Annotated in this window: 36 protein-coding genes and 1 tRNA gene (1 of these 37 running past the window's edge); 19 read left to right on the top strand and 18 right to left on the bottom strand. The window is 55.4% G+C overall.

Annotation, left to right across the window (positions count from 1 at the left end; translation table 11 throughout):
- Positions 1-537 precede the first annotated feature (537 nt).
- Positions 538-891 (top strand): hypothetical protein, encoded by a 354-nt coding sequence (locus tag OZX67_RS09360; protein WP_277142890.1) that lies wholly within the window; start codon positions 538-540, stop codon positions 889-891.
- Between the two features lie 141 nt (positions 892-1,032).
- Here the strand turns inward: OZX67_RS09360 and OZX67_RS09355 are convergent, their stop codons facing one another.
- Complete coding sequence (locus OZX67_RS09355) at positions 1,033-1,455, bottom strand: hypothetical protein (protein ID WP_277142888.1); 423 nt, start codon at positions 1,453-1,455, stop codon at positions 1,033-1,035.
- Between the two features lie 733 nt (positions 1,456-2,188).
- Between OZX67_RS09355 and OZX67_RS09350 the strand changes: the two genes are divergently transcribed.
- Positions 2,189-4,150 (top strand): phage/plasmid primase, P4 family, encoded by a 1,962-nt coding sequence (locus tag OZX67_RS09350; RefSeq protein ID WP_277142886.1) that lies wholly within the window; start codon positions 2,189-2,191, stop codon positions 4,148-4,150.
- Positions 4,151-4,529: 379 nt separating this feature from the next.
- Here OZX67_RS09350 and OZX67_RS09345 read toward each other — a convergent pair whose 3' ends face one another.
- The 11 genes from OZX67_RS09345 to OZX67_RS09295 all read right to left on the bottom strand — a co-directional run bounded on the left by OZX67_RS09345 (position 4,530) and on the right by OZX67_RS09295 (position 12,238).
- Positions 4,530-4,811, bottom strand: coding sequence for a type II toxin-antitoxin system RelE/ParE family toxin (locus OZX67_RS09345; RefSeq protein WP_277142884.1), 282 nt, complete (start codon positions 4,809-4,811; stop codon positions 4,530-4,532).
- Positions 4,808-5,059, bottom strand: coding sequence for an antitoxin (locus OZX67_RS09340; RefSeq protein ID WP_277142882.1), 252 nt, complete (start codon positions 5,057-5,059; stop codon positions 4,808-4,810). The genes OZX67_RS09345 and OZX67_RS09340 overlap by 4 nt, the downstream gene beginning before the upstream one ends.
- A 43-nt stretch (positions 5,060-5,102) precedes the next feature.
- Positions 5,103-5,726, bottom strand: a complete 624-nt coding sequence (locus OZX67_RS09335) for a recombinase family protein (RefSeq protein WP_277142880.1) — start codon at positions 5,724-5,726, stop codon at positions 5,103-5,105.
- A 122-nt stretch (positions 5,727-5,848) separates the two neighbouring features.
- The gene (locus OZX67_RS09330) at positions 5,849-6,358 is read right to left on the bottom strand and encodes a hypothetical protein (protein WP_277142877.1); all 510 of its coding nucleotides are present in this window, start codon (positions 6,356-6,358) and stop codon (positions 5,849-5,851) included.
- An 86-nt stretch (positions 6,359-6,444) separates the two neighbouring features.
- A complete protein-coding gene (locus OZX67_RS09325) occupies positions 6,445-7,467 on the bottom strand; it encodes a hypothetical protein (protein WP_277142876.1) in 1,023 nt (340 codons plus the stop codon).
- Entirely contained in the window at positions 7,436-7,993 is a 558-nt protein-coding gene (locus OZX67_RS09320) for a hypothetical protein (RefSeq protein WP_277142874.1), read from the bottom strand. Before OZX67_RS09320 ends, OZX67_RS09325 begins: the two co-directional genes overlap by 32 nt.
- Before the next feature lie 905 nt (positions 7,994-8,898).
- Positions 8,899-9,078 carry a hypothetical protein gene (locus OZX67_RS09315; protein WP_277142871.1) on the bottom strand — a complete coding sequence of 60 codons (180 nt, stop codon included), beginning with the start codon at positions 9,076-9,078 and terminating at the stop codon, positions 8,899-8,901.
- Between the two features lie 11 nt (positions 9,079-9,089).
- Positions 9,090-9,281, bottom strand: coding sequence for a hypothetical protein (locus tag OZX67_RS09310; RefSeq protein ID WP_277142869.1), 192 nt, complete (start codon positions 9,279-9,281; stop codon positions 9,090-9,092).
- Positions 9,281-10,894, bottom strand: a complete 1,614-nt coding sequence (locus tag OZX67_RS09305) for a LysM peptidoglycan-binding domain-containing protein (RefSeq protein WP_277142867.1) — start codon at positions 10,892-10,894, stop codon at positions 9,281-9,283. The genes OZX67_RS09310 and OZX67_RS09305 overlap by 1 nt, the downstream gene beginning before the upstream one ends.
- 108 nt (positions 10,895-11,002) lie before the next feature.
- On the bottom strand, positions 11,003-11,716 hold the full coding sequence (locus tag OZX67_RS09300; RefSeq protein ID WP_277142866.1) for a hypothetical protein: 714 nt from the start codon (positions 11,714-11,716) through the stop codon (positions 11,003-11,005).
- A gap of 300 nt (positions 11,717-12,016) precedes the next feature.
- The gene (locus OZX67_RS09295; protein ID WP_277142864.1) at positions 12,017-12,238 is read right to left on the bottom strand and encodes a helix-turn-helix transcriptional regulator; all 222 of its coding nucleotides are present in this window, start codon (positions 12,236-12,238) and stop codon (positions 12,017-12,019) included.
- A gap of 161 nt (positions 12,239-12,399) precedes the next feature.
- Between OZX67_RS09295 and OZX67_RS09290 the strand changes: the two genes are divergently transcribed.
- The gene (locus OZX67_RS09290) at positions 12,400-13,530 is read left to right on the top strand and encodes a site-specific integrase (protein ID WP_277142862.1); all 1,131 of its coding nucleotides are present in this window, start codon (positions 12,400-12,402) and stop codon (positions 13,528-13,530) included.
- A gap of 96 nt (positions 13,531-13,626) precedes the next feature.
- On the opposite strand, the gene OZX67_RS09285 is transcribed toward OZX67_RS09290, so the two are convergent.
- The 3 genes from OZX67_RS09285 to tgt all read right to left on the bottom strand — a co-directional run bounded on the left by OZX67_RS09285 (position 13,627) and on the right by tgt (position 16,730).
- Positions 13,627-13,709 (bottom strand) — tRNA-Leu (locus OZX67_RS09285).
- A 157-nt stretch (positions 13,710-13,866) separates the two neighbouring features.
- Positions 13,867-15,015 (bottom strand): nitroreductase family protein, encoded by a 1,149-nt coding sequence (locus OZX67_RS09280; protein WP_277142860.1) that lies wholly within the window; start codon positions 15,013-15,015, stop codon positions 13,867-13,869.
- 389 nt (positions 15,016-15,404) lie between these two features.
- A complete protein-coding gene (tgt, locus tag OZX67_RS09275) occupies positions 15,405-16,730 on the bottom strand; it encodes a tRNA guanosine(34) transglycosylase Tgt (RefSeq protein ID WP_277145076.1) in 1,326 nt (441 codons plus the stop codon).
- 1,409 nt (positions 16,731-18,139) lie between these two features.
- Between tgt and OZX67_RS09270 the strand changes: the two genes are divergently transcribed.
- The 4 genes from OZX67_RS09270 to OZX67_RS09255 all read left to right on the top strand — a co-directional run bounded on the left by OZX67_RS09270 (position 18,140) and on the right by OZX67_RS09255 (position 29,804).
- A complete protein-coding gene (locus tag OZX67_RS09270) occupies positions 18,140-20,107 on the top strand; it encodes an LPXTG cell wall anchor domain-containing protein (protein ID WP_277142858.1) in 1,968 nt (655 codons plus the stop codon).
- A 213-nt stretch (positions 20,108-20,320) separates the two neighbouring features.
- On the top strand, positions 20,321-21,346 hold the full coding sequence (locus OZX67_RS09265; RefSeq protein WP_277142856.1) for a class C sortase: 1,026 nt from the start codon (positions 20,321-20,323) through the stop codon (positions 21,344-21,346).
- Between the two features lie 47 nt (positions 21,347-21,393).
- The gene (locus OZX67_RS09260) at positions 21,394-25,584 is read left to right on the top strand and encodes a hypothetical protein (RefSeq protein ID WP_277142854.1); all 4,191 of its coding nucleotides are present in this window, start codon (positions 21,394-21,396) and stop codon (positions 25,582-25,584) included.
- Positions 25,585-26,210: 626 nt separating this feature from the next.
- Positions 26,211-29,804, top strand: a complete 3,594-nt coding sequence (locus OZX67_RS09255; protein WP_277142852.1) for a BspA family leucine-rich repeat surface protein — start codon at positions 26,211-26,213, stop codon at positions 29,802-29,804.
- 720 nt (positions 29,805-30,524) lie between these two features.
- On the opposite strand, the gene OZX67_RS09250 is transcribed toward OZX67_RS09255, so the two are convergent.
- Complete coding sequence (locus OZX67_RS09250; RefSeq protein ID WP_277142850.1) at positions 30,525-33,335, bottom strand: InlB B-repeat-containing protein; 2,811 nt, start codon at positions 33,333-33,335, stop codon at positions 30,525-30,527.
- A gap of 803 nt (positions 33,336-34,138) precedes the next feature.
- Here OZX67_RS09250 and OZX67_RS09245 point away from each other — a divergent pair.
- The 7 genes from OZX67_RS09245 to OZX67_RS09215 all read left to right on the top strand — a co-directional run bounded on the left by OZX67_RS09245 (position 34,139) and on the right by OZX67_RS09215 (position 43,598).
- Positions 34,139-36,049: a trypsin-like peptidase domain-containing protein gene (locus OZX67_RS09245; RefSeq protein ID WP_277145074.1), complete on the top strand. Its 1,911-nt coding sequence runs from the start codon at positions 34,139-34,141 to the stop codon at positions 36,047-36,049.
- Between the two features lie 568 nt (positions 36,050-36,617).
- Positions 36,618-39,428 carry a heavy metal translocating P-type ATPase gene (locus OZX67_RS09240; protein ID WP_277142848.1) on the top strand — a complete coding sequence of 937 codons (2,811 nt, stop codon included), beginning with the start codon at positions 36,618-36,620 and terminating at the stop codon, positions 39,426-39,428.
- Between the two features lie 157 nt (positions 39,429-39,585).
- On the top strand, positions 39,586-40,035 hold the full coding sequence (locus tag OZX67_RS09235; RefSeq protein ID WP_277142846.1) for a DUF1310 family protein: 450 nt from the start codon (positions 39,586-39,588) through the stop codon (positions 40,033-40,035).
- A 14-nt stretch (positions 40,036-40,049) separates the two neighbouring features.
- On the top strand, positions 40,050-41,444 hold the full coding sequence (locus OZX67_RS09230; RefSeq protein WP_277142844.1) for a hypothetical protein: 1,395 nt from the start codon (positions 40,050-40,052) through the stop codon (positions 41,442-41,444).
- Positions 41,441-41,854, top strand: a complete 414-nt coding sequence (locus tag OZX67_RS09225) for a hypothetical protein (RefSeq protein ID WP_277142842.1) — start codon at positions 41,441-41,443, stop codon at positions 41,852-41,854. Before OZX67_RS09230 ends, OZX67_RS09225 begins: the two co-directional genes overlap by 4 nt.
- Positions 41,847-42,188 carry a hypothetical protein gene (locus OZX67_RS09220; RefSeq protein WP_277142840.1) on the top strand — a complete coding sequence of 114 codons (342 nt, stop codon included), beginning with the start codon at positions 41,847-41,849 and terminating at the stop codon, positions 42,186-42,188. Before OZX67_RS09225 ends, OZX67_RS09220 begins: the two co-directional genes overlap by 8 nt.
- Before the next feature lie 108 nt (positions 42,189-42,296).
- Positions 42,297-43,598 (top strand): adenylosuccinate synthase, encoded by a 1,302-nt coding sequence (locus tag OZX67_RS09215; protein WP_277142838.1) that lies wholly within the window; start codon positions 42,297-42,299, stop codon positions 43,596-43,598.
- 293 nt (positions 43,599-43,891) lie between these two features.
- Here OZX67_RS09215 and OZX67_RS09210 read toward each other — a convergent pair whose 3' ends face one another.
- Positions 43,892-47,227: a BspA family leucine-rich repeat surface protein gene (locus tag OZX67_RS09210; protein ID WP_277142836.1), complete on the bottom strand. Its 3,336-nt coding sequence runs from the start codon at positions 47,225-47,227 to the stop codon at positions 43,892-43,894.
- An 801-nt stretch (positions 47,228-48,028) separates the two neighbouring features.
- Between OZX67_RS09210 and OZX67_RS09205 the strand changes: the two genes are divergently transcribed.
- Together OZX67_RS09205 and OZX67_RS09200 are read left to right on the top strand one after the other, a co-directional pair.
- Entirely contained in the window at positions 48,029-49,618 is a 1,590-nt protein-coding gene (locus tag OZX67_RS09205) for a hypothetical protein (protein WP_277142834.1), read from the top strand.
- A gap of 656 nt (positions 49,619-50,274) precedes the next feature.
- Complete coding sequence (locus tag OZX67_RS09200) at positions 50,275-50,583, top strand: hypothetical protein (RefSeq protein WP_277142832.1); 309 nt, start codon at positions 50,275-50,277, stop codon at positions 50,581-50,583.
- A 178-nt stretch (positions 50,584-50,761) separates the two neighbouring features.
- On the opposite strand, the gene OZX67_RS09195 is transcribed toward OZX67_RS09200, so the two are convergent.
- Positions 50,762-51,127 carry a PaaI family thioesterase gene (locus tag OZX67_RS09195; protein ID WP_277142831.1) on the bottom strand — a complete coding sequence of 122 codons (366 nt, stop codon included), beginning with the start codon at positions 51,125-51,127 and terminating at the stop codon, positions 50,762-50,764.
- A gap of 49 nt (positions 51,128-51,176) precedes the next feature.
- Here OZX67_RS09195 and menB point away from each other — a divergent pair, with 49 nt between their 5' ends.
- From menB to OZX67_RS09180, 3 genes are all read left to right on the top strand, one after another.
- Complete coding sequence (gene menB / locus OZX67_RS09190; protein ID WP_277142829.1) at positions 51,177-52,001, top strand: 1,4-dihydroxy-2-naphthoyl-CoA synthase; 825 nt, start codon at positions 51,177-51,179, stop codon at positions 51,999-52,001.
- Between the two features lie 366 nt (positions 52,002-52,367).
- Complete coding sequence (locus OZX67_RS09185) at positions 52,368-54,584, top strand: AMP-binding protein (RefSeq protein WP_277142827.1); 2,217 nt, start codon at positions 52,368-52,370, stop codon at positions 54,582-54,584.
- A 488-nt stretch (positions 54,585-55,072) separates the two neighbouring features.
- A protein-coding gene (locus OZX67_RS09180; protein ID WP_277142825.1) for a DUF5979 domain-containing protein crosses the window boundary here: on the top strand, positions 55,073-57,671 show its 5' portion. 5,459 nt of this gene lie beyond the right edge of the window; 2,599 of the gene's 8,058 nt are visible here — the first part of the coding sequence; it begins with the start codon at positions 55,073-55,075; the stop codon falls past the right edge of the window.

The following is a 57,671-nucleotide window of genomic DNA, read 5'->3' as shown; positions in this document are numbered from 1 at the left end:
TACAACGTCGTATAAACTCAAAGTCTGATTATCAACGGAGTACTTTTTGTACAGGTTGGCTCCGAATATGACGTCGTATAAACGCAAAAAGTGTTATGTACGCCGTTATATTTTGGGATTTGCGTAAAACTTGAGGTTCCGGAACCGTTGCAATTCAACGTTTCCAGAACCTCGTTTGATGGTGCGAGTAGGGGGAGTTGAACCCCCAGTATGGTATACGTATTTGGTGATTTTCGTTGGAAATAAGCCATTCTGTGATTTAAATAAATCACAAAAATCACGGTGATTTGGATATTTTGTCAAGTTCTTGTCAAGTTCTTGCGTGGGATTGATGTTGTTTCCGAGACTAGATCAGATTGCTAGATTTTCGGTGATTTACTAAGCCGCGATCAACGTAGTCATTGTCTTGTTTTGTTTGCGGGATGTGTACCATTCGACTCGCGTTCATGTTTCGAAAGCAACAATGCTAAACTTATAGTGAGTTAAAGGTGACGCGGAAACTTTTCAAGAATTCTTTTCTATGCATGGGGGTATTCGATGGTTAGTAAAAGCGATAAGCTCAGAAAAGCGGCTAAAGAACAACGAAAAGTCCTGATTGATGGAATCTATGATTACATTGCTGAAAATTCTGAGTTGACTATACGTAATCGCAGGAACCATGAGCATCCTGTCAAGTCGTATAAAGACAATTTGAAATTGGAGTTGGATGTCGGATTTGGCGTGGAGGGCTATTTTTTCGGAGTCTGTGTGACTAATTTCCCTCCAAAAATTGACTTGCGGCTCTTTCGAGATGTGGATAATAAGCAGGTTGGCGAGAAGAAGCTAGTGGATTCGGCGGCAGAAGCGGTCGAGTGGATAAAGAATGTAAAATCTTTGGTTCCTACGGAATGATTTCGTCCTCTCTGTGATGCGGACAGAGAAACTGGTGAAATGTTCAGCGATTATATGCGTCGCAGAGGGCATTAACGCTGATCTTGCATGTCATCGTGGAAGCCGTCCGAGCCTGTAAGTAGCTCGGGCGGCTTTTATCTATTATTGATTGTCTTGACTGGTGACGTTTTCGCGGTGCAGCCGCACGCTGATGATGCAGTTTTCGTCACTGATGATGACGGTGAGGGTGAGGCCGAGCCGGTCGAGGATGGCCAGCGCTCGGTCGGTGTCGCCACGGCTCCAGGCGTGGAGGACGGCTTTCGCGAGTTTTAGAGGTGAAGCGTATTGCCCGTCGAACAGGTCGTTGAGCTGTGTGTAGTCGCGGGTGAGGTCGCTGCCCCTGATCGCACCGATGAGCAGGTGTGTGGCGTCCGGTTTCAACGGGTCGAATATGGCGCTGTCGTCGTCGAACGGGTCGGTTTCCGGGCTGTCGGCTGGCGCGACTTTGAGGCGCAATGGCGCGTCCGGATTGTTGATGAGTTCGAGTGCGTTCTCGCGTATGGTTTCCATGACTGATGCAGACATAGCTGCCCCTTTGCTAGAAGGAATTTGGTCATGGGATTGGTCGAACCCGCGTGAGCGGGTTCTTGCGGGAGCAGGAAACTGTGCGATGTGGTGTGCGAATATGGTCATGTTCCCGTATCGGAAACGTGACGTGGGCGTGTCCTATCTTTTTTCGTAAATCAGTTTCAGAATCATTCTTTTCCGCGTCATTCTGCTGTTCTTCTGTTTTCTGTGTGCTTAAAGATTGGTGCTGAAGAATGAAGGTCGTCAGAGTTGACACTGCTTGTGTGATTTTTGTTATCATGGAAAATGCCGGCAACGATTGCAAGACGGTCAATGTCGGGCGATGGGCAGCCCCTGTACACAGGTTGTATATTCTGTGCGAACAGTGATGCACCCATTCGCAAATAAAACAGCCGCCATCCTGGCAGGTGGCGGCTGTAAATAAGTCAATCCGCAGTGTATGGGTACAGATTTAGAGATCAACTCCCACGCACTGTGGGAAAGGATCAACTCTAATGAATAGAGTATCACCAGATCTTCGACGTGTCGAAGATATCCCTCAAAAGCTCACTACTAAGCAGGCCGCAGCGTATTGCGGTTTGACCCCGGGCAATCTTGCGCAGAAACGTTATAAAGGCGTTGGATGTCCTTATCTGGATGAGGGAGGTTCCATTCTTTATTTGGTCTCCGACCTCGATGACTGGCTGGCATCCTGCAAGCGTTATCCCAAAAATGAGCGCGGAGGCAAGCGATGAGCGAACTCTATGGTGAAGACGGCACAATGCTCGACGAACCGGATGAGGGCTCTCTCGAGGCCAACGACGACATGACTTTCCCGGAAGCCAAGCAGCTGGTCGGTGCGAAAATCGGCAAGCTTATCGATGAAGGGAGCGTTAAGACTCCGGCTGAGGCTGGGCGTCAATATGTCAACAGGCTCAAAAACCTCAGAAGGGAGCATAATTATCGTGCACCACGCGATGAAAGATGGCCTTCTCCTAGAGAGCCGGACTCGGTGCCGATGGCACGCTTGGCTTTTAAGTTCCATACCATCAGAAATGTGACTTTCGGCGAATCAGAATCAAGCGGCGGAGGCACGGTTCTCACGTGCTATATCCCGGAACCGGGCAGACATCAGGGTATCCACCTTTCAATGGATGATGCCGACATACGCAAGCTCGCGCTGTCTTTTAATCCCTCCCCGGAGAGACCGAAAACTTGGATCCGTGATTTCAACGATGAGTTGAAGTCCATGGCGCCGGTCGTGCCCATCACGCGGGACAAGCCCTACTGGGTGCCTGTCGCGAATGGTATCTACGACACAGAGAGCCACAAGCTGCTGCCTTTCGATAAGGACTATGTGACCATGTGGAAAGCGGCCACGAAGATGCCGGAGCGTGAGCCGCCGGTGCCGGTCATGCCTGACGGCTGGCCGGCCGACGCTTTGATTCCGAGCTTGCAGCCGACGGACGAGGGTCAGCAGCAGCTCTGGCAGATACTTGCCATGGCGCTCATGTGTTTCAGAAATTGGGGTGTCATGCCCATACTGATTGGTCGGGGCAGCAACGGCAAAAGCGTGTTTCTGAAATTGCTGTCCAATGTCATCGGCGACGAGAACACGGCCAAGGTCAAACTGGAGGATCTGGGAGGAGGGTTCGAAATGAGCCCGATTGTCAGTAAACCTGTGGATATAGACGATGACGTGGATGTCGGTGCGTTTGTCGACAAGGTTGGCCCGTTGAAGACATTGCTCAGGCATGGTGCGATCAACATCAACCGGAAGTACAAGGAGCCACTCTCATACCTTCCCTTCTGCCTCCCTATCTGTGCGTCGAACGGTGACTTCCGGTTTCGCGATCATACGGACAGTATGGACGACAGGATCGTTTATGTGCCGTTTCCGAACCGTTTCCAGAAAACGCCACAGGGTGACCGCATCGACTCGGAGTACATCAAACGGGATGATGTTCGTGAGTGGTTCCTGTACAAGACCCTCACTCAGCCGAAGTTCGATGCGCTCTTGGAGACCAAAGAGGGTTTGGCGATCAAGCAGCAGCAACGGTCGGAGTCCGACGAGGTGGCACGGTTCTGGGACGAGCTGAGGGATGTCCTCATGCGGCGTGATTTCCTGCCGAACTCGTTCCTGTACCAACTGTTCTGCTCGTTCGAACGCGATGCGAACCCCGGCAGCAGGCAGGGCATCGAGAAACAGCCTGTGTTTATGCGCCATTTGCGCCCGTTCATTGAAAAGGATGGGTATATTCAGCCCCGAGACGGTTCGGGGAAGGGTGTGCAACTTTCCCTGGATAAGTGGCTGGCTGGTAGCATCAACCTAGAGAGCGCTGTATCGAACTATGGTGTGGCGCCTTACTTCCTTGAGGATGATGATTCTGCCCGTGTGGCGAAGAAACACCATGGCCGGTCCCGTGGGTTTGTGAAGCAGTCCGTCTGGGAGCAGTTCCAGAAGGACAATCTGACGCCACGTGACCGCTCTGACCGCGCTGAGCTACGGCGTGCTGAGGAACGTGAGGGGCTAAATCAAGCGGGACAGGCCAGGCTTGAGGCGCTCCTGCGCATGTCGGCGGGCGGTGATGCGCCTGCCTTGCGGCCTTCGTCTAAGGCTCCTGCGTCGCAGGTTCCATCAGCTCCGCCGATGATGCCGGCGCAGCCTGGCGGCGTACCGGCCACGCCGGTCATGCCGCCGTCCCGGCCGTAGGTCGGCCCCGCGGAGCGGTCCAGATTAGTGTCATGCAGCGAAAGATGCGTGACACTAATATTACTGGATAAATGGTATTGACAAATGTCAATACTTGTTTTGTTAGTTGATTGATGGTTGCCGGCCCACGCGTTGCCGCGATGGTGCCGGCATCTTTTTCGTCTGTGTGCGCCCATGGCGGGCGGCATCGGGGTGCGACCCTATGTGGACCGTTGCGTCTGAATGCCCCTGCTCGCCGCGCTCCTAGACGTCCGCCAGGGTATTCGGTTTCCCATCGGTCAGGTGGTGAAGCCCCATGTATTCTTCGACGTTCATGCCGATGACCCCGATCCGAATCTCCATTGATGTTCTGCGGGCCTTGACTTTGGGCCCATTGCCTTTATCGGCGGTTCCATTCCTTGTAGACCTGGCTGCGGTGCTGCACGTCCAACGCGAGGATGACCAGCTCGCCGCGTCTGATGTCGAGGATCACGCGCCAGTCGCCGACCCTGTAGCGCCACAGCCCCTTCAGCGGGCCGGAAAGCGCCTTGCATGGCTTGGTGGGATCGTCCAGGGCGGCGAGCCTGTTCAGGTCGCGCAGCACCTGCGTGGCGACCGTTTTGTCGAGTTTCTTCAGCGATTTGAGGAACCTTTTGGTGGTCCTCAGCTCCCAGGGTGTCACGCGTCGATGTCCTTACGGTCCAGCCCGAGGTAGCCCAGCGTCTCGTCGAGTCCGTAGGTCGGCAGCTCGCCGTTGCGTGCGCGCTCTGCCTCGTCGGCGATGGCGTACTCGTATTCGAGCCGGTCGATGTTGTCCTCCACCGATTCGCGCACGTAATAGCTCGCGGGACGGCCCGTCGACGACGAGAGCCTGTCGATGCGCTGCTTGAGGGCCGCGGGAAGCCTCACGCTCAATACGTTCGAAGTCATGTAAACATGTATACACCTTGTGGAGGCTATGTGTCAACCGGCTTCAGCGTTCGGCGTCATGCGATTTGAGCGCTCCGTAGAGCGTGGGGCGGGAGACGTCGAGCCTGCGGGCCGCCTCGGCCTTGGGTATGCCCGCCGCGATCCATGTGCGGGCCTGGTCGACGCTTTCGTCGTCGAGTTTGTGTGCTCGTCTGCGCTTGTAGACGCCGCGTTGTTTGGCCAGGGCGATGCCTTCGGCCTGGCGTTCGCGGATTGTGGCCCGTTCCAGTTCGGCGACAGCGCCGAGCACGGTGAGCATGAACGTCCCCTCCGGGGTGCCGGTGTTGAGCTGTGGCTCGTCGATGAACCGCACGCTCACGCCCTTGCCATCCAGTGTCTTGATGAGGTTCAAGAGATCCGTCGTGCTGCGGGCCAAGCGGTCGGGTGACTTGACCTTGACCACGTCGCCCTCGCGCACGTAGTCGAGCATCTCCTTGAGGCGGGGCCGGTTGGTGTCCTTGCCGCTGATTTTCTCGCTGAACAGCCGGTCGACATTGCCGATGGCTTCGAGCTGCCGGGCCTCGTTCTGGTCGGCGCTGCTCACGCGCACGTAGCCCACGGTCTGGCCCTTGCCGTCGCCCTGTGTGGGCCGTTGTACGTTCGGATGTTCCTGCTGTTGTAAATTCATGGTCGGCCTTCCGACGAAAGTGTAAGAAAAACGGAAACCCCACCCTGTCCTTACGCGGATGGGTGGTATGTGGGCTGTCAGACTGGGGTATACCCCAACCTGACAGCCATTGGAGACAACGGTCAGTACCAGCACTCGTCCTCATCGTCATCGGACGGGTCGGGAATCACGTTACCGTCCTCATCGATGGGGCGACCCTGCTCATCGTGGGTCTGCATGAACTGATACACCGGATCGTTGATATAGACGCCGCTGAGGTCGATGGCATCGGTGCCGGGATTCTTGGGCTTCGCGTCGTCCACATGGAGCGGTGCGACGGGACCCCACATCTTGCGAAGCGTGTCCGGGATGAGCCTGGGATCGGACGGCCCCTGTTCGTCTTGCCGGGGTTCGTGGGCCGGTGCGCCGAGGGGCGCGGAACGCTCTTGGGCCAGGGCGGCGCGGTGATCGGCGGCCATGCTCTTCTCCATACCGCCCGGTTCGCCGTCATCGCCGTCGCGTCGGCGGCGACGCACGGGCGTTCCTCCGTTATCGTCACCGAACCGGATGCGTTCCAGTTTCCTCAGCTCATCGTCAGCGTTCCTTTCGTTCCTATTGTCGTCATTTTTCATTGGTGTAATTGTTGCTGTCATGGCAACCTCCTTGGATTCTTTGTTGCGGCCACGGCCTTGTATCGTGGCCTAAATCTTGATGTATGTGGGGGATGCGGATGGGGCCTCTATAGCTCCATCTGCATCCCGTTCTGGCACTCGTATTGGCGTTGGCGCTGCCATTGCTTCTCGTGCTCGATGTCGATTGGCTCGCGGCCGGCGCGCACCTCCTCGAGCCTGGCGTCGTCCTCGGCGACCTGCCGGTTGATGCGTTCCAAGTCGCGCGACGGGCGCATCAGGTAGGCGATCAGACGCCACAGGGCCTCGCGCAGCACCCGTTTGACCGGGTCCGGCGACCCCATCACGAAGGCCCCCTCGCGGATGATCCTGAGGACCGCGAGCGTGTAGCTTGTGGGGCTGCGGCGGCGTTCCTGATCGCGTTGGAATTGTTCGCGTCGTTCAAGGTCCGCCTCGCGTTGTTCAATCTTGGCCTCGCGCTGCTCGTCGCGTTTCCTGCGACTTGAAGCCTTGCGTTCGGCCGCCTCGGTGTCGGCCTGACGCCGGCGGAACTCGCTTTCACGGTTCTCCTGGCCACGCTCACGCTCGCTGATCTTGCGTTCCCGTTCCCCGAGCCCGTGTTCTTGCTCGTCAAGCTTGTATGCCCGTTCATTAGCGGCGCGATCGCGCAGGACACTGTTGAAATCGTCGGCCGTCTGCTCGATCCTGCGCTCGTCGAGCCTTGCAGACTCCTGTTTGAGGCGTTCGTCTTGGCGGCGGTTGTGGTCGGCCTGCTCGTCGAGGTCCCTCTCGCGCTCGTAGACGGCTTTGGGCAGCGTCTCGCGCCTCTTGCCGGCGTCTGGGTGGTCGATGGTGTAGCCGGGCAGATGTTCCAGGGTGATGCGTTCCATCTCGGCCCGCTCGCGGGCCTCCCATTGCGCCCATGCGGTATGCAGGTGGCGTTTGCCGTTTTCGTCCTGCTCGTAGGTGTCTTTGAAGCCGAGCTGGCCCAGGCATTTGCCGATCGAGGCCTGTCGCTGCGGGCCGCGCTTGTAGCCCGTCGCGACCGCGATGAAGGACAGGTGGGCGTGGCCCGCCCCGTATATCCGTGTGGAGCGGCCATCATGCCGCTCCTCGAAAAAACTCGTCCTCATGCCACTGGGCCGAGACGAGCTTCAGCCCGCCGCCATCCGGCGTGGAGTTGCGCTTCTCGAAGCCCTCGCAGTACTCACGCACGATAGCGCGGTCGGTCTCGTCCGGCACGCGCTGGGGCATCAGCCGCGACCCGTCGGCGGCGCGGACGATATGCCCGTCGGCGTCGCGGGCCTGGTTGGTGTTGCCCACGCCCACGATCACCTCGTAGGCCAGGTGCTTGCCCTTGACCTCGCGGCCGGCCGCCTTGCTCGCCGCCCTGTTGGCGCGGCCGCGTCTGTCGCCGGCGACCTTGTCCATGTACTTGGCGACGGTGAGCTGTCGGTCCTTGCGCCGCCCCTTGTTATACTCCTGGATCGCTTCGCCGAACAGCTCGGTGTACTTGTCCTCCAGCGTGCCGTCCATCCAGCTCTCGTGGTGGCCGGCAGGGTCGATGTGTGGCTCGTATTTGACGATTTTCTTGGTGCGGTTGTTGTGTTTCAGGACCGGATCAGCACCGACATGGTATCGTATCGTCGTGCTCGGCATGACCCCTCACCTCCAACTCCGAATAAACGAATATAAGACATATTATACATTGAATATACGAAACTGTAAACTTAAAACGTTGAAAAATAGCCATTTCATGTTCATCATGTAGATGCATATACATCATATAAATATGCATAAATCACATAGGTCGTTTTCAATCACGTTCTATGAGCATACGGTCATAGTCGGTGGCTGGACCCCGTGAGCCGGGACGGGCGAAACATGTGCGGCTCGGCCGCCATACGATACGGAAGCGGCCAACCGCATCCAAGGCGCGCGCATGGGTGTACGCGGGTAAACAGGCGCCGATGTCACCGCCATAAGAATGAAGCGGGCCGTCAGAGTGAATCGCCCATCTGCGGCCTTGACGAGACGCTGAGCCGCCTCGGTCTAAAACAGGGACAACGGAGCGTGAGCCCCACTCGCCATTTGGCCATGGCGATGATGGGAAGTGCACACTTTCCACCCCCGGTGGCCCACACGTGTGCGACGGGGGAGTGGAGGCGCAGCCCTTGTGATTCAAGGGCTTCCATGCCCCAAGGCTTCGTCTTGCACACATGCACACTGTTTTTCTTGTTTAACAGGTAAAAGGGAATAAATATAAATAATAAAGAACCGTTGGAAGTCGTGTGCGGTGTGCAAGGGCCCACGCCTCCCCTCCGCCGGCCGTGGGCTGTGGGAGGTGAGCCGAGGTTCAAATAAGTGAAGAAAAAAATATGGCCGTGAGGGCATGGGCTTCATGCCCACACTTTCTCACGGCCATAAACCATATTCATGGCGACCGTATCGACAATCCCCATCGGGGAGGCCGATAACGGTCGTCAAGTATAAAGTGGCCGCCGTTTCGCTACGCGGGCACGGCGGCCGGAACCTCGATAGCCCATGCACGGTGAGTGCCAGGGTCAGTTTGACTTGTCGACGAATTTCGACAGCAGGTCGAGCGCAAGCTCGAAGTTCGCCGGCGGCGTCGGTGAGACGCCGAGCTTTCTCAGCTGCCGCCGGGCCATACGCCGCTCGTTGTCGCTGGCCCCGGAATCGGAGGCCAGCGCGCGGAGCTGGCGTATGAGCCTGGTTTGGTCCATCGGAAACCTTCTTACAGCGACAGGCCGAGAAGCCCGTTGAGTGTCGACAGCGGCATGGCCAGCAGGCCCATCGGGACGAACACGCATGCCACGATGATGATGACGGCGGCTATGACCGATCCGACCATGCCGCTGTGGTGGCTGTGGTCGCGGTCATTGCCGTCGTCATCGAGGTCGGATGGCCTGTCGGTGCCCGAAGGCATCAGCGGGTCTTCCAGGTGCCGGGGATGCCGGGCGTGCCGGGCGTGCCGGGAATGGTCTCGGTCGTGTCGTAGGCCGCGGTGCCGGGCTTGTTCACGACGTGCGTCGGATAGCCCTCGACGTCGTGCCAGGTCTCGCCCGCGGTGTCGATGCCGGTGGCGGGGTTGTAGTAGACGTTCGGGTTGGCGACCGGGGTGTGGAAGCCGTCGGAGTAGGTGAAGTAGGCGATCTTGCGCTTGCCCACGTTGTCCGGGGTGGCGATCCACTGGTGCCATGCCACGTTGGTGACGGTCATGCCGGCATCGGGTGTCGTGGTCCATTCGGGATGGGCCTCGAGCACGGAGTCGGGCAGACCCTGGTTGTGGAAGTCGACCTGGTCGGCCGCACCGGCGACATGGTGGTAGTCCGTGCCGTTGACCTGATCGGTGCCCGACCAGTCACGGGCCTGGAAGCCATCGAACTTCGAGGTGTAGATGTGCACGGTGATGGCCTCAGCGTAGCCGGCGGTGCCCCAGTCGCCCCAGACGGGCGTGCCGTTCTCGTTGACGGAGGAGCCGGGGACGGCGGGGTGGTGCACGACGTGTGTCGTGGCCGGCGTGCCGGGCGTGGCCGGCGTGCCGGCGACCCAGTACGGGCGTTCGGAGACGTCGTCGACCATGTTGCCGTTTTCATCGACGCGGATGTGTTCGGTCCAGGCCGGCGAGGGCTTGTGGTCATAGGTGCCTTCGGAGCCTTCGGGATGGACGATGTCATGCGGCGTGACCGAAGGATGGGACGGCGTCGACGGATGCGACGGGGTCGACGGCTGTGAAGGCTGCGACGGGGTCGACGGATGCGACGGAGTGGACGGCGTGGAGGGCTGCGAAGGCTGCGAAGGCTGCGAAGGCGTTGACGGCTGCGACGGGGCCGACGGTGCGGGAGCAGGGGTCGACGGGGTCGAAGGCGTGGACGCTATAGGCGCGGCGGGAGCCGGGGCGGCAGGCGCCGGAGCGGGGATCGCCGGGGCCGGGGCGCTCGGCACCGGGCCGTAGGCCTGGGACGGATGCGTCATCGGGCGCGAGGCCGCGTTGGACGCAGGCGCGTTGACGCCGTTGGTGGCGTTGGCCGCGGCGACCACGCCGTAGCCCATGAGCTGGTTGACCTTGGCCTGGACGGCGTCGTACTTGTCGCCGAGGGCCTGCTTACGGGCCTCGCCGTTGCCGTACTTGCCGAGCATGACCTCGTGGGCCAGCTGGTCGACATCGTCGGTGGTGACGGAGGCCGTCGGAACGGCGCCCTTCTTCAAGGCCGCGCGGGACTTGGCCTCAAGGCCGGAGGTGTCCATCTTGCGGGAATCGCCGACGAACTCGCCGGGATAGATGAGGTCGTCGTCGCCGGAAGTGAAGCCCTTCCAATAGCCCCAGCTGCCGTCCTTGGTGCCGTAGTCGGTGGCGATCTGGGAGAGGGTGTCGCCGGGTTGGACGGTGACGGAGCCGTCGTTGTTGAGGACGGCGGCGTTGGCCGAGGGGGCCATCACCGACAGGGCGATGGCGGCGAGGCCGGTGGTGGTCAGAAGACCTGCGCGCGAGCGCGTGCGGGGCGCCCTCAGTGCATGTTGCGGAGTGTGCTTTGACATGATATTCCTTCTTTTTGTTGGTTGTTGTTTGTTATTGTTCCGGTACTTGTGACTGGATCGGTGTGTTTCTTTGTTGCAAATTCTTTTTATGCCGCGCCGCGTGGTGTATCAGTGGTGGCGCAGGTTGTTGATGGCGCTGGTGATGTTGGACCCGGCCGTATTGACCGCATTGGTGACGCTGGAGCCTGCCGTGTTGACGGCGTCAGTGTTGCGGTCGACCGATCCGGCCACCTGGCTGCCGGCGAAGATCGTCGCGCCGATCTGCATGACGGACAGTGCGTTATTGACTTTTTGCAGGGCGATTTGCTGCCGCTGGTTGTCTTCCATACGCATCTCGTGCATGTGGGTCTCATAGAGGTTGATGGCCGCTCCGAGTGTGTCGGCGCGTCCCAGGCGGACGGCCTGGCTCATGAAGCTTGCGGCCTCGGCAGTGCTGTATTCCGGCGGGTACCAGGGAGCGACCCGTTGCGCGTAGGCCTGCCGCACGGCGACGAGATCGTGCTGGGCTGCTGCCATCTGTGTCTGGCGGTCCTGCTCGCAGCGTTGCAACGTCGCTTCCGCCTTCGGGGCGTTCTTCTTGTAGAGCGCGTTGCCTGCGATGTATCCCGCGGCGATTCCGATAAGGATGCCGATAGCCCACAACACGAGACGTACCGCTGTGGGTTCTTTGTTCCGCCAGTCCCACTGGAAGATGAAAGTCAACAATGTTTCGATGAAGGGGGCGACGATTATGGCGTACGCGAAGAAGGCCACCAGCCCGATGATGAACGCTTTCCAGCCCCCGTGCTTCTGCTTCAGCTCCTTCTGTGCCGGTGCCACCATCGGCGACACCGCCGAGGCGGTCTGGAGTCGTTGGCTGCTGTCCACGGCCGCGCTGAATAGGTTCGCCGCGTCGGCGAGGCCCTCCGCCAACGCTGGTCCTGTAGGTGCCGGTCGAGTCATGTTCCGCTCCCTTTGACGCCGTTCCGTCATGGAGCGTCATCACCTCTCAAAAGAACTCTTACAGAGCGTAAGCATAATGATGATGTACGACACAATGATGTGATGTGTCGTATGCAGAAATGGGCCACGTCCTATGGCTGGTTGCGAATGCTAATAGAGTCGGACGGATCCTTGCCTTGGTCAGGCGAAGAAGTCACCTATGCCGCAGTCGAGCGCCTTGGCGAGGGTGTAGAGGGTGGAGAGCTTCGGTGATCGCCGTCCCTGCTCGATATAGCCCACGGAGACTCGGTCGAGGCCGCTCTTTTCCGCGAGCTGCTCCTGGGTGAGACCTTGCTGGCGGCGCAGGTCGCTGATGCGACGGCCCATGCCGTTGAGCATGTCTTTGAAACCGGGAGTTAGCATACTTTTGATTCAAGGGCAGGTAGCCCGATAAGACCACAAACAGAGTGTTAGCATTTTATTTATATATTGCTGTAATTCAGTATATGATTGTCGCATTTGAGGTATTAGCCGTTTGCTCTGACGATAAAGCGAGTGGCTGATGATTGCCAGGGAGGTTATTTGTGGCATCTGTTGAAAAGTACCAATGGAAAGATGGCACGAAACGTTACAGGGTCTGGTATCGAGACACCGCGAATAAATTGCATCAGAAGGCCGGTTTTAAACGTAAGCGTGATGCCGATGACTTCGTTGCCCGTCTTTCCGTTTCGGTAAATGATGGCACCTACGTTGATCCTCGGAAGAGCCGTCAGCTTATTGGCGATCTCGGCAGGAAATGGATGGATCTTAAAGCGGTGGGTTGGAAGGAATCGTACCAACGCACCATAAAGATATCCTGGCGTGTCTATGTCGAACCCAAATGGGGGAATCGGGAAATCGGCTCAGTGACTCATGATGAAGTGCAGCAATGGGTCAACGGCTTGAGTACCGGCGATGATTCGTGGGACGGGAAGCCCAAAAGTCTCTCCGTGGTGAAGCGTGCGTATGGGATCCTCAAAGACATCTGCGAGATGGCGGTTGACGATAAAATCATCGTCCAGACGCCGACACGGAAAATTGATATGCCGCTTGCCGGGGTCAAAAGGAAAGCGGTTGTGCTCACGCCCGAGCAGCTTCTTAATCTGGTGGAGCATTGCGGTGATCGCGGGCCGTTTATTCTCACGCTTGGTCTGACCGGATTGCGTTGGGGTGAGGCCGCTGCCTTGACTGTTAGTGATCTTGATTTTAAGAAGCACAGGGTCAATGTTGATAAGAGCGCCACATGGGTAGGTTCAGAAGTCGCGCTGGGTACACCGAAACATGGAAAGTCCAGAAAAGTCCCGATGCCGAGCGCCGTGGAGGAAGCGCTTCGTCCGCTGGTCAAAGGTAAGCGGCCTGGAGATTTGGTGTTTGTCGACAGGCGTGGCGAGTATATGCGTCCACAGAGCACAGCCAAGAACAACAGAAGCTGGTTCGCCAAGGCATTGAGGGACGCGGGGCTTCCGATGATGCGTGCCCATGATCTGCGGCACACGGCGGTAAGCATAGCGGTGAGTTCGGGCGCTGACGTCAAGGTTGTGCAGCGTATGGTGGGTCATTCCTATGCGACAACGACGCTGGACACCTATAGCGATGTCTTTGATTCCGATCTTGACGACGTTTCCGGCAACGTTGACAAGGTGATGAATGAAGCGCTCCACAGAACGAAAAAATAAAAATTGTCAAGTTTTTGTCAAGTTCTGGGCTATTGCCGGTAAATGAAGAACCTCAGAATCGTTGCAATTTCAACGTTTCTGAGGTTCTTTTATGCGTGCGAGTAGGGGGAGTTGAACCCCCACGAGCATACGCTCACTGCCACCTGAAGACAGCGCGTCTACCATTCCGCCATACTCGCAGACAAACAATAAGGTTACTGCTCAGTGCCGACGAGCGCAAGGGGTTTCAGCGACGCGTGTTGTCTGTGTCAGAGTTCTAACTGAGGAGAAAAGCACTAAAAATGGACCCCAAAGGTGCTTTTCTCCCTGGTAATTCGGACGAATGAGCTTGAAGTCTCACTCTGCCCACTTGAAATTAGCGAGGCCGGCGCCGATTTCAAAGTTGCGTTTGGCGCAGCCTAAGCCGACGTGGGCGAAGAGACCAGAAGTGGCACGAGCACTGACAGTGGGTAGTAGCGTTGCGCTTGCTGCCGAAGAACCGATTGAGTCGGCTGAACCGGCTGATGCGTCGGAGCTATTGACAGTATCGGCGTTCTGTACGGTGCTGATCTGATTCTCTTCCAGCGTGAAGTGGAAAGGCTGTTGGCTCAGCGACGTCGGGGCGAGGGAAGCGGCTCCGACACCGCGCTGGAACCAATCGGGGGTATCAGCGAGCGTCGCATCCGTGCCGAGGCTTGCAGGCAACGAACATAACGAATCCAAGGGTTTGCTGTGGTGCTTGGCACCAGCACGTGCGGGGTGGCCGAAGGCGAGAATCCACACCACGCGTTCTTCCGGTTCGAGTTTCCACCAGCCGGTTGCGGCGTCATCGAGCACGGCCCACGAGGTCGCCAGTCCGAGTTGTATAAGTTTCAGCGCGAGTTGCTCTCCGTAATAACCGACTTTTTCCTCGGTTTCAGCCTCTTCCGGAGGAATCGGATCGGTGGGTTGCCCGGCGGAGTCCATGTCGTAGCGAACGGTTGCTGCTGGTTTATCCGCACCTGAAAGGGGGCTGGCACTTGAAACGGGACGGGCACCTGAAACGGGACGGGCACCTGAAACGGGACGGGCGTCGGCGGCCGGAACAGTTGTAGGTGAATTTGCAGATGATTTAGCTACTGGTTGGGTTGTATGTGAGGCTGGACTCGGCTCAGTGGAGGTCGCCGGCTTGGCGGGAATCGCTGAGTCGTTCGCGGTTAAAGGTCTTTTCGCCGGATGCAAATCGTAAGGTACATCAATTTTGGTTACCAGCGCGATAGCGTTGTGCACACCGCTGAACCGTCCGTAATGCGTTTTGTAACCGCAGAAAGCATCCTCGAGCCCCGCGGCCATCTGAAAATGCAAGCCGGAGGCGGCGTTGCAGCGTTCGACTTCCGCAGCGATTTCGTCGAGCAAGGCTTTGTCGACCGGTTCGTCGGTATACATACGCACGGAATGGCGCTCCGTCATCGCCTCGTTCAGATCCATCTTGCCCCTCTGCCTATTTTCGGTGAACATTTCCATCATACCGATTGGTTGGGTATTCTGCGGTTATGTGCGTCCCATAACCTGTGAAAAGTGACGAATGGCACAGTATTTGTTATGCAGGAAGGAGGATTATTGGGCCGGATGCCTTTATTCGTGTCCCAATGAACGGTTCGATTATCTGCTACTAAAAATAGGGGAGAGGCGCTGGCCCCCTTTCTTAGCGACTGCTTTCCGGCATACCGCCACGAAGATGCAAGAAACGGGCCATTTAGGCGGTGTCGGTGACCGTTTTCCAGCATTCGAATGGCTTGTGCCGAAAACCGTTCATTTAGCGGTTGCCGGTGACCGTTTTCTAGCATTCAGATTGGCTCGTGCCGGAAACTGTTCATCTTGCGCCGCCCGGAGTTACTGAGATACGCCTCTACCGCTCACCCTCTGGAACCGTGGGCGTAGTAGCGGGCCAGGGTTTCGTCGCGGAATTCGTCGAAATAGCCGCCGTCGATGGAGGCGCGGATATCGTCGAGCAGGCGGATGAAAAAGCGTTCGTTGTGGATGGTGGCCAGTGTCGCGCCGTTGATTTCGTGCGCTCGCAGCAGGTGGTCGACGTAGGCGCGCGAGTAGTGCGTGCACGTATAGCAGTCGCAACTTTCCTCCAGCGGTCCGAAGTCGCGCTTGTTGGCGGCACGTTTGATATTGTAGCGGCCGTCGCGCGTGTAGATGGCGCCATTACGGGCGCAGCGGGCGGGGGCGACGCAGTCGAAAGTGTCGCCGCCGTTCTCGACACAGGCGAAGATATCGTCGACGGCTGCGATCCCCAGAACGTGCCGAGGCCGGGATTCCGGCATTTCGTCGCAGATCCACGCGCAGGTATTGCCGATCACGCGCTTTTCGATGGCTCCGCCGATGCCTACGCCATCGAAATCAAGCGAGGCGATTTCTGAGGCCGCTTTATGCCGCAAATCCTCATAATTCGCGCCCTGCACCACGCCGTAAAGCGCCTGATACGGCTTGCCGACCCGTTCCGCCGTAAGCCGTTGGTGTTCTTCGACACAGCGTCGCGCCCAGCGGAAGGTCCGTTCGACGGAACGTTCCTGATAGCCGCGCGTGTTCATCAGCGTGGTCAGCTCGTCGAAGGAAAACATGATGTCAGCGCCGATCTTGTGCTGGATGCCCATCGAGATTTCGGCAGAGAAGCGGTGCTTTGAGCCGTCGAGCGGTGATTTGAAGGTGACGCCGTCCTCGTCCACGAAGGCTTTGCGCTCGCGGCCGGGCGCGATTACGTCGTCCGATTTCATGCCGGTCACATCCATCGCCAGCGTCTTCTTGAACCCGGCACCCAGCGAAAGTACCTGGAACCCGCCGGAATCGGTGAAGGTGGGTCCGTCCCAGTTCTCGAAGCGCGCGAGCCCGCCAGCCTCGTTGATAATGTCTTCGCCTGGGCGCTCGAAGAGGTGGAAAGCGTTGGAAAGCAGACATTGTGCGCCGAGCGATTTCATGGTTTCCGGCAGCACACCCTTCATGGCCGCCTGCGTGGCGACGGGCACGAAAGCCGGGGTGCGGATATCGCCGTGCGGAGTGTGGATAATCCCGGTTCGCCCGTATCGTGCGCCTCCGCGCCCCAAGCCACGTGCCGAATCCGAAAGTCGCGTGTGCTGCTCGAAATAGAACTTGCTGCGGTCGCCGGCTTTACCTGGTGAAGCACCCAACGGGTGCTCCAACAATCCGGAAGCGCTCGCCGCAAGCTGCGAAACCATAGTGCCGGAACGAATCTGTGCATACGAAGTGGCTTCCGAGGCGACGTCCTTTTGCCCGGGAACATGGTTCTGCGGGGTTGCGTGAATGGGTGTCTGCGGTTGGTTTTGAAGACGACTTGATGCGGTGGCTTCCGAGCCGACGTTTTTGTGTCCAGAAACATGATTCTGCGCGTTTTCGGCAACGGCGCGGTTGCTTTGATTTTGAATGCCGACGTTCTGGTTCGAGGTAGAGGCGGTTTGGCTAGATGCCGTGGCTTGCTTCGCCGCGTCAGCCGAATCGCCTGGTGTGTCTGCTGTCGTATTTGCTGATTTATCTGCTGAAATATCCATATCCGTTTCCGTTACCGCAATTCCATGGTGTCGGCTCGTCCCGCTGTTCTCGCGATGGCGAACGAAAGTCCGTTATGTTTCCGATTTTAAAGGGAACCCTAGTTTATGGGGAGACCGGCGAGGTCAGAAGCAAAAACAAGGGGTGCGGATAGGGGGGGGGCAGAGGTAATGGGCGAGTCACTGATCTCCGACCGTGAATGCGAGAGGTAGGGCAGGCACAAGCAGCCAGAAAGACTTACCGATGGTGCGTCCAACAGCCGCCAAGCTTTGGCAAACGCTTGCCGGATATCCGTTGGAAGCCTGACATCTGTCGTTTGAATCAAACATCTGATAAGTATCTGCCGAATATCTGAGTGCTTCTTGCCGTCGGGTTCCGTTGCGTTGTTACGAGATCGCCTGTGCGGTCTTTTCCGACTAGGTATTTGCTGTATTACTGGGGTTTGCGTGTATAAAATGATTTCTCGACGGGCTAGGTTTCTCTTTCCTGCAGCTCTCGGAAAATCGGATTTTGAGATTATGGCGATAGGGTGAATTCTGAATAATCACGTCAAAAGAAAAACCGCGGGCAAAATTTTGGCTTGTTCTATACGTTATTAAGCCAATAGATGAATTCTTCGGACTTTTTTTGCCGGTTTTGAGGGTTTATTCCGTTCTGCAAAGATGTCGATTTTAATGTGAAAAATGGCTTGTTTTGTGTGACATTTCGCGAAAAACGAAGAATTTCTGAGGCTCGCTTTTGGTTGTCAAATCAGACTTTTTTGTAGTGATTACACGATAGGAAAGTGCGAAATGTATCTCAAATTCCGCTAGACTAATAAGTATTGTGTTTTATAGCACATAAATGGCGATTCGCTGTTGGGTTTGAAGGCGACTGTCGTTTCGCGTGTCTTCGAAAGAAGGTGCGCGGGTCGTATGTGATCGAATAAATCGCATACGGGTAGATAAGCGGCTGGAGACGAGACTGCAACGCCGACGAGAGAAGTTTGACGCCGGAGCTGGTGGTCGTCCCTGGTTGGGACACGTTCCCTGTTGGAATTCGTGTGGTTGCGCGTTCCGCAGGTGAAAGGAGAGAATTGATTATGGAAGTACGAACTTCTTTGCGCAAGGCACTGGGGGTTGCGATATCCGCAGCTACCCTGCTGGCGCTGATGCCGCTTGGCGCGTCGATGGCCAACGCGGATGAAACGCCCGCGCCTGCGCCTGCGCCAACTGTTTCGGACGGCACGGATGTGCAGATTGCAGATCCTGGTTCAGTTTCGTTGACGATTAAAGCCAGCAAAAACAGCTACATCAAAGGTCATCGGTTCGCGGCTTTGCGAATCGGTACTTATGAGCTAGCCGCGAGGGCAAAGGATTCTGCACCCTCAGAGACAAACGATGATAATAATTTAACTGGTCTTGCTGTCGGGACGGTCAACAATGCAACCATCAAGAATACAGTGGCGACTGAATATAATAAGCTGACGTACAAAGACTCTAATGGTCATGAGCATGGCTTAACGCTGTCTCCTGAATATCAGAACAACCCGGTGGGTCAGGTTGCGTCCACGTTGCTTGGCTTTAAGACAACCGATGCTTTCACCACTGGAAACAAGGATGAGACCTCGGCCAGTCGAGATCAGGCATATAGAGGCACGCTGCGTAATCTCATCACGGCTTTGGAAAAGAACAGTGCTTTTGACGCTTTGTTCACTAGCAATGACACCCCGAAAACAGCTTCGGTAACGTCTGATATTGCTACCACTGCTACATTTACCGGCATTCCGCAAGGTCTGTATCTGATTAAGGACATCACTGGCGCGGGTTCTGTTCCTGAAAATTCGCAGCTTTCGATACCCATGATGGTAGGCACCCCTGTCCAAGATGCTACGAACTCAAAGATTCTGTATACGAACTTTGTCGGTGGCGATGGTACTAAACTCGGTACCGTCAATATCAAGGATGACGAGCTTACCTTCACCAAGACTCTTGATAAGGATAGCCAATCACTGGGCAAAGGCGATTGGGCTAAGTTCCACTTGACGTCGAAGGTCCCGCTGACTACCGGATTTACTCATTATGAGTTCAAGATGGTTGATTCCCCGAGCAAGGGTTTTGACATGACTGATCCAAAAGATGCCACGCATGGTGTTAAGGTCTTCGTCAAGAAGAACGCAAGTGATGCGGACATCGCTTCTGGTGAGGGCAAGAATATCATTGCGTCCAACATGTATAAGGCTGACCTCAAGCCTAGGACTGGTTCGGATTTGCAAGACCTCGTGGTTGACTTCACCGACACACTCGCTAGCAATACCGATGTCTTCCCGTATGGCTACACGATTGATGTAACATATGATCTGAAGATGAACGGTACGGAAGATGAGACGACCAACGGTGCTAAGCTCGACTATTCCACCGATCCTCAATGCGATCCCACCACTGCGGTATGCGCGACTCACACGATTACCCCAACAATCGTAAAAGTGCACCTGTTCACCCTCAAGCTGCGGAATGTGTTGCGTGGCGATGATTCGGCGTTGACGGGTTCTAAGTTCACCCTTGCGAAGGAAAGCAGCCCAGATACCCCGATTGATTTCTATGCCACGGGTACTGATGATGGTTCTTACACCACAACGGTTACACCTGGAGCCACTGCAGTTCAGGCTCTGAATGTTTCCACTCAAGAAGGCAATAAGGGCATGCTTTCGCTTAAGGGTCTCCCGGTGGGCACCTACGTGGTGCAGCAGACTCAGGCTGCGTCCCAGCTTCGCGGCGTGATGCTGCCTAAGTTCAAGATCGAGGTGAAGACGGACAGCGTTGATGCCACGAGTGGTGCTGTTAACACTGTTACGTATTCTGTCGTGCAGGATGCCTGGCACTTGGTAGACTCCACGGTTAATAATGACACTGTCAAGGTCTCCAACGTGCGGTCTGTCGTTCAGCTGCCTCTCACTGGTGGCGCCGGCATCATCCTCGCGGTGATCGTGATTCTCCTGATTGCTGCGCTGTTTGGTGGCACTGTAGTGCTCAAGCGTCGTCACGAAGCAACGACTCGTCGTCGCGTCTGATGATGTGAAGGTTGTGCCTGTCGGGAAAGGTTGAAGTTACTTGTGACCTTTCCCGATGGGTGCGGCTTCTTAAGGTTTCCGCTGTGTTGATACAGCGGAAACCTTCAGTACTCTTGAAAAGTGTTTGGTCTCAAGAGTGAAAAAAGAATCAAGACTTTTGCCTCCTGTTGTTGTGTTGGTACGGCGTCGCAAGTACGCGAGGAGTGTCGGAGTATGAAAAAGACCGAGGAGTCTGGTGTCGATCTCAACGCTAGCTTTGAGTCTTTTTTCCGCTATGACAGTCATGCTCCCAAGCATGATTGGTATGGCATCGCTATCCGTCTCATGCATAATTTGCTGGCGGTGGTGCTTGCGATAGCGATACTTTGGATTCCTACGTTGCAGGCATACAACGCTCGGCAAGAAGCAAGTGTTACGGATAGCGTCGCTCAGGCGCTTGACAGTTGGCCGCCTCAGAGGATTCGCTCTGAAATCATTGCAGCCAAACAGTACAACGTCGCTATTGCGCAGTCCGGGCAGTCGGATTTAGGTGAGTTTGGTGATCCGTTCGGCTCAGATGGCAAGCAAGGTGACACGAATGCCGATGATACTGAGATAGAGGAATCGTTGATTCCTCAGATACTGCGTAACACGACTTATGAGCGCTTGCTGAACGTGGAGGACGGAGCTATGGGAGATATCAAAATACCGAAGATATCGGTGAATTTGCCTATCTACCATGGAACTTCCAAAGATGTTCTGGCTAAGGGGATTGGTCACTTGCGTGGCACCAGCCTTCCCGTAGGCGGTCCGTCGACGAATGTGGTGCTCTCAGGGCATCGTGGGCTTCCCTCGGCGTTGCTGTTCACGAGGCTTGACCGCATGCGCAAGGGTGATGTCTTTTTTGTAGATATCTTGCAACAGAAGATGGCGTATAGGATTATCGGAATTCATGTCATCAATCCTTCTGACACTCACCTGTACAAAGTGGTGCCGGGCAAGGACTTGGTAACGCTGATGACCTGCACCCCATACGGCATCAATACCAGCCGTCTGATACTAACAGCGCAACGCACGACGATTAAGCCGGGCGATGTGCAGCGTGACGGGTTGCTCCCGTCGGTGTTTGCGATGGTCGCTGTGTTGATGCTTGGGTTGACTTTCCTGCAAGCTAGGTATTACCACCGTCGCATTTATCCGTGGCCGATGCACACGAACGGAATATTCCGTCGACGTGGCGCCGGACGACATGGAAACTGAAAACTTTTATCAAACTTATAACAATTAAAATGATTGAGGATGAGGACATGAACAAGTCAAACCAATCAGAATCGTCGCGTCATAATGGGCGCCGGCTGTCTTTGGTGGTGGGCATCTTGGTGTCTGTGGCCCTGATGGCTGGTCCTCTCATGACATTTGCCGATGATTCGACCAATAATGCGAATTCTCAGGCGACTGATGCACAAACGAGCACGCAGAATGGCCAGCAGCCGGCAGACGGCCAAGCGGCGGATCCCAAAGGCGGGGTTTCTGCGGCTACGCCAGGCTTAGGCGGTAAAGAAGAGCCAAAATCCCAGACGCAGATTGGGGGCCAGTCCCCGAGTGGCCAATCGTCTACAAGTGGAGAAGATGCCACCACGCAGCAGCAAAGTGGGAGTGCTCAAGATGCTACTGGCGGGACTGAGTCCGAGTCTGGCCCGAAGAGCTATGATGACCCTCAGCCCCAGCTTGCTAAGATGCTTGCCTACAACAAGCAAGTTGATGTTGAGACAGATGAAATGCGTATGGATTTTGTCTTAAAAGTGAAGACCGGAGCTGTTAACCCTAATTGCAACGTCAATGGTCACAATTATGGCATCGAGCAGTGGGACAAGGAAGGTAACTGTGGGCTGCAGCTTTACTATTCAGATGGGACTCTTGGCACTAGAGATTTAAATAATAAGGACAACGATAAGCTGACTCAGCTGATTTATATCAATACGTTAGGAACGAGTAGTGATAACCCTCAGCTCAAGAAGCAGGCTGCAGCGTATTGGGCACGCAATTGGGATCAATTCTTTACGATTCACAGCATCAATACTGTAGACGGATTCGATTATATTTCCATCTCCGCTGAAGGTGATGTTGATTATGCGCCCGAGTTAGGGTCGAAAACGCTTGGTGGCAGGAAATTAGACCGGGAGCTTTATGCCGTTGTCGGTCGCAATGTGCGGCCAGATAATTGCGGCAATGCTCAGGATCAATATTGCCAGATACCGGCAACAACTCTCCGCAATGATAAGAAACACGCTGTTAATGTCGCAGCAAATTATCCGGTTTATTTGTATAGCACCGGCTGCGATGGCGATAACTGTGCTGGCCCGATTTCTTACGTTGGTTGGAACCAGATGAGTGACACGTGGAGCTACGGTCAGTCCAATTGGGGCATGCATCTTGACAATGGGTTCACGACGAGCAATATAGCCTCAAAAGATTTTTGGAAGGACGGTCTACTGAGCAAAGACGTAGATCCCGGTATTGCTCCAACAAAGTCGTTCTTTGTCTATTGGAATAATCCAGGTTATCAGAATGGCAAATGCGGCACCACCACTTCATTCTATTATGAGTGGTTTGGGCGTAAAGATGGCAATTGGGTGCCTGCCACGTCAATCAATTCTCACGCCTTGGTTTCGAATGGACAGGTTGCATCGGGGCCTAGTGTTAGTGCATCTCCGAAAAATTATGCTGCCTCGTTCAACCAGCCTAATGATATTAATAATGACAACCCAGATCGTACGATTATGGGCGATGGCCCTGCGCAGAACCAGGACGGTTCGATCAATTTCCAGAAAGCCAAGGATGATCAGGGGCTTGATGGCTACTTCAAGTTGGTGACTTGGCCCATCAGTACGAATAAGGAAGGTAATCCGGCAGCCTGCATTGCAACCGACAAGACTGGCGACAATAACCTGAGCAAACGTGACGTTTACAATCCGTTGTACGGCGGCGAAGAACAAGGCGTTACGTTGGATATGGCTCAGCACCATCAGGATCAGGCGCAGTATCTGATGAATCTTGGTTGGACAGTTGATACCGCGTTTGATGGCTTTAGCTACTCTGAAAATCCGACGGCGGATAGTGTAGTCCCCGCCGCACCACCAGAAGCAAATAAGCATGACGATACTCCGAGCCTTACCGAAGATGATCACAAGCCGGTTATCAATCAAATGCTTGCTTATAACGACAAGGTAGACTCCGAAATGGATGAGCTTCGTGCTGATTTCGTTCTGCGTGTGGGGCACGGTGACGTTAATCCAGGTTGTATCCGTTTGGCGGAGAAGTATCCGAGCGGTAAATCAGCTATGGTTAACAAAGGTGAAATAGAAGATGGCGACCAAGGCGTGGACTCTACGGGTGAATGCGGTTTGAAACTGACATATAGGTACAGTGACATAGAAACTCGTCCCACAAGATACATCAACACGCTGGATAGCAATTTATACGGCACAAAGACGAATCACTCTCTTCAGCGGTCAGCTTTTTGGTGGGCAAAGGATGTAGGAATAGGTGCCGGTGGTGAAAAGGGTGGTTTCACCATACGCGACATTAAATCCGATGGTAAATACGACTATCTCACCATTTCCATGGAAGGTGATGTTGACTATCCTAATCCTTCACAAAACAAGCTTGGTGGAACGCAGAGAGATTTGAGCATTACCGCCCAAACAGGGAAAGATTTGCAGTATACGAACGATCTTACCAAGAACGATTACAAGCTTCATCTTTACGCCAACGGTGCCAAACACTGTGGAGATAAGCCAAGTTCTCAATGCGATGGTCCTTCGGACTCCATGGCATACGATCAAACGCACCCGGTGCTCTGGAGTGGAGGCGAGGCGAACTGGGGTCTGACTGTCGACAAAGGTTTCCACATCCCGCAGCAAGAGGATATTGGCACAGGCGCTTCTGTCGATAACGGAATAGCGCCAGCAAATTCGTTCTCTGCACGTTGGTATAATCCTGATTATCAAGACGATGATTCTAATCTCTGCAATCAAGTGAAACAGTATTATTACCAGTGGTTCGCGCTGTCTAACGGCCACAGTTGGGTGCCTGTCCAGGAGCTCACACCAAAAGCTCAGAAAACGGATCAGCCTTATATAATCCCTGAGGCGTTTACCATTGAAAAGACTGATGCTGAAGATGGTGCAAGAGTCAATACGCCTGGTAATGGTAAAGTGCCTTATCGCGGACATTTGAGTTTTGATAACCTTTATGGTGGCCTTATGGCGAGCGGTTCCGCGCAACAGTCTGACGGTTCGATAAACTTCGGGGCAATAAAGGCAGTCCATCCAGATTATAATGGCTATTTCAAGATGGTGACTTGGCCGATTTCGACGAATAGCCGCGGCGACAACAGTTCGTGCGTTGCGGGGAATGGAGTCAGCCAAGACGTAGAAGATGTGTATAATCCGTTGCAGCAAGATCCTGACGGTGCACAACCCAAGATGAGTCAAGAAAAGATCAAGGATCTCATCAATAAAGGTTGGCCTATCAATACAGTGTATGATGACTATTCGTACAGCACGGGAATCGAGAACGATTCTCAGGTGAAGATCACGAAAGTCACCGCGCCTCATACCACTTTTGGCAACAATGGTGAACTTGCTTCTAATGACACGCTGACTGTGGAAGGCACCGATACCGGTCGTCATTTCGACAAATCGACTGTCAACGTGTATGCAGTATATACAGGTCAAGGTCAGAATCAGGGAGTGACGGATAACGACCTGAGTAAACAAGCCACAGATAAGACTTTGCTGGGCAGCACCAATATCGACACGACCAATGATAGTACTTGGCAGGTGACTGTCGATAAAAGCAAGATCGATTCCTTCTTCATGCAGCATGTCAAAGACAGTCAGAACTATCGGTTTATAGCTATAGATAGCTCGTATGGTCTGCCTTCTCCTCCTGCCCATTTGGATACCGTTGTGGATATGACATCGTCTGATGTCGCCTTCAAACAAGTAAGCTACAAGGCGGTTACTGGCACAGTAACCTCGAAGGATGTCAATTCGCCAGCCGGCTCGAAGGTCATTGTGATCTGGGATACGGGCGCGTCCTCTTGGTCATGCTCGATTACCAAGACTGGTGAGAATCCTGCCACCGACGCATGTAAGACGTCTGAGACCACGGCAGACAAGGATGGCAATTGGTCCATAAAGCCTCCGACTTTCGTAGATAGGCGAACGGTGAAGGCCTATGCCATTGATTCGGCAGGCAATGAATCTGCTTTGGCGGACTCCAAGGTGCCGTTGCCGAGGCCGGTCAGGCATCTACCCCTCACGGGTTCTTGGATGTTGTGGCTGTTGCTGGCGATCGTTGTGCTTGTCATGGCTGAACTTGCATACCGCTATTACAAGAAACATGGTCAGCGTCAGGCTGTAACCGCTGGACGTCACAATGTGTCGTCTTCAGGTGGTTCGTCTACAAGAGGTCCGAGACATAAAGTCTGAGTAGTAGGTTCATGGATTGAATAAGGGCGGTTGCTCTGCGAGTGCAGGGTGACCGCCCTTATTCAATCCATGGAGGATATTCGGTCTGTAACAAAGCGAATCTATTGATGACTGTTGTGGTAATTGTATTGTCTATAGGTTCGTTTGAGTGCAGATTGAGCTGGTTCCGGTACTGGCTATAGGCAAAGACGAACACGGGGAAGTCGACGATATAGGTTTGACGCAAACCAGGATGAGAATATAGGCAACATCACATTTCACTGACAGAATAATTATTTGAAGATTTTATTTGCGTCGAAGGTTTCGCACATTTTCATCTCTTTGTTTTCTGGCTTTTGCTTCGTGCGGGGAAGGAAATGGGAAAGGTATTGCATCCCTACTGCAACAAGGGTTGTAGGACGAAACGGTCTTCTTGGATGCTGCTGATCGGTTGGTTTGCTAAGGTTTCGTGCGCGACGATGATGGTTACATGTGAATGGTTTTTTAGTTTTTGTGGGAACGTTTGTAGTAATGCGTTGTTATACTAATAATTAACACATCAGGCTTTTGTGTGTAGCAATAGACAGATGTTCGTTGGCCTTAGTTGCGGCGAACGGCATGACTTTGCAGGGAGAGGAAGAGAAACGATGAGGTCTTTAAATAAAGCGATTATCGGTGTGCTTGCCGCAACCGCAATGATTGCCGGTCCGTTTGGCACGGCTTCTGCCGAAGAGGTCACCGGAACGCAAACCACCCCCACCGGCGAAGTAGCGGCGTCTGCCGCAACGTCCGATCAGAGCCTTGCGCCCGCAGCCGCCGCGGCCAATGCGAACGATTCGTCGAAGACTCCGGATGCGGAATCTGCTTCCGCGGCAACGCAGGCGGCCAAGCCAGAAGCTTCGAAGGAAGCGGCCCCGTCCAGCGCCGCCCAGCCGAGTACCGCCGGCAAGTCGGAGGACACGAGTACGAGCGCTGCCACCACTGACACCACTGCGTCTAGCCCAAAGACCAGCGAGCCTTCGCAGTCGGCAACTCACACAGCTCAGCCGACTCCTGCCCCGCAAGTTGAGCAGCATCCGCAGGCGCAGGATCTTGATTACGACAATTGCACTGGTTCCAGCGTTTGGGGTGGCGGTTCGGGTGCTAGTGGAATCCCGTTTACTTTCGTACCGGAAGCCGGTGGGTGCTCAGTCCATTTCGGAAGTGGAACGGGCTTCGGTGGTCTCGAGGACGGCCCCTTTGCTGATAAAGACAAGATAACGCATATCGTATTCGAGGGACCCGTCAGCCCTGGCAGTAATTCGACATCAATGTTATTCAGCGGCTTCCCCAATCTCACAGCAATTGACGGTTTGCACAATCTCAATATGACTGGTGTCACCGTGGCAACGTCGATGTTCCACGGCGACCCCAAGCTCGAACGTATCGATGCCGCTGGCTGGGATGTCTCCCAGGTCACGGATATGGAATGGATGTTTGTGAATGATTACAACCTGAAGAGTATCGATGTTACAGGTTGGTCGACCTCCCGGGTCGAGGATATGGAGAATATGTTTGCGGGCGATGGCGCGCTTACTGAAATTAAGGGCGTTTCGGATTTCGATACCTCCCAGGTCGAAAATATGAGCGGGCTTTTTAATAGGGCCGGCTTGCGGTCGCTGGATTTGTCGAGCTGGGTTACATCGAATGTTACAGATTTGGGAAATGCTTTCTCGTATATGCCGAATTTGGAAAGCATTGATGTCGCCTCTTGGGACGTCTCATCGGTGACGAGCATGTTTTCATTATTTGGCTACGATACTAAGTTGACAAGTGTATCGGTGAAGGAATGGCATCCGGATGCGCTGGAGACTGCATGGGGGATGTTTGGCGCTGCCACTGCGTTGACCAGTCTTGATTTCTCCGGTTGGAAGGGACATACCTCGAATCTCGAGAATCTCAGTATGATGTTCAATTGTAACGGAACCGAGGGTTCTCAGCTTAAGTCGTTGACCGGCCTGGATGGTTGGGACGTCAGCAATGTATCTGATACGAGCTATATGTTTGCCAATTTACCCAACCTTAGCGAGATTAATTTGAAAGGTTGGAATCTGGCTCCCACGGACAGTGGGCTTTACCAAATGTTTTATCATGATGCTTCCTTGACGAAGATTGATGGTCTGAAATCGTTCGACACCAGCCAGGCTGAGAATATTACGGAGATGTTTGCCGGCGACAGAAGTCTGACGCAGCTGAATCTTTCCGGTTGGGACACACGCAACGTCACTGACGGGAACAATGCGCTTCCCCCTTATTTGAACAAGGTCGAGCTAGGGCCGAACACCCAATTACAGGCAGACTATTTTAGCTATGAACAGCCGTCAGCCGCTGGTGCTGAGGAGACGTCTGGCTATACGGGACGTTGGGCCAAGTCAGATGATACCTGGACCAGTGACGCGTCTGATGACGACGGGACGTTCTCCGCGTTGACTAGTTCTCCCGAGTTCGCCGGCGGCACTTATCGCTGGCAGGAGTTCGCCGAGATGATCTTCGACGCCAATGCACCGGCTGGCGTGAGCGTTACCGGCACGACGGCTACTATTCGCAAGGTTGGAGCCGATGCGTCGAATATTAAAATCAGAGTTCCGGGTTCCGCGTTCGGCAAGCCTAAGGGGTATACCTTTGATAGCTGGAACGTGAGCGCGAATGGCGCCGGCAGGAAGTATTTGGAGGGTGAAGTAGCGGAGAATTTCACTCGTGGCGGCAGCATCAAGCTCTATGCTCAGTGGACCCGCGATGCTGTACCGACTCCGCCGGCCCCAAAGCCGTCGTCGCGCTACACCATCCGTTATAAGTCCAATGCGCCTGCAGGTTTGGAGGTTACCGGTTCTGTTGCTGATGACACGTTCGAGGTCACTCCCGCCCCCGGTGTCGATCTGAATAATTATGAGCGGGCAATCAAGGCGAACGGTTATACGATTTCCGATTATACTTTCGTAGGCTGGAACACTGACCCGGATGCGAATGGAAAGAGTTATCAACCTGGCGATCAGATCAAGGTGGCCCCTGGCGTGACCGTGCTCTACGCGCAGTGGCGTGCCACGTCTGTGCCCATTACACCGGTCAAGCCTCTGCGCGTTAACTACACCATCAGGTATGTGGCCAATGCGCCTAAGGGTTTGACGGCTACCGGTTCCGTGAAGGATGACACGTTCGAGGTCACTCCCGCCCCCGGTGTCAATCTGAGGAGTTACCCCCGAGCTGTTCAGGAGAATGCGTATAAGGTCTCCGGCTATGCCTTCGCAGGCTGGAATGTCAAGCCGGATGTGAACAAAGGCAACTATCAGAAGGGCGATCAGATCAAGGTGGCCCCTGGCGTGACCGTGCTCTACGCGCAGTGGCGTGCCACGTCCGTGCCCATTACACCGGTCAAGCCTCTGCGCGTTAACTACACCATCAGGTATGTGGCCAATGCGCCTAAGGGTTTGACGGCTACCGGTTCCGTGAAGGATGACACGTTCGAGGTCACTCCCGCCCCCGGTGTCAATCTGAGGAGTTACCCCCGAGCTGTTCAGGAGAATGCGTATAAGGTCTCCGGCTATGCCTTCGCAGGCTGGAATGTCAAGCCGGATGTGAACAAAGGCAACTATCAGAAGGGCGATCAGATCAAGGTGGCCCCTGGCGTGACCGTGCTCTACGCGCAGTGGGAGAAGATTCCTGTGGCTCCGTTGCCTTCAGTTGTGGCAACGCCAATTGCTCCGGTTTCGACGTTGCCGGCCGCTCCTGCTCCGCTCGCGACGAGATCCGCTCCTGCAGCCGCTCCTCCTGCTAGTGTTACTCCTGCTGCTACTGCCGCACCACGTGCAAACACTAATGTTGTCGCCGCACCCGCAGTGGCTCCTGCAGTCCCATCTCAGCAACAGCCCCAGGCGCAGCCTGCCCGTCCAAAGTGCATTCCCGAGAATGTTTATCGCAAGATTCAGGCCAACAAGCGTGGCACCAAGCCCATAAGCTGGATTGAGTACGGCGATGGCACGATGCAAGCCGACCCTGCGGCCTGGAAGCTTTCGGACTACAAGGGGCTGGCTCGTTGCGAGGTCGAAGCTTCGGCTCCTGCAGCCATGAATGTCCACATGAACTTCTGGTGGATGCTCCTGTTCCTGATTCCGTTGCTGTTGCTTGCGCTGAGGAATAACAACGCCATTGTGGCCCGTCACCGCAATCTGGACTCGGCAACCATCTCGAAGAGGTTCCTAATCTGATGTATTAAACGCCCACAGAGGGTGGTGAAAGGGTGCCTGTCGCTGGTAAATTCCAGCGACAGGCACCCTTTCATATTCATGATTTTCAGTGCAGCGACATTGACCGATATGGATTTGGTAACCATTCGCAGGTGGCTTCTTTCTCTGGCAAATGTCACGGCCGATATGGTTGTAATTGTATTTGGCTGTATTTGCTATATGATCAAGCACCTATAAAAGGTCTTCGTACCGATTGCAGATTGTGCTTTAGGGGAGATGACTAGTGATTCGGTCGTGCCTGCGTCTGTATGTGGGTGCTGCGTTGAGTGGAGGTGCCACACGCTACTGGAATATACATGGAGCCTCAATGAGGGCAGCGATATAGCGGCAGTGGATATAGGGGAATGATCGCTTGATGGAACCTGCGTCATTCGAGCCGTCCCAGTTCGTCTGAATGAGGGCAGCGATATAGGTGTAATGGGTATGGAGGAATGGATCGTTTGGGACCATGCCTGATTGGCTTTCTGAGGCCCCTGTAGTCGCCGGGCGTATGCTCACAATGGTGTGGCGTGCAAGGTGCCACGCGCGTTAAGAGCGGTTATTGCCAGATGCGTAGACGCTGTCTTTAATGACGCAATACGAGTCTAGAGCGTTTGCAGGAAAGAACAATGCCTTAGAATACGTTGATGCCCTCCAACCCAGAAGAGTTGGAGGGCATCAACGAGATGGAAGCGTCAGCCTTTAGTAGATTCTGTAGGAATGCCTGTGCTTCTTGTAAATCTCCGGCGACTTATGCTGCCCGATATCAGGCAGACGGTCGTATGAAAGAAGCAGCGGGACAAGCAGAAGCAGCAATAGGAGCAGCCACCAGAGCCAACCGAGATTCGAGTGATGCTCGACGCTGGCGGTTGCAGGCGCACCTGCTACGCATTGCGGATCATAATCCGCAATCGATTGGACACTGCCGAGTGCCTCGTCCTGACGCATTGCGGGGCCTGTCGAGCGTATGTTGTTGGCTCTGCAGATCTTCTTCTGCCTGTTTCGTGAATCTGGCTTCGTCTGCTGCTGTGGTACGTTCGTGTTGTCACCATTGCGCATCAGGTTAAACGAGTTGCCATTGGACCTCGTGCTACGGCGGTTATTGCCATTGTTGGCGTTGTTGCCGTTGTTGGCGTTATTCGCACTGGTGTTGTTGGTGGTGGTGGAATTGTAGTAATTCTGAATGGTGACATAGCGGTTGATGATCTGGCTGGCAGGAGACGGTGGTGCTGGCGCTGTTGTCTGTTCAGATTCAGGACTATTCGGTGTCCATTGTGCATATAGAACAAGGTTCTTATTGACAGGACTGTTGAAGTTGTATTCAGTACCTCCACTGGGTGTCGTATACCATCCAGTGAACGTATAGCCCGTCTTGGTTGGATTCGTCGGTCTGTTGACCGTCTCGCCTGCCGTTACGCTGTCAGTCGTGACCCCATTTCCGTTTTGTTCATCAAAGCGAATCTTGTATTTCGCTGATTCTTGCGATGTGACTGAATCTGACCAATGAGCGTACAATGTGATGTTTTTGGTTAGAGGTTTCCCGAAGTTGCTGTAGAGTTCACCGCCTTTAGGTTCTGTAAACCATCCTAAGAAATTACCGGAAGGGAATGATAGTTCATCAGGAGGAGTTACATTCTCGTCCGCTTTGATGGTTTTCAATAGGCTTTTAGAAGTGCCATCATTCCAGAGGAAAAGGGCAGTGTGGCTTTTATCGCTTCTATAATAAGCATAAAGTGTAGTGTCATCGTCGATTACGTAGTTCTTTATGTTACCAACCCTTTTGGCTGTTTCAAACGAGCAAGATGCTGCATTCGGGTTCCTGCTGCCAGTGACGCAAGCTTTCCAATAGAGGAAATCATCCTTTTGGTTTTGCTTATTCATTTTAAACGGACTGCCGAGATCGGGCAACTTCTCGCCGGAAACGATCTGCCTGATTCCTGGGTTTACTTCACCGTTTAAAGTGCCGCCACGCAGGTCGAGGACTACCTGTGGCACACGGATGTACGGAGTAAGATAACCTCCGAAAGAGCCTATCAACTGATGAGTTGCAGGGTTGGTGATTGATCCCTCGAACGGTAAGAAGACCATTCCGTTGCGTAGTTCGTTGCCGATGAGTTGATTGAGCATGTCTTCTGGCAAATCGCCTGGCGTGGTGGCTGCATGTGGCTTTGTGATTTTCACCGAGTTGCCGTTTACCGTAATGTCGGATGAATTAATATAAGCCCTTGACCGATACCCCTGATTGCTCCTGTAGGAGTAAAAGGCTTCGTTCTTGAAGGTAATAGGCTGTGAGCTCGCGGTGTTTGTCAGTTCGGTTGATGGAATCTGCACATCTGGATTCGCTACGAATTCATGTGATTGCGGATATTGGTTACTCGCGTCTATCGTGATGAGTTGGGTCAGGTTCGAAAGAGGGGTGAGATCATTGAGTTTGTTGTATTGCAGGTTAAGATGTTGTAGCCCGGTCAATCCGGCAAGCAGCGTTACATCGGTGAGCTGGTCGTCGTTCACGTCAAGGGAGCGCAGTTGCGTCATGCGCGAAATGGGCTCTGGTATGTTCCCATCAGTGCCGATTCCTATGCCGCCGATGTCCAAGTTGGTGAGGTTAGGCATACGAGTAAGGACATCAAAGTTTGTGTCCTGATGAAGGGATTCGCAGCGTTCGACGTTGAGCTCCTGAAGATTGGGGAACGCGGTATCGAAATTCGCGAATATCTGCCGGTTGTCACCGGAAGCGGATTCTGCCAATTCACTGTGTTCTAGATCAAGGCTGGTAAGCTTCGACAAACCGAAAAGTTGGGAAGGATCCTGGAAACCAGAGTCGGCTAGCGTGATTGAGCGAAGTGACGGCATCTCCGCAGAAGTCCATGAAGTCAGATTTGCATGGTTGAGATCGCCATTTGCCCCATTGCCGACCGTTCGGAAATCGGCCGTCAACAGATTTCGTAAATGGGACATCGGAGAATAATCGCTGACCGGTCCGAAGCCCTCAGCGCCGTTGCCCGCTGCGGTAAAGTGCTGAAGACCTGTGAAAATCTGAATGCCTTGAATGTTTTTGACGCCGCTGTTAAACGGTATAGCGAATGTGGGGAAGCCGCTGCCTTCGATTGTCGTGATGCTTCCCGCCCACGAGTCGGTTACAACGGTATTATCGAATTTATCGCCTGCGTTCCCGACGTTCTTCGGACTACCGTCGAGAGGATTCCTCCTGGCCAGATAGGTGCGGAAAACCGGGTCGGGGAAGCACTCTTTGAAGGTGCTGGTGCCTACGACGCAGTTATATGAGGGGTCGCCTTGTGTGCTTGGCGCCGCAGTCTCATCCTGCGCGCTTGGCGCTTGGGACTGCCGCTGTGTAGTTTCCTGCGGAGTTTCGCTTTTACCGCTTGTTGTCTGCCCGGAAGCAGGTGCCAGCGTGGCGCTTTGGCCCGCCGCAGGCTGCTGGGATTGCTGCGTTTGCGACTGCGACGACGATGACGGTGCCTTCGGGGCAGACGTCTCTGGGGTGTCGGCCATAGCGATTCCTGGCGACAACGTTAATGCCATTGCGGCTACGGCTGCTGTAAGACCCGTCACAAGTCGTGCCGAACTGTTCAACTTCGAATTCCGCATATTCTCTAGCTCTCTATACCATTTTTGGGATGAATGATACCAATTAGTCTACCATAACGTAGTGCAATTAGAACGTTGTACGCAATGCGAAAAACTCGCATCTGATGTGCTATCGCTAGCGGATAATCGTTTGGCTTTCAACAAGATTCTAAGGTTTGATGTAGCCTAATCCGTGTGTTGCATGGGCTGTAGCATAAATGGATAACCTTGATTCAGGGTGGCGAAAGCGATGGCCGGCGAAAGTTTCCACGGTTTAAAGCTTTTTAAAATTTTGCTTTCGGCAGAATTGTGATGCAAAATATAGTCTGGAAAGATTCTCGGAACCGGTTTATGGCAACGGTTATCATATCTAGTTGATGCCGATTTAATGGACATGGCGGCGATGTTCCGTGGTGTTGGGATTATTCTTTCAAGAAATGTTCAGGAAACATCCAGACCGGGTGTCTTTACTCATTATTAAGGCTCAGGGGTGGCTTTCGAGGCGGATGCCGTCGAAGGCGCACCCATTGGAGGAATAAGGAGCAGCAATGGCTGAAGACAATAAAGACGAGTGGAGCAGCGGTCAGCCTGCACGTCCCAATGAAGAAACAAATACGACGCCGAATCTGCCGGACTTCGCCGGCAACGGTGACATTGACTCTGCGGCGGGAAGCGACAATGGCGATGCCGGTTACGCTGCCACGCCAGCAACCAACAATGACGCGGCCATGTCGGACGAGACCCGGCCGTTCGCCACGCAACCCGTTACGACGCAGGATACGCAGAATTTTAATGGCGAATCCGATAATGGAGCGAATACGACGCCCACCGAAGTGTTCACCACCGGTTACCGGCCAGACGACGCGAATTCGACCGAGACAACCTCGAACGCTACCTTTTCGGACAATCCATACGAGACTTCCGGCGCGGTGAATTCAGGCAACTCAGGCAATGATTCCAGCCCGTATCGCCCGGCACCGGAATATGGCGCCTACGGCCCGTTGCCCGATCATATTGGCGTCAACGGCAATCCCGACAACAATTCAGGCAATGGGAATGTGCAGTTTGGCGCGAATGGGAACTCCCCGTTGAGCGCCCCTGGCGGTAATGGCACGGTCAATACCCCGAGCATGCCGTGGAACGGCATTTTCGGCAGCGCCGGCCAGAACCCGAACGCCGGCCAAAACGGCAATGGCGTCAACCAGAACAATAACGATTACGGCAGCAACGGCTTCAACGGTTCGTTCAATGGTGGCCCCGGTCAGCCGGGCGGCTCCAACGGCGGCAACTTCGGCGGGCCGAACGTGTCGGGAGGTGGCAACGGCTACGGCAACCCAAATGGTTACGCGGAGTCCAGCTCGCATAGCAATGTCGTTACGGCCATCGTCGCGGCGGTGGTGACGGCGGCGCTGTGCCTGGGCATCGGTTACCTTGGCATTTCCAAGGGCTGGGTCACCGTTCCGACTTCCAGCTCCATGTCGGGCATCACTTCCAACAAATCCGGCTCCGGCACGGCCACGGTCAAAGGCGGCCAGGCTCCGGATTGGGCCGGCGTCTCCTCGCAGGTCTCCAATTCCGTGGTCTCCATCACCACGCAGGTCAGCCAGGGCATAGCGAAGGGCTCCGGCGCGATCCTTGATACCAAGGGACACGTCGTCACCAACAACCACGTCGTTTCGGGCGGTCAGAACATTCAGGTCACGCTTTCCAACGGCCAGATGTATAAAGCCTCCATCGTCGGCGCCGACAACACCACCGATCTTGCTGTAATACAGCTTCAGGGGGCGCCGAACGACCTGAAGCCGGTGCAATTCGCGGATTCCAGCAAGCTCGCGGTTGGCGAGAACGTCATGGCCGTCGGCAACCCGCTGGGCTATGACGACACCGCCACCACCGGCATCGTCTCCGCGCTGAACCGCCCGGTTTCGGTGATGGATGACAACAATTCCGAAATCGTGACCAACGCGGTACAGATCGACGCGGCCATCAATCCCGGCAACTCGGGTGGCCCGACCTTCAATGCGGCCGGCCAAGTGATCGGCATCAACTCCTCGATCGCCTCCGCTTCCTCGTCTTCCGGCCAGTCCGGTTCCATCGGCATCGGCTTTGCGATTCCGTCGAACCTCGTCAAGCGCGTGGCCGACCAGATCGTTTCGAAGGGCTCCGTCGAGCACGCGATGCTCGGCGTCACCATCAAGTCCGCGAACGTGGAATCCGACGGCATCACCCGCGGCGGCGCACAGATTACTACGCCTTCCACCGGCGGCTCGGCAGTCGTCAAGGGCAGCCCGGCCGACAAGGCGGGCCTGAAGGCCGATGATACTGTGGTGGCTTTCAACGGCCAGGCGGTCGGCAGCAGCTCCGCGTTGCTCGGCTACGTTCGTGCGGCAAGCCTCGGTGACAAAGTGAAGCTCACCATCGTGCGCGGCGGAAAGACCATGGACGTCGACGTCACCCTCGATCAGAAGGAATCCGATGTCAAGGGCAGCAACCGTTCCGAGCAGAAGCAGAACAGCGGTAACGGCCAGAATGGACAGAACGGGCAGGGCCAAAATGGTCAGGGCCAGAACGGCCAAGGCCAGGGCGGCAACAGTGACGGAGACGGCGGTGGCCTCTTCGATCCCTTCGGCCTCTGGTAAATTCTGACTCTCTCTGCCCTCCTCGGTTCCTGCCAATGAAGCCGCGGATGATTTGAGACGAAGCCGGCCCGGCAGCATTCCCAGTGCGGAGTGTTGCCGGACCGGTTTTTGCTGTGAAACAGGAATCATACCATGTTTTTTACGCAGGTGTATATTATGTCGTGCAATTTTGTCAGGCGTTGTGATACACTCCTTGAGTCGGACGGAATCGCCACAGCTCGAGGTATATCCGTACTTTTGTAAGCTTCTGCCTCGTTGATTCCGCTGATAGGGTGTAATTATTCAATATTCCATCCCTCTCTTTGGTAACTTGTGTGGGTTGTCGGTTTCCTGATGGCCTGCACAAGTTTTTCGTTTGTTCCGCCATCGCGTTGAGGCCGTATACCAGGCGATATATTCGGCAATTGGATTATTCGGACATGCCGTCGCAGGTGTGTTGCTATACTGAAGTTCATTATCTTTACGCCGTGTATCGGCGGCCTCGCGCCGCCGGTGGGTTAACAAGGCGTGACCAACTTGCTTGGTTGCGCGACTTGTGTGGCCGGGCAGTACACGCGCAAGGAGAATCATGCGGGTTATTCGCAAAATTGGCGACATCTGCCGGCAAGTGCCAATGCTTCCCGTCACCATCGCAGCTGCGATTTTCGTGACGATATTCTGGAATTATCGTCCGTGGTTGAACGGCGTGGGGGCGCTTAATGCCGGTAATTTCGTGGCCGCTCCGCCCAGCGCAGGGGCATGGCACATCGGGCCATTCGCGTTCAATCCTTCCGTCGGGCAGCTTATCGTGGTGCTGCTCGTCGCGTATTCCGTTTTCGATTCCGTTCGCGGCATGATCGCCTCACTCAAAGCCGGGCACGTGGGCATCGACGTATTGGCCATTCTGGCGCTGCTTTCCACGCTGGGAGTCCAGGAATATTGGGCCAGCTGGGCCGTGGTGTTGATGATCTGGTCGGGCGAGGCCATCGAGGAGTTCGCCCAGACCAGGGCCGAAGGCAATCTGAGCGCCCTGATTGCCGCCGCTCCGCAGATGGCGCATATCTCCGATTTGCCGGGAGTCGGTTTGGCCGGAAGGTCGTCCGCTGGGTGTCCCGCCGATAAAACCAAACCGCAAAATGTTGAAACTGCCGGGAATGTGAGCAGCGGTGCCATTCAGCGTCCTCAGACGATTGAGACCGGCGTTGATTCTGCGGCGCGTAATGAAACTCCAAAACCGAATACGAACGCGGCAAACAATCATCTTGACGCATTGTTTGCCAATAGCGACAAGCGTTTGGCTGACGGTTTCCGCGCAACCTTGGCGACGGCCTTGCCTCAAGTGAACCTGCAGGATCTGGAAAATAACGTATGCAGGGTCGATCCGAATGATTGCAGTTGCGAGCTTGCTTCCGTAGCCAAAGGTAGTGCGGAAAACAGGTGGGAAACCGGGCGAACCAATGGCGGCAAGCAAGGCGAAAATGTTGTGGATGATACGGACCAGAGCCGACCCGACGCCGGTGAATGTGACGTCCGTGGCCACTTGGCGAACAATACGGAAACGAACGTGCAAACGATTTCCCGGAGTCAGGGCCGATATTCGCAGGTTCCGGGCTCGTTGGCGCGGCATACGTTTATTGGCGGGTCGTTGGCACGCAACTCGCAGGCCGTGAAAATCATGGAATCGCAGGCCTCGCAGGACGCGCATTTCCATACGGTTCCCGTCGATCAAGTCGCGCTGGGAGACGTGCTGGTGGTGTTGCCGGGCGAGACGATTCCCGTGGACGGCAAGCTTTTGAGTGGAACGGCGACGCTCGATTTGAGTGCAATCAACGGCGAACCGTTGCCGCGCACCGTGTTCGCCGGCGCTCGCGTGATGTCCGGGGCGATCAATGGGTCGACGATGATCGTGATTCGCGCCACGTCGCTGGCGCGAGATTCGCAGTACCAGCAGACGATGCAGTTGGTGGATTCCGCGCGTTCCTCGCGTGCCCCAGTGGTCAAAACCGCCGACGTGCTGGCGGTGCCGTTTACCATTATTTCGTTGGTTATTGGCATTGTCGCATGGATTGCTTCAGGCACCCCGGAGCGGTTCGCGCAAGTGCTTGTGCTGGCCACTCCCTGCCCGCTGCTTATCGCCGCTCCGGTGGCGTATATGGCGGGAACCGGCAGGCTTGCGAAGGCCGGAATCCTGACGAAAACGCAGGAGGTCTTGGAAAATCTCGGCAAGGTCTCGCATATCTTCTTCGACAAAACCGGCACGCTCACTGTCACAAAACCGCAGGTTGTGCGAGTTGACGTGCCGGAAGCCGCGCGCAAGCGGTTGCCTATCGTTCTTAAATTCGATAAGAATCAGTCAGAATCGCAGTCCGAACAATATATAGAAGACCTTATTGTCGAACTCGCGGCAGTGGTTGAGAGCTATTCGGTGCACATTCTCGCGCAAGGCATCGTGGCCGCCGGAGCCATGGCATCGAAGAAGCTGCACAACGGTCGCGCAACTTTTCCGGTGGTCAAAGGCGTACACGAGGATGCCGGCAACGGCGTGCAAGGCATGGTCGAAGGTCACACGGTTCGCGTTGGGAGACTGAATTTCGTAGTGAATGCAAGCTCGGCTAATGGTATCGATGACCGACTTGAAAGCAAGTCGCCAAGGAACACGGATATCTTTGATAATTCAGATTCTGTATTACGGTCTGTTGGAGCGTTCCCGACATCGCAATTCAAGCCGCGCTCGGCCGACGAAATGGTCGCCTACGTTTCGGTTGATGGAATCCTTGCAGCCCGCATTGTGCTGCGAGACGTACCGCGGAACAATGCCCGCGAATCGTTGCAACGCTTGCGTTCCATGGGCATCGGCAAGGTGACTATGTTGACCGGCGATTCCCACAGTTCCGCCGACGTAATTGCCGGCGAGGTCGGGATTGACGATGTTCGCGCCGATTTGCTCCCGCAAGATAAGGTGTCTGCGGTCAGAGCGGCTTCGCGCGAGGCCTTGCAGCATCCCTCGAAAATCGAGACGTTCCTTGACCGGCTTTCCGGCCAGCCGAAGCCGCGCCCGATTTCGGTGATGGTCGGCGATGGTGTCAACGATGCGCCCGTTTTGGCTGCGGCTGATATCGGCATTGCGATGACAGATGGCACTTCTACTGCCGCATCGCAGACCGCACAGGTGGTCATCATGAACGACGACATCGGTGATGTGCCCAAAGCCGTCGCCATCGCCCGTCAGACCAAGCGCACCATGCTGCAGGCCGTGGTAACCGGTCTCGGCCTCGCGCTCGTCTGCATGGTCGCCGCCGCGTTCGACTTCATTCCCGTGGTCGTCGGCGCGTTCACGCAGGAGGCCATTGATGTCGTCTCGATTCTCTGGGCGCTGACCGCACTGCGCGAGCGTAAATGATGGGGCGTGACTCTGCTAGTCATACATCCGAATCGATATAAAAGGTGTTATTCCGTGACGTTGGCTTTATGCTAGGCGATTAGTCGAGGGGAGGAACGCTATAGGTGTTATTGTTTTTTAATATTTATTATTTATTAATGATGATATGGTAGCTGGTATGCAAGGTGTTCAAAAAAGCCATGGCGGCAAGATCGCATTGATTGTTGTAGCATGCGTGCTTGCTGTTGCCGTAGTAATTGGGGGAATCGTGTCCAAGTATCATGCCGATCAAAAGCAGTGGATGCATGAGGCGGCTTATAGCAAAGAAGCCGACAAAATTTATCGCGATTCGATTAAATTCTTTGATCCGAAGGCGTTTTCTAAGAATGGCATCATCCACTCATACAAGGTTGATGACGCCAGCATCGGTCATGATCCAATGGGCGGGATCGCGCTTGAACTTATTGTGAACGATGACCCGGATATGGAGGTCGATGTCAAGCTTGATAAGAACGGCGGTACGGGCCCTTTGAAGGGAGGGGCTACGAGCGTCTCGCTGAAGCTTCAAGACTTGTTGGACAAGGCCTATCCGCATCTGCATGATGGCAGTACTGGCAATGATGACTGATTCGGGGATGTTCAATGGCTGATTATACGGATGGCTGCTATACCGATGAACAGCGCAAAGAAATAGCCGATTTGGAGTATCCGAAGCGAGAATATAACGTGGGCGAGCGTCTTTATACGCAAAAGGATACCGGTTCCAAGTTTGTCGGTTATGTTGCTGCAGTGAACCATAATTCCGCAACTGGCGAGGACTCGTACATGGTCGTTGATGCGGATCCAACTGCCAAGGGCTATAAGCCAAGTGACGTAAAGCATGTCACCGTTCTTTATCAGGGCTCGCAGAACTGGCAGGACTATGCCGAGGATGCGATTGATGGTGGTCAGATTCTTAATGTCGGCAGATTCGCTGGCCCGATAGTTGGCCCGGTGTGGGGAGCTGCCGATGATATCGGCGATCTCTTGAACGTGCCGAGGAGAGATGTCCCATCGCAACAGTTGCTGTCGTCATCTAATACGCTAAAGGGTGCACTTGCCGAGTATAAGAACGCGAAAGTCGATGTATATGGCCATTCTCTAGGGTCAATGGATGGTCAGTATGCTTTGGCGAGTTTGAGTCCTGAAGAATCCAACAGAATCGATGGGGCGTGGCTGTATGAAGGGCCGAATATGTATTCGTTCCTGACAGCCGATCAGCGTCGGGTCGCCGATCAATTCAGCGCTCGCGGCATCGTGCACAACTATATCGATCGCAAGGATCTTGTCCCCATAGGCTATGGCAACAACGCGCATATCGGTAATCTAATCGTTGTCGATTCCAATTGGGCCCCTGGGGAAATGAATGACGAATTGGAAAGTAAGAATCCTGCGGTTTTTCTGGTGGGTGTCGGCAAATATGCGTGGTCTTGGTTTTTGAAGCAGCATGGATGGGGCGGTTATCAATTCGATAAAGATGGCCGTTTGAAAGTCGTAGGCGGTGACAAGGCCCTTGATGAAGCTTCGGAACTGGCCGACAAGGAACTTGGCGCTGTTGACGATGAGCGTAAGGCGCTTGAGAAAAATAATGGCGGCAAACTCACCGGCGCGGAAACGATTTATTTGGACGAACAGGAAGCTGGAGCGATCGTCAATGGCATCCATTCCCTGACACAAAACGAATTACAGGAGATGCAAGGATGGTGTAATGGGGCGTGCGCCAAAGCTGACGAGGAATGGCAGGGAACGTTGCATGATGCCACCGTTGTCGGGCAAAATCTTTCTGCTGGAGAGGTAATGGATGCCCTGGCTGCAGGTAGCGCGACCAAAGAGCGTATTGTCAGTAACCCCCAGGCGCAGTATCAGGCTGAACTCAACGGTTTTGTTGGGCAGGTGAGTGTCTTCGACGACCTTGCCGGGAAAATTAATCAAGCGGCACAAACTCTGGTATCAACCGATCAGCAACTTGCGTTGCAGTTGAGGGCCATCGGGCGATGAGCAGGGCGGAAGATGAACAGCGGGAACGGGAGATTCGCAGCCGTGCGGTTGAGCTGCGGGATGCCAGGAATCGCGAATATGAACAGTATCGGCAGCGAGGCAAGCAACTGGATAGTGCCGAGGATGAGGTTCGTCGTGCCCAGTGGGATTTCAATGAGCAGCTACAGGATTTGGGCACTCGGGTTGTTGCGTTGTTGAAGCAGGGAGACGGTGATTCCGGCGATGCCATCGAAAAGGCCGTGACGGTGATTGAACAGAATCGTCAAAGCAGTGAGGCCGTGATCAACGAAAAACTTCGTTATATCGATGACGCCCGTGAACAGCTTGCCCAGTCTCATCGCGAATGTGAGCGGGCTTTTGAACGCGGAGAAGAAGATAACCGTAAACGAGCGAGAGGGAACAATGGCTAATTTCTGGGATCAGGCTACTGCTGAGGCCGATCGGCTCTGGAATGGGGTGAAAAAAGATTGTGAACAGGCTGTTGCGGATGCGCAGGCGATGCTCAACAGATGTCTCAAGCAAGCACAGACGGGTATTATCAAGGACGTTGTGGCTCCATGGCATGCGAGTCTTGCCTCGATTGACGTCAACCAGAACGAACGCGACAAGAATGCGTTTCTTCGCTCGGTTGCCGATGATTGGAGCAGTTATGCCGATAATATTGCTGGCGGCGCCCAAGGTGCATGGGCGACTCAGGCCAAGCAAACAATCCAGGATGAAGCCACGAAAGTTCGCCCAAGCTGAGCAAGAAAGCCATGACCATAATGAAGATTCCGGCTTTTCGCCGAACGTCGGTATAGGCGTGACGGTAGGCTAATAACGGCGGAATAACGCGTATCTCGGGAGGTTCGTATGCCTGGAATTGTTCTGATTGGTGCCCAATGGGGAGACGAAGGCAAAGGTAAGGCGACCGATCTTATCGGCACGAAGGTTGACTACGTCGCGCGCTTCAACGGCGGCAACAATGCGGGCCACACGGTGGTGGTCGGCGACGAAACGTATGCGCTGCACCTGCTGCCCAGCGGTGTGGTGAACCCTCATGTCACACCGGTTATCGGCAACGGTGTGGTGGTCGATCCCGAAGTGCTGTTTGAGGAGATTGACGGGCTTGAGTCCCGTGGTGTGGATTGCTCGCGCCTCAAAGTCAGCGAATCGGCACAGGTCATTGCTCCGTACCATCGCGTCATCGACAAGGTGACTGAGCGCTTCCTCGGCAAGCACAAGATTGGCACCACCGGCCGTGGCATCGGTCCGGCTTATGCCGACAAGATCAATCGCGTCGGTATCCGTGTGCACGACCTCTTCGACGCCGAGCGCCTGCGCGACAAGGTCGAGGCGAGCCTGCATCAGAAGAACCAGATGCTGGTCAAGCTCTACAACCGCCGTCCGATCGACGTCGACGAGACCACCGACGAGCTGCTGAAGCTGGGGGAGCGGCTCAAGCCTTACGTCACTAACACTTCTCTGTTGCTCAACAATGCGTTGGCAGAAGGCAAGACCGTGCTCTTCGAGGGCGGCCAGGCCACCATGCTTGACGTCGACCACGGTACTTATCCGTTTGTAACATCCTCCAACCCGACCGCCGGTGGCGCCTGCACCGGTACTGGCGTCGGCCCCACGAAGATCGACCGCGTCATCGGCGTGGCCAAGGCGTACGTCACCCGCGTGGGCGAAGGTCCGTTCCCGACCGAGCTCAACGACGATTCCGGCGAATGGCTGCGCACGCAGGGCCACGAGTTCGGCGTGACCACCGGCCGTCCGCGTCGCTGCGGCTGGTTCGATGCCGTCGTCACCCGCTATGCCACGCAGGTCAACGGCCTGACCGATATCGTGCTCACCAAGCTCGATGTGCTGACCGGCTTGAACGAGATTCCGATCTGCGTCGCCTACGACGTCGACAACGGCGACGGCACACACACTCGTTACGACGACATGCCTATTGACCAGGCCGCGTTCGCCAAGGCCACGCCCGTTTACGAGACCATGCCCGGCTGGACCGAGGACATCTCCAAGGTGCACAAGTTCGAGGATTTGCCGGCCAACACCCAGGCCTATGTCAAGCGTCTCGAGGAGATCTCCAACTGCCGCATCTCCGCCATCGGCACCGGCCCGCAGCGCGACCACATCATCGAGGTGCGTTCGCTCGTCGACTGAGCGCTGATTGCAGCCGTGTGCTGATGGGTGCTGATTGACCGAGCATATGGTACCGGTCTACTGTCAGAAAAGTGCACTTTGCGATTGCTAAGGTGCACTTTTTCTCGTACTGGCGTCGAAATAGTGCATCTTGAGCGGGCGTGGGTGCACTTTTCTGACGGTACTGTGCGAAAAGTGCGCTTTGGGTCTTCGAAGGTGCACTTTTTGACGGTAGAGCGCGAATAGTGCACTTGGTAGTACCTAACTTGCACTTTTATGACGCTGGCGAGATGTGTTGCAGTGCCGGTAGCCCGTTATTGGTTCAGACGCAGGATACGCCGGCGGAAGGTTACGAAAGCGACAAGCAGAACGGCAGTGGAGCCGATCAGCGCACCAAGTAATACAGCGACGCGACGCCAGCGCCCGCCGGTGAACGGCAGGGCGGTCACCGGCGGAGGACTGCCGAGGTACGCTTCCGGCGAGATGACGCTGAGCTTGCTGCCTTCGCCTCCGCCGCTGCTTCCGCCCCCTCCCGAAGTGTTCCTCCAGGTGTCGTCGATATAAAGGTGCGAGCTGGTGTCGTAGGCTTTGGCGGCGTCGAACGCCGTGCTTTCGGGCAGGTCGAGGCTCCAGCTGTGGGCCGTGGTGCCGTCGAAAGCCGGTACGTTGTCCATGGTCGCGGTGCCGCAGACGTAGTTGCCGGCCGCCGTGCCCGTAGGTTTGACGCAGGTCTTGACGCTGTTGTCGCTGCCTTGGGAGAGCGGTGTGATCATGAGCGGCCCGTCGATAGAACCGTTTTGGTACTGCGTATAGGCCCAGATATACGGCCTGGTGCCGATGTCGAGATTGGTGGTGGACCATTTGTTGTTGAGGCCGGCAAGCCAGAACGAAAAGGGTAAATAGCCGGGGTGATAGTCGGGTATTCCAAAGTCCTGGACGCAGCCGGACGGGATGTTGTTGTTGTCATTGCTCCAACGGGCTTTCGCCGGAGGTGCTGTGCCGTTGGAGCCGGAAGTATTGGCGTAACAGGCGCGCACGCGTACGGTGACGACTTGGCTGGCTTCGGTGTTGCCGGTGCCGGACGCGAGACCGGTTACGGAGAGCTTGCCGTCCGAGGTGAGCGAGGCGCTGGTGACTTTCAGTCCCTTGCTTGAGTTGCCGCTGACGGTGGGTGTGCCGATGGCGTTGAAAGGCTGCGCGGTTCCTGTTGCGATGACGTGGTGGCTCGTCGAGTCGCGATGCACTTCGGTGATGACGGGTGCTTTCGCCTCGTGCCAGACGGCGTAAAGCGTCAGGGTTTTGCCTGCGTCCGCGTTTGTGAAATAAGTCGGCGCGTGGTTGCCGGGGTTATAGGCGGGGTCAGGCTGGGTAGCCGTCGCGCTGGTGGCCCACCCGGCGAACATATCGTGCGGGCCTTTGGTGGGGATGACGTCCGCAGGGATGGTGAACGGGGTGAGGCTGTAGTTGTCCGGATCGCCGAAGCCGGACATGTCGGACGGGGCGCCTGTGCCGCCGTTGGCGTTGAAGGTGACTTTGAGGTAAGGCAGTATGCCGTTTTTTTGTGTGTAGGCGGTTACGGTGTTGCCGGTCGAGGGATCGGTCATGGTAGTGGACGCTTTGATGACGTAGGTGGCGCCCATGTTGGGCTGGAGGTCGGCTATGGGACGGCCCGTGTAACTCCATGTGCCGGGCCCGGTTTCGGTGGACCAAGGGCCTTGGCCCGTGGTGATGGTGGTTTTGCTGCCGATAAGCGCGTTGGCAGCGGGTCCACCGGCCGGTCCGGCGGTGTTCGATACCGTCACATCGATGGTCGGGCTGGTAGTGAGCGGGGCGTGGATGGCCGGCGAGTAAGGATCGATGACGGGCGCTGGCGCCCTGACCCACTGGGCGTATAGCGTGATGGTTCGGGCGGGGTAGGAATCGCCTTGGGCCACGGTGATGGTGTCGTTCGGCTGGTAGGCTTGGCAGCCTCCGGTGGTGCCGCCGCGCGCGCAGGTGTTCCAGCCCGAGAAGATGCTCTGCGACTTGTTGGTGGTGATCGCGTTGCCCCGCGGTACCGTAATGGTCGCGGCCGCAGTGGTGGTGTCGTAGGAGACGGGGGTGAAGTTCGTGATGCCGCCGTTCGCGTTGACCGCAAGCTGCACGCCGCTCGGCATGAACCTTGAGTCCCAATATGAGCCGGCGGGGTTGCTGGAAGCGGCCCGCGTCTTCAAAGCGCTGAGATTACCGATGCTGCCGATATGGGTGGCGCTGTCGTCGAGACTCGACATCTCCTCCCAGTTGATGCCGCTATCGACGTTCGAGAATGCGTCGCTGCCGAGTTTCGTGCTGGCCCCGAGTTTCAGCTTGCGCAGTCCGTTGGGCAGCATGTTGGTCATGGATGAGCCGGCCTGGCTGGTGTCGAAGCTTGATATATCGAGCGTCGTGAGATTGGTGCACCCGTCGAACATGCTGTTCATATTGGCCACTTTGTTGGTGGCGAAACTTGAGAGTTTGATCGATGTGAGGCCGCTGCAGCTTTGGAACATGGCGTTCATGTTGGTGACGTTGGCGGTGTTGAAGTTGGAAAGGTCGAGGGTGGTGAGTGAAGAGCAGTCATTGAACATGCTGTTCATATTGGCCACTTTGTTGGTGGCGAAATTCGAGACATTGAGCGATGTGAGACCCGTGCAGTCCAGAAACATGCTGTCCATGTTGGTGACGTTGGCGGTGTTGAAGTTGGGGAGGGTGGAGAAGTCGAGACTGGTGAGGCCCCTGCAGCTGGAGAACATCTGCTTCATGCTCTTCACGGCGCTGGTATCGAAACTTGATAGATCGAGGGAAGTGAGGCCGGAGCAGTTGTTGAACATGCTGTCCATGCTGGTTACTTTGCCCGTTTTGAAATTGCCGGAGAGGGTGATCGACTCGAGCCCGTTGTCTCCGTCGAACATGTTGGTCATGTCTTCCACATTGGTGGTATCGAAGCCGGAGAGGTCCAGCTGGGTGAGCCCGGGGCAGAAGTAGAACATGCTGGCCATGCCAGTGGCTTTTTTCGTGTCCCAGCTGGTGATCCCGTTGATGGTGGCCAGTTGATCGTCGCTTTCGAAGAGGCCGCCCGCCGCGTTGGCCGCCAGGTGCAGTTGGCCGCCGGTGGTGTCGACGGTTGTGAGGTTGGGCATATCGGCGAAGATGGGGTTCAGCGCGATATTGCTTTTGTACAGCGTGAGGTTGCCTTCGACCTTGATGCCGGTAATCTCGTCCTGTTCGTTGATCCAAGGGACGTATGTTGAACTGTTTGGGATATTGGGGCTGAGGCCACCGCTTAGATGTAATACGCAATCGCTGGTGATTCGCCATTGGACGGTGCTGCGGTCCATCCCGCTGACCCCAGTGGGTCCGGAGTATGGCGTGCCCCAGTTGACCCAGTTTGTCGCCGAGCAGCTGGCTTGAGGGCCTACTGCCTGCGGTTGCTGTGACGACGTTTTGGCTTGTGCGGTTTGCTTGGTTTGCCCGGTTTGTTTGGTTTGAGCAGAGGTTTCAGACGCGTTTGCAGCCGATGAAATATCGCCTGATGGGGTAGCGGCGCTCGCAAAAACCGCGCAGGTGGTCATGGCTGCGCATACTGCTGTCGCGATGACGCGGAGTGTGGTTATGTACAAGTGTTTTTTCATCGGAAATCACCCGACCGACGCGTCTTGATTAACGCATAAAAAGTCCGCAAAGCCCCCGAGCCGCTGTTGCGGACGGAGGTTTGAAGCGAAATAAGTAATATGAATTGACGATTTAACATAAGCTGCGTAACTTCCGCCGAGGTGCGCCGGCCAAGGCATAGATAATGCGATTGACGAGACCTGTGCGGTAAAAAGATGAAAGGACTGGAGGCAGTTTTCTTGCGGGGAGGGATGTCATCGCTGCTCAGATCCTTTCAGGTGATGGCGTTATAGATTTTTAAAGGTTTCCGTATTGTTGTCGCGCATGCCATAAGGCGCACCAAATCCATAGTTAATTCCACCGTACATGTCGGAATTTTGTAATGCAATGGATGACTTGAAGTGTTCTGCCTAAAGGGTTTTTGAGAACCTATCATTTTGGGGTGTCGTGTCGGGGAAACGAAAGTCTCCTCTGCGTTCTGTCGTGTTATTCGCTAAAGAAACTAGCAAAAATCCCCGATTTCGTCTTCGCTGATAATGAAATAAATCCGTGATGAGCCTGGTGAAAATGCGTGGTTTTGGAACTGTGGCTGAATGTTCCATGCGTTGCAAATTGCGGGCTTCCGTGATTTGGACGAGCTAAATGTGTTTTGGGCTTTTGTTTAGCTGCTGATAGAACCTGATGTGAGGGAAAATTAAATAATTAATACTTTTTAATCATATTTAATATATTTTAATAAATAAAGTGTCTAGTTAAAAGGGTAGATTTTTAACTATTGCAGTTAATCCCAGCTATGTCGCTTGGAGAAAGTGGGAAGAAATATGGCAAAGAAAAGATATGCCGTTGTCGCGTCGTTTGCGGCCGCGTGCATGATGGTCGCCGGCTTCGGTGCCGGTTCGGCGAACGCGGCGGAGACGTCGGGCAATACGGATCAGCCTGCAAAGTCAAACGTCGTGGATTTGAGCCAAAAGTCGGAAAGGCCTCTGACCAAGTTGGCTCCCGTCGCTTCTCAGACGAATGCTGCGCCAGCGCCTCAAGTGGAGTACCCTACCGTAAGCGATAAAGACGAAGTGCGTATTACAAATGTCAAAGTGACCGATGTTGGTGCGCACACCGCCAATATTTCGTTCGATTACCAGTACATGCGCAACGGTCAGCCACTGAATTGGAAATCTGTTAATACTAAAAACAGTAAAGAGAATCCTGATGAACGTTGGCCAACGGTTCCGATGGTCTCTCTTACTCATATTACGAGCATGACCGCTCGAAGCGATCAATATGGTTGTGGTACTTGGAATCCCAACGAATGCACTCCTTTTGGCGGCTATGCCCCGGAAGTCGGCAACAATAATGTCATGGACACCCAGCTGACCGCAGATACCTATCAGAAGATTTATGGTGTGAAAACGCAGGATTGGATGAATCCGATGTCGGGTCTTTACCGTATGGCGACTACCACCGGTAAATCATTTGAGCGTTTCCTTGATGAGGATATGAGCCGGAGCAGCGGTCACTTCGATGTTCCTCTGATTGGGCTTGATCCCAACACCACGTATTCCAATAGGAACGTGAACGCCAATGGCAAGGATCTTTCGCTCACGGAACCCGAGGAAATGATTGGCGAGCATGCCAAGGAGCTTGTGGCACAAGGCAAGAAGGACCAGCCTGTCAAAACCGACATCATGCAGCTGTTGGTCGGTGTCAATTTTGAGAATATGGGCTATGGTGGGCCAACTCCTCAATATGGCCAAGCTCTGATTCCTTCCTTTACCACGAAAGCTGAGCCAAAGGCTCCTGCGAATGGTGATTTGAACACTGGCAACATGAACGACATTGGGATTGCGGGCAAGCCTACTGCTGGTTCGCCGTCTCGCCTGTATATCAACCATCTCGCTGCTGGTTGCAAGGCTGATGTCGATGGTGAGGATACGCCGTCCTGCTTCTGGGCTGGATACATCTATTCCGATCCCGTTGCGTTGCAAGGGCCTGACGGCGCTCCATACCTTCAAGTGAAGAAGGATGACAAGGGCCGTTATTATGTGGACGCCTTGCTGCCGAAGGGCTATACAGGTGACCACAAGATCGCGCTGGTCGATCAGGACGGCAACTTGCAGGGCTGGACGCCGATCACCTTTGGCAAGGATTATGGCAAGGAGCCGATCGTGCTCCCGCCACCTGCAGGTACTCCGGCACCGCCTGCACCAGCTGCTCCTGCTCCGACTGCTCCGGCCGCTCCGGGGGTTACTCAGCCCGCGAACAGCAAGCCTGCTCCGACTGCCGCAAAGGATGCCGCGGCTCCGGCTGCAAAGAAACTGGCGAACACAGGCACTTCCGTTGCCGGTGTGCTGCTCGTTACGGTGTCGGCGCTGCTCGTCGGTGCCGGTGTTGAACTGGCCCGTCGCAAGGCGTGAGTGAGCGTGAGTAACGCTTTGGGTTCCCGGTGACCGATGCCAAGTCGGTCACCGGGAATTTTGTATTCGTTTGGACGTTATCGGCAGTTTTGGTGTTGGCTTGGTTCCTTTGCATCGAAGCGAAAGTGCAAGGAAAATTCATTAATCTGGTTAAGAACAGACCGGCATTCCCATTGATGCCCAACGCCTTATTGAGAAAAGATTTAGGCTAGTTGTGGACCGTCGATAGTCCGGCTCACAGGCAGAAAGCGGCGTAGGGCGGCACGCTTTCGATGCCGTTTTCGCTTCCAAAGTTCTTGGTGGAGAGGCGGATAGAGCGTTGCGGCTGGTACGTGTCTTGGTACGCCCGAAGACTGCGCGAGCGGACGTTGCCGGAGGATTTCACCTCGATCGGTGTGGCGGTGCGATATGTAGTTTGTGTTCTGCCGCGTAAGCCGGATTGACATGTTTTTATTTGTGCGCATTACGTCTGATTACCGAAGTTATCTCCAAAAAAGTGTCAATAAATACATTTTTATCTCCAAAAAATGTAAATTTCTACACTTTTTTGGAGATAAGTAGGAAATTTGTGCTCCAGCGCGAGCGGGATATACGCAGGAATTGATTGTGCACGCGATGAAAGCGCGTGAAGGCTACCTTAAGAGGGAGGGGTTGCGATGAAGTTTTCCGATTTGTCGAAGGAAGAGCAGCGAGAGTTGGCTGCTTACGGCGAGGAGATCAACGATGAGATGGATGCGCGTGTCTCTTCTGCGCCGGGAGACCCCACGATGGATTCGCGTTGGGATCCTTCGCGCGAATTGAGACGGCTCAATTATCAGCGTCACGCCGTCGAACGTGACATCGACCAAACCGTCCAGCAGAGCCGCAGGCGCGGCCAGTCGTGGAACACCATCGGGCGCGCTCTAGGCATCACCGCGGAGGCGGCCCGGCGGCACTACGGCAAGGGGCGTCTGCAGGTCGCCTAAGCAGCCACGATTTTTCCGTTGCAATCACTGGGTTTTCATGAAATCAAGGGTATCGAAGTGGCTTAGAATACACGGAATCAAGGGTTTGGAATCTGTGCGAACTCATTGTTTTCTTGCGCCCAGTCGATGATTTGGTGCAGGAATTTCAAGCGAGGTGCTCGCGGAATCTGGCCCTTGGTTACCGGCGTTCGCGCACAGCTAATGTGACTGTCGAGATACTGGTGAGTCTGCTGCCCATGCGGGTCTCCACGCGCCATGTTTGCAACGTTTTACCGATGTTTTCTGGGGTTGCGGTGGCGGTCAACGTGCCGGACGTTACTGGGCGGAAATGATGCGTGTCGATATCCACGCCGACGGCGACGTGAGAAGCATCGAGCCTCGCCATAGCGCCCAAACTCGCGGCTTCCTCGGCCAAAACCGCGTTGACCCCGCCGTGCAATATTCCAAACGGCTGTAGAACGTTCTCTGTAACCGGCAATGTTAAGATGACTTTTGACCGCGAGATTTCCTGTTGTTTGATGCCCAGATAATTCGCAAGTGACATACTATCGAACCTCGCATTCGCAATAGGGGACATGACGCTAAGGAGCAACATGGCGACAAGTCACGATTTCGAGACCGTCAAAACTTATGACGAAATACTGTTCGAACGGCTCGACCACATAGCCAAAATTACCATCAATCGGCCGGAGAAGCGAAATGCTTTCACGCCGAAAACCATTGAGGAGCTGATCGACGCCTTCACCGTTTGCCGTGACGACGCGACGGTCGGTGTCATCATCTTCACCGGCGCGGGCGACCTCGCCTTCTCGTCGGGCGGCGATCAGGGCGTGCGCGGCAACGGCGGGTACGTCGGCAGCGACCACGTCGCGCGCCTCAACGTGCTCGACCTGCAGCATTTAATCCGCATTATCCCCAAGCCCGTCATCGCGATGGTCAAGGGCTGGTCGGTCGGCGGCGGCAACGTGTTGCAGCTGGTCTGCGACCTGACGATTGCGGCCGACAACGCGAAGTTCGGCCAGACCGGACCCAAGGTCGGCAGCTTCGACGCGGGCTACGGCTCGGGCCTGCTTGCCGACGTCATCGGCCAGAAGCGCGCGAAGGAAGTCTGGTTCCTCGGCCACTTCTACACCGCCGAAGAGGCGCTGCAGATGGGCTGGATCAACAAGGTCGTGCCGCTGGCAGACATCGAAGAGGAGACGCTCAAGTGGTGCGATGAGCTGCTGACCAAGTCGCCCATGGCCCTGCGCTTCATCAAGGCCTCCATGAACGCCGCAACTGACGGGCTCGCCGGCCTCCAGCAGCTCGGCGGCGACGCGACGATGCTCTTCTACACCACCGACGAGGCGAAGGAAGGTCGCGACGCCTTCAACCAGAAGCGCAAGCCCGACTTCGACCAGTTCCCGAAGTTCCCGTGATCGCGGACCGTTGCGCACGTCGTGGGATTGCACCCGCGCGTGCGTAACGGCGGTGTAATCGTCGCTTTTGCATGTGTGCTGAGGATTCTACGCAAAAAATGGTAACGAGGCAGCCTAAATGTTGCTTTTACGTGGATGGCACGGGCAGACAAATAATTTGCGACATTGGTTGCATGATTACTGAACCAGAAAATCGTGATGGCGGATGGCTGTGTGCAACAGCGGCCACCAAGCTGACGATTCGCGCTTGGGTCGTTTGCTATTTGTGTCTTTTTACTTAGAAGGCCTGAGCAAGCAAGTAATTTGGCACAATGAGCGGGAAATTACTGGGCTTGGTCTAGTCGCAACGGATTGGGGGAATCTGTTATGGATAATTGGGTACTGAAACGCGCGATGCTGACACCGGAACGCACGGCGGTCTACGACGGCGAGACGTGCTATACATTCGGCGACGTGTTCGACGAGGCCCAGCGGTTGGGGAGCGTGCTCAGCAAGTTCGGTGCGTTCAAAACGCAGAACGTCGCGATGGTTTCCAACAACAACGTTCGCGGCTACCTGCTGGCCGTCACGCTGCTGCTCTACGGCAAGACGGTGGTCTGGCTCAACAAGCGGCTGACCAATGACGAGCTCGCCGGGCAGATGCGCGACGCCGGAGTCGCCTGCTGCCTCAAGGACGATAGCCTGCCCGAAGATTTGCTGGGCGATGCTTGCGTGAATCATTCGGCCATGAAAGAGGCCTGCGCAACCAAGAACGTTGGTAACGCCGATATGCCAGCCAACGGCAGCGTACACATTGTCGGTTTCGATGAAGTATTCGATAAAGCTAATGATTTCAAGCTTGGCGGCACCGGTGAGGTTTCGGATGGCTCGCAAAAGACTTCCGGCACTCCTGTCTCGGTCTATCGCTCCTCCGCGTCCGCGTTCACGTCCACAGAACCCGCAGCCAAGAACGCCGCCAGCGATAACAGCGCGGACCCCGTCGTTTCCGCCCCGCCGATTCCGCGCGAATTCAGCGACGACCAGGTGGTGAGCGTCATGTTCACCTCCGGTTCCACGGGCGCGCCGAAAGGTATCCAGCAGACCGTGCGCAACCACTTCACTTCCGCGACGAGCGTGGCGCTGAACCTTGGTACAAGTCCCGCCGACGAGTGGCTTTGCGCCGTCCCGATTTTCCATATCAGCGGTTACTCCATCATCCTCCGTGGCCTCATTTTCGGCGTCGCCGTGCATCTGATGGATCATTTCGATGCGCCCGAAATGGAACGCATCCTCACCAACGAGCCGGTGACGTGGGTTTCCGTCGTGCCGACGATGCTCAAAGAGCTGGTGCCCGAGCATGAGCGACGAATATCCGGTGCGTTGGGAATTTCGGATTCCGCTTTCGACCCGGTTTCAGAGCGTTTCGGCAAAAGCGTGGCTTCGCCAAATGTATTACAGGATTCACCGCATGTCTCCGATTCGCAGGTTTCGCAGGCCGAAAAACCTGATGATTTTGCAGGTTCGGATAACCCTTCTGTGCCATCGCCGAGTTCTGATGGTTTGAATGCCGAAAGTTCCGGGTCTGATTCCATCTCGCAACCCACCCCGCTGCCCGCCAACTTCGGCTATTCCCCGGCGTTCAAGGGTTTCATTCTGGGCGGCGAAAAGTCCGACCTCAAACTGCTCAAACGTTGCCACGCGCTCGGCATGATCGTCGTGCGCTCGTACGGCATGACCGAAACCTGCTCACAGATCGTCGGCACCGGCACGGGCGACGGTGCTCGCAAGCTGCTTTCCAGTGGCAAGCCGTACTTCACCACGTCGCTCAAACTCGCGGACGAAACCGGCGAAATCCTTATTAAAACCGATGCGCTCACGCCCGGCTATCTGAACCGCCCCGGCGTCTTTGAAGCCAAGAAAACCGCCGATGGCTGGTACCGGACCGGCGATGTGGGTCATCTCGATGACGACGGCTACCTTTACGTCGACGGTCGGCTCGACAACATGATGATTTCCGGTGGCGAGCACGTCTTCCCCGAGGAGGTCGAGCGGGTCTACGCCGAGTGCCCCGGCATCGATGAAATCGCGGTCACCTCCGAGCCCGACGAAAAGTGGGGCGAGGTCCCCGTCGCCTACGTGGTGTGCAAGGCGGACGATGACAAGCCTGCGGAAAATAGTCAAGCGGGCGCAACGGTTTCGGTCACCGGCGAATCATCGGCTGATGGTTATGTTGCGCAACGTTCTTCTGGCGCGGTTGACGGTTCAATCCGTGCCGTTGCCGCGGCCCCTGACGGTTCAAATACCAATGAACCCGCTGTAACAAGTGCGCCTGAAGCCGGGTGCGCGGCAATTGCCGTTGGAGATTCGGTATCGCAGGGCAGCGGCGAAGAAACCAACGGGTCGGCCAGGGAAAATCGGCAGAAAAAGCCAAAGCAATCCGAGAACTCCCGTGTCGGGGTTGACGCGGCGATTGTCGCCCAGTGGCGTGAGTTCGGCCGCGACAACCTGGCGCATTACAAAGTGCCGAAGCGTTTCTATCGCGTCGACTCCCTGCCGCGCACAAGCACGGGCAAGGTCCGTCGTTTCCTGCTGGGCAAGAGCTGAAACAGGACTGGAAATCGGTTCGGGAACCCCGGCTTCGACGTTGATTCGGGGTTTCATCACTTGAAGCTTAATTTAAGATGCCGGTTGCGTTAATTGCCAGGTGGAATAAAAGACGGTGAATTTTTAAGATAATTGGTTGTTGCTTTATTTAAAGTTTAATAAAGCAAACAAATTAACCATTACGTATAAGGATTTATGTAAAGTAAAATAAAAATCACTTTCTACTAAAACTTCAGAAATGTCTATAAATAACACGCAGAATGTCAATATTTCCAACGTTTTGGGCATCAGTTCCGAATCTGTTTTAAACCTAAGCTCTCATGCACTGATAGGATGATAGCAAAGGTTTTAAGTGGATAGTTTATTGGTTTACGTAGATATTTTATGCCAATGTCCTCCACGGAAGAACGACGAAGAACGGAGAGAGTCTTTTGCGCCGTAGAGCCATGTCGTAAGGCTCTGAGACGCAAGACCGGGGGAGTAAAGATATGAAGCTGTTTGACAAAGGCCGGACGATGAAGCATGCAGCCGGTAAAGCGCACAGCGCAAATGGCGGAATAACAAACCGGTTGAAGTGGCTCGTGGCCATGGTGGCTGCGGTGGCGACACTGTTGAGCGGCGGTGTGATCGCCTCGGCCAACAGCGTTGATCCCGGCAGTCCGAATTCGGCTGGAAGCGCCTCGAAACCCAGCAGCAGTAATAATAAGGTAGGCGCGCAGGGCGATCCGGTTTACCAGTTCCTCAATTTTTCGCAGGACGTTTACGGCGTAAGCGGCGCGAGTCCGACGTCTCTCAAGCCCGGTGACAAATTCACATACCAATTCAACCTCGGCTGCTCGGAGACCAACTGCGAGGCCGCAAGTCTCGCCGACCAGCTTCCGGCCGCCCTGCAGGGTTTCCCCATCACCGATTTCTATATAAGCCCAAGTCTGCAGGCGAACGTCCAGTGGAAAGAAGGCGGGGTCGCTCAGCCTTCACGGCCCGCCAACGTTGGTGCCAACACCTCGTTCACCTTGACTCCGGGCCAGCAATTCGTGTCGGGTGGGATGAACAAAACCGGCCTGGTCGTGGGAATGAACGGCACGGCCACCCTCACATTGCAGGTTCCCGCGGACTTCCTGCCGAGCGACCCGCACAACAAAACCAACATCGTCAATTCCGCCGTGCTTTCCGCTTCCAATTCCAAGTCCGTGACTTCCTCTGCCACCGTGCAAGTGAGCGTCGACCTCAAGCTTGAGGCCAAGGTGGACGGCGAGTTTGACCCCTGGAACACCTCGTATGTCGCCAATGCACCTGAAACCCTGAGGCTCCACGTCACGAACACTTCAAATATCAATACCGACAAGGTCGTCGCGCAGATGCCCTCGGATGCCCAAGCCGGTGCGAATGCCACCTCGCTTGATGCCGACAATCCGTTCCGTTTCTTCAATTTTGACAGTTTCGGCTCCGCATCGTTGCCGGCCGGCGCCACACAGGTGCAAACGGATGCCTATATCAAAGACGCTTCGGGCAAATGGAACTGGGTTACCGGCGTTCCGGCAACCACGTATGCCCTACCGACCGGTGTGAACGCTGCGAATGTCGGCGGACTTCGTTTCACCTATACCGGTGCGATGGCGCCGAGCACCACGCCCCCCAGCCCAATAACCGTCACCATCAATCTCAAACAACGTGCGAGTGACCGCAACGATGCCTCCAACAGCCCGCTTGCCGAGCTGAACACCTCGACTCCCATCAATGCCGTCTTCCAAGCCAACGCTTTGCAAGGCTCACAATCAGGCACGCCGACGGTTTCGACGCCGGTCGTGGTAACCCTTAAGCCGACCCAGTTGGGCGTGACGGTTGGCGAGTCCTTCGACCCGGCCCGCCACCCGGCCGGCAACGGTGCAACCGGAACGGTTGTGATCACCAACGGCAACTCGCCAGTGGCAAAGATGGAAGCCGCGGTCGGCAGGGGCTTCTTCAGTTCCGATATCAAATTCGACGGTTTCAAAGCCATTTCCTATCCTGCGGGTGCCAATAGCGGCACGGTCGTCTATCACATGCTCAATACCGCCCTGCCCGACCAAACCGTGACTTTCAACAACGGCGACGTGCCGGCCCCTCCCAGCGGTGCCATCGCTTCCTTCGACGTCAAATTCGGCTCGACGCCAAGCGTTGCGGCCACCAATCCCATTCCAGCGGCTGCGAATGCCGCCATCAGATTCGGCGTGAAATCGTCCAGTACCTATACGTTCCCGGCCGGCCAGACAACGGACGATATCAAGGATGCCAACACCAAGGCCACGGTCACTGCGCACAACACGGCAACGGCCTCGGCCACCGCGCCCGTCGCAACCATGACGCTGGTCAAGCCGCAGATTCAGGTGACGGTCAATAAGACGGTCAGCCCAAGCGGCGCTGTGCCGATCGAGCATCAGGCGGTGGTCAGTTACGCGGAGACCACGGGCGCAAGCACCGATTACCTGCAGCCCGATACCATTACCGTCGAGGATTCCTGGGTCGACAAGACCATCGATGCCGCCGGCGCGATCAGCGAAGGCACCCCCGAAAGCAACCACAACAATTTCTGGAACGTCTTCGACTTGAACGCCATCGAATCCACGCCGGTTCCGGCGCATACCAAGCTGACCGTGAGTGTCAACCTTCCGGGCGTGGGCTGGGTCGAGCTCGATAGCAAGGCCCCGCAAGGCACAAGTTACTTCTATAGCCTCAGCGCCGCCGATCTGAAAACACACCTCAGCGCCGCCCATTCCGGCGCAACCCCGGACCAGGTGACAGGCATACGTTTCAAGCTCGAATCGGACCCCGGCAGCACCGCGTTCGCCGGCAGCACGGCCATTGCGCAGTATGTCAGTTTCACCGCCCGCGACCAAAAGCGCGACGGGACCGGTGCAACCGATGCCCTCGACGCCCCCAACCCCGAGAAACCGACGAAATACACCTACGGCAACACCACCAGCCTTGCCGCGTCGGGCAAAACCGACGAGGGCTATCAGGTCAACAGCAACGCGCTCGATGTGGATTCGGCCAACCAGAGTACGGTCGGCGTCCTCGCGTTCAAAAATCCGGAGCTTCATCCCGGGG

This window comes from Bifidobacterium sp. ESL0728, assembly GCF_029392015.1.
In the GTDB taxonomy this organism is placed as follows: domain Bacteria; phylum Actinomycetota; class Actinomycetes; order Actinomycetales; family Bifidobacteriaceae; genus Bifidobacterium.
This window is presented reverse-complemented; position numbering and strand designations above follow the sequence as displayed.

What these genes read in the sequence shown, in the direction of transcription:
- OZX67_RS09360 (WP_277142890.1), top strand. Translation starts at nt 538, where the DNA reads ATGGTTAGTAAAAGCGATAAGCTCAGAAAAGCGGCTAAAGAACAACGA.
- OZX67_RS09355 (WP_277142888.1), bottom strand. Translation starts at nt 1,455, where the DNA reads ATGTCTGCATCAGTCATGGAAACCATACGCGAGAACGCACTCGAACTC.
- OZX67_RS09350 (WP_277142886.1), top strand. Translation starts at nt 2,189, where the DNA reads ATGAGCGAACTCTATGGTGAAGACGGCACAATGCTCGACGAACCGGAT.
- OZX67_RS09340 (WP_277142882.1), bottom strand. Translation starts at nt 5,059, where the DNA reads ATGACTTCGAACGTATTGAGCGTGAGGCTTCCCGCGGCCCTCAAGCAG.
- OZX67_RS09335 (WP_277142880.1), bottom strand. Translation starts at nt 5,726, where the DNA reads ATGAATTTACAACAGCAGGAACATCCGAACGTACAACGGCCCACACAG.
- OZX67_RS09330 (WP_277142877.1), bottom strand. Translation starts at nt 6,358, where the DNA reads ATGACAGCAACAATTACACCAATGAAAAATGACGACAATAGGAACGAA.
- OZX67_RS09325 (WP_277142876.1), bottom strand. Translation starts at nt 7,467, where the DNA reads ATGAGGACGAGTTTTTTCGAGGAGCGGCATGATGGCCGCTCCACACGG.
- OZX67_RS09320 (WP_277142874.1), bottom strand. Translation starts at nt 7,993, where the DNA reads ATGCCGAGCACGACGATACGATACCATGTCGGTGCTGATCCGGTCCTG.
- OZX67_RS09315 (WP_277142871.1), bottom strand. Translation starts at nt 9,078, where the DNA reads ATGGACCAAACCAGGCTCATACGCCAGCTCCGCGCGCTGGCCTCCGAT.
- OZX67_RS09310 (WP_277142869.1), bottom strand. Translation starts at nt 9,281, where the DNA reads ATGCCTTCGGGCACCGACAGGCCATCCGACCTCGATGACGACGGCAAT.
- OZX67_RS09305 (WP_277142867.1), bottom strand. Translation starts at nt 10,894, where the DNA reads ATGTCAAAGCACACTCCGCAACATGCACTGAGGGCGCCCCGCACGCGC.
- OZX67_RS09300 (WP_277142866.1), bottom strand. Translation starts at nt 11,716, where the DNA reads ATGGTGGCACCGGCACAGAAGGAGCTGAAGCAGAAGCACGGGGGCTGG.
- OZX67_RS09295 (WP_277142864.1), bottom strand. Translation starts at nt 12,238, where the DNA reads ATGCTAACTCCCGGTTTCAAAGACATGCTCAACGGCATGGGCCGTCGC.
- OZX67_RS09280 (WP_277142860.1), bottom strand. Translation starts at nt 15,015, where the DNA reads ATGATGGAAATGTTCACCGAAAATAGGCAGAGGGGCAAGATGGATCTG.
- tgt (WP_277145076.1), bottom strand. Translation starts at nt 16,730, where the DNA reads ATGGTTTCGCAGCTTGCGGCGAGCGCTTCCGGATTGTTGGAGCACCCG.
- OZX67_RS09270 (WP_277142858.1), top strand. Translation starts at nt 18,140, where the DNA reads ATGGAAGTACGAACTTCTTTGCGCAAGGCACTGGGGGTTGCGATATCC.
- OZX67_RS09265 (WP_277142856.1), top strand. Translation starts at nt 20,321, where the DNA reads ATGAAAAAGACCGAGGAGTCTGGTGTCGATCTCAACGCTAGCTTTGAG.
- OZX67_RS09260 (WP_277142854.1), top strand. Translation starts at nt 21,394, where the DNA reads ATGAACAAGTCAAACCAATCAGAATCGTCGCGTCATAATGGGCGCCGG.
- OZX67_RS09255 (WP_277142852.1), top strand. Translation starts at nt 26,211, where the DNA reads ATGAGGTCTTTAAATAAAGCGATTATCGGTGTGCTTGCCGCAACCGCA.
- OZX67_RS09250 (WP_277142850.1), bottom strand. Translation starts at nt 33,335, where the DNA reads ATGGCCGACACCCCAGAGACGTCTGCCCCGAAGGCACCGTCATCGTCG.
- OZX67_RS09245 (WP_277145074.1), top strand. Translation starts at nt 34,139, where the DNA reads ATGTCGGACGAGACCCGGCCGTTCGCCACGCAACCCGTTACGACGCAG.
- OZX67_RS09240 (WP_277142848.1), top strand. Translation starts at nt 36,618, where the DNA reads ATGCGGGTTATTCGCAAAATTGGCGACATCTGCCGGCAAGTGCCAATG.
- OZX67_RS09235 (WP_277142846.1), top strand. Translation starts at nt 39,586, where the DNA reads ATGCAAGGTGTTCAAAAAAGCCATGGCGGCAAGATCGCATTGATTGTT.
- OZX67_RS09230 (WP_277142844.1), top strand. Translation starts at nt 40,050, where the DNA reads ATGGCTGATTATACGGATGGCTGCTATACCGATGAACAGCGCAAAGAA.
- OZX67_RS09225 (WP_277142842.1), top strand. Translation starts at nt 41,441, where the DNA reads ATGAGCAGGGCGGAAGATGAACAGCGGGAACGGGAGATTCGCAGCCGT.
- OZX67_RS09220 (WP_277142840.1), top strand. Translation starts at nt 41,847, where the DNA reads ATGGCTAATTTCTGGGATCAGGCTACTGCTGAGGCCGATCGGCTCTGG.
- OZX67_RS09215 (WP_277142838.1), top strand. Translation starts at nt 42,297, where the DNA reads ATGCCTGGAATTGTTCTGATTGGTGCCCAATGGGGAGACGAAGGCAAA.
- OZX67_RS09210 (WP_277142836.1), bottom strand. Translation starts at nt 47,227, where the DNA reads ATGAAAAAACACTTGTACATAACCACACTCCGCGTCATCGCGACAGCA.
- OZX67_RS09205 (WP_277142834.1), top strand. Translation starts at nt 48,029, where the DNA reads ATGGCAAAGAAAAGATATGCCGTTGTCGCGTCGTTTGCGGCCGCGTGC.
- OZX67_RS09200 (WP_277142832.1), top strand. Translation starts at nt 50,275, where the DNA reads ATGAAGTTTTCCGATTTGTCGAAGGAAGAGCAGCGAGAGTTGGCTGCT.
- OZX67_RS09195 (WP_277142831.1), bottom strand. Translation starts at nt 51,127, where the DNA reads ATGTCACTTGCGAATTATCTGGGCATCAAACAACAGGAAATCTCGCGG.
- menB (WP_277142829.1), top strand. Translation starts at nt 51,177, where the DNA reads ATGGCGACAAGTCACGATTTCGAGACCGTCAAAACTTATGACGAAATA.
- OZX67_RS09185 (WP_277142827.1), top strand. Translation starts at nt 52,368, where the DNA reads ATGGATAATTGGGTACTGAAACGCGCGATGCTGACACCGGAACGCACG.